We start from the raw sequence: 57,671 nt of genomic DNA, 5'->3' as shown, positions 1-57,671 counted from the left end.
GGTCGCTGAAGGTCGAGCCAAGCGATTCGGCAACGTAGTTGCCGCCACCCTGGCGGCTGATCAGCAACCCCTTGGCCACCAGCTTCTGAATGGCCTCGCGCAGTGATGGGCGGGACACGCCAAACTGTTCGGCCAGGACGCGTTCGGCCGGCAGCCGCTGCCCCGAGGTCAGCGTGCCTTCCAGAATCATTCCCTCCAGCCGATCGACAATGTCGTCGGACAGGCGCCGCTGGCGGACCTGATCAAAAACCATCACATGCTCTCCACAAATTCCTGACCGCTTGCAGGCAAGGCTCATTCTCGCCGATCTGCGCCGGGCAGACACTCATCAGGTGAGATTTTTCCAGGCTGAGCACAGCGCCATTCATCGCCACTCGACCAAAGTTCTGCTCAGGACAAATTGACACACCCACGACAGCGCTTTTAACCTAGCGACCAGCCATTGTAAATTGGTCTTACCAATTATCCAAGGGCAGTGCCTGACCAACAACAATTAGGGGCCACCCCATATGCAAACCTGGCAACAACTCTATTCCCCGCTTGGTAGCCTCGGCCTGTCCGCACTGGCGGCGGTCGTGCCCATCGTGTTCTTCTTCCTGGCCCTGGCCGTGTTCCGCCTCAAAGGGCATGTGGCGGGCAGCATCACCCTCGGCCTGTCGATCCTGGTGGCGATTTTCGCCTTCCAGATGCCTGTGGACATGGCCCTGGCCGCAGCGGGCTATGGCTTCCTTTACGGCCTGTGGCCAATCGCCTGGATCATCGTCGCCGCGGTGTTCCTGTACAAACTCACGGTCAAGAGCGGCCAATTCGAAGTGATCCGCAGCTCGGTGCTGTCGATCACCGATGACCAACGCCTGCAGGTATTGCTGATCGGCTTCTGCTTCGGCGCATTCCTCGAAGGTGCGGCCGGCTTCGGCGCGCCGGTGGCCATCACCGCTGCCTTGCTGGTGGGCCTGGGCTTCAACCCGCTGTACGCGGCCGGCCTGTGCCTGATCGCCAACACCGCACCGGTGGCCTTCGGCGCCTTGGGCATCCCGATCATCGTGGCCGGCCAGGTCACCGGCATCGACGCCTTCCACATCGGCGCCATGACCGGCCGCCAGCTGCCACTGCTGTCGCTGTTCGTGCCGTTCTGGCTGGTGTTCATGATGGACGGCATGCGCGGCGTCAAGGAAACCTGGCCCGCCGCGCTGGTCGCCGGCCTGAGCTTCGCCGTGACCCAGTACTTCACCTCGAACTTCATCGGCCCGGAACTGCCGGACATCACCTCGGCCCTGGCCAGCCTGATCTGCCTGACGCTGTTCCTGAAGGTCTGGCAGCCCAAGCGCGCCTTCGCCGAAGCCAAGGCCAGCGTCGGCGCCGCCGTGGTGCAGCCGAGCGGCAGCCAGCCAAGCCCGTACAGCTTTGGCGAAATCTTCAAAGCCTGGTCGCCGTTCCTGATCCTGACCGTGCTGGTCACCCTCTGGACCTTGAAACCGTTCAAGGCCGCCTTCGCCCCGGGCGGCGCGATGTACAACTTCGTGTTCAACTTCGCCATCCCGCACCTTGACCAGCTGGTGATCAAGACCGCGCCGATCGTCACCGCGCCCACCGCCATGCCAGCGGTGTTCAAGCTTGACCCGATCTCCGCCACCGGCACGGCGATCTTCCTCTCGGCGCTGATTTCCATGGCGGTGCTGAAGATCAACTTCAAAACTGGTCTGACCACTTTCAAGGAAACCTTCTGGGAGCTGCGCTGGCCAATCCTGTCGATCGGCATGGTGCTGGCGTTCGCCTTCGTCACCAACTACTCCGGCATGTCGTCGACCATGGCCCTGGTGCTGGCCGGCACCGGCGCGGCGTTCCCGTTCTTCTCGCCGTTCCTCGGTTGGCTGGGGGTGTTCCTGACCGGCTCGGACACCTCGTCCAATGCCCTGTTCAGCTCGCTGCAGGCGACCACCGCGCACCAGATCGGCGTCAACGACACCTTGCTGGTCGCCGCCAACACCAGCGGCGGCGTGACCGGCAAGATGATCTCGCCGCAGTCGATCGCCGTGGCCTGCGCCGCCACCGGATTGGTCGGCAAGGAGTCCGATCTGTTCCGCTTCACCGTCAAGCACAGCCTGTTCTTCGCCACCATCGTCGGCCTGATCACCTTGATCCAGGCCTATTGGCTGACCGGCATGCTGGTTCATCACTAAAGTGAAAGGGGCCGGGCGCACGACGCGCCCGGCATCTCCTTCAACCCACGCTGCGAGAATCCATGATCATTTCCGCCTCTACCGACTATCGCGCCGCGGCCCAACGCAAGCTGCCACCGTTTCTTTTCCACTACGCCGACGGCGGTGCCTACGCCGAGCACACCTTGCGCCACAACGTCTCGGACCTGGCCGGCATCGCCCTGCGCCAGCGCGTGCTGAAGAACATGTCCGAGCTGAGCCTGCAAACCCAGCTGTTCGGCGAAACCCTGAGCATGCCGGTGGCCCTGGCCCCGGTCGGCCTCACCGGCATGTACGCCCGCCGTGGTGAAGTGCAGGCGGCGCGTGCGGCGGCCGCGCATGGCATCCCATTCACCATGTCGACCGTGTCGGTCTGCCCGATCGAAGAAGTCGCCCCGGCCATCGACCGGCCGATGTGGTTTCAGCTGTATGTGCTCAAGGACCGCGGCTTCATGCGCAATGCGCTGGAGCGGGCCAAGGCAGCCGGGGTCAGGACCCTGGTGTTCACCGTCGACATGCCCACCCCCGGTGCGCGCTACCGCGACGCCCATTCCGGCATGAGCGGCAAGCACGGCCCGCTGCGCCGCATGCTGCAGGCCATGACCCACCCGCAGTGGGCCTGGGACGTTGGCGTCAATGGCCGGCCGCATGACCTGGGCAACATCTCCACCTACCGTGGCAACCCCACAGGCCTGGCCGACTACATCGGCTGGCTGGCGGCCAACTTCGACCCGTCGATTTCCTGGAAAGACCTGGAGTGGATCCGCGAATTCTGGGACGGCCCGATGATCATCAAAGGCATTCTCGATGCCGACGACGCCCGTGATGCGGTCAAGTTCGGCGCCGACGGTATCGTTGTGTCCAACCACGGTGGGCGCCAGCTCGATGGCGTGTTGTCCAGCGCCCGCGCCCTGCCGGCGATTGCCGACGCGGTCAAAGGTGACCTGAAGATTCTGGCCGACTCGGGCATCCGCAGTGGCCTGGACGTGGTGCGCATGATCGCCCTCGGCGCCGACACGGTGCTGATCGGCCGCGCCTTCCTCTGGGCCTTGGCCGTGCACGGTCAGGCCGGGGTGAAAAACCTGCTCGAGCTGTTCGAGAAGGAAATGCGCGTGGCCATGGTGCTGACCGGCGCCAAGACCATCGGCGACATCACCCGTGACTCGCTGGTCCGCGAACTGGGCGCCTGAACCCGCCCTGGAAATACCGCCTGAATGACCGGGGCACGCCGCGCGCCAGACGCCGCGGCCCCGCGAGGAGATTGCATGAGCCTGCCCGCCGCGTTCCTGCGTGATGTCGAGCGCCTGATACCCGCCGAACGCCGTTTCGACGACCCCACTTCGACCCTGGCCTTCGGTACCGACGCCAGCTTCTACCGGCTGATACCCAAGCTGGTGGTGCGGGTCGAGTCCGAGGATGAAGTGGTCGAATTGCTGCACATGGCCCAGCGCCAGCGCGTGCCGGTGACCTTCCGCGCCGCCGGCACCAGCCTGTCCGGCCAGGCCATCAGCGATTCGGTGCTGATCGTCTTGGGCGATAACTGGAACGCCCGGGAAATCCGCGGCCACGGCGCGCAGATCCGCCTGCAACCTGGGGTGATCGGCGCCCAGGCCAATGCCTGGCTGGCCCCGTTCGGGCGCAAGATCGGCCCGGACCCAGCCTCGATCAACGCCTGCAAGATCGGCGGTATCGTCGCCAACAACGCCAGCGGCATGTGCTGTGGCACCGCGCAGAACACCTACCACACCCTGGCCGGCATGCGCCTGGTGCTGGCCGACGGCACCCGGCTGGACAGTGAAGACCCGGCAAGCGTCGCCGCCTTCGAGCGCAGCCACGCAGGCCTGCTGCAAGCACTGGCCAACCTGGGCCGCGAGACCCGCGCCAACACCGCCCTGGCCGAGCGCATCCGTCACAAGTACCGGCTGAAGAACACCACCGGCCTGTCGCTCAACGCCCTGGTGGACTACGACCAGCCGCTGGATATCCTCCAGCACCTGCTGGTCGGCTCCGAAGGTACGCTCGGCTTCATCAGCGCCGTGACCTACGACACCGTGCCCGACCACCCGCACAAGGCCAGCGCGTTGCTGGTGTTCCCCAGCGTCGAAAGCTGCTGCCGCGCCGTGCCGCTGCTCAAGCGCCAGCCGGTATCGGCCGTAGAGTTGCTCGACCGCCGCAGCCTGCGCTCGGTGCAGAACATGCCCGGCATGCCGCTGTGGGTCAAAGACCTCTCGGCCAATGCCTGCGCCTTGCTGATCGAATCCCGCGCGGCCAGCCAGAGCCTGCTGCACGAGCAGTTGCAGCAGGTGATGGCGTCGATCGCTGACTTCGCGCTGGAGCAGAAAGTCGAGTTCAGCGAAGACCCGCTGATCTACAACCAGCTGTGGAAAATCCGCAAGGACACCTTCCCCGCCGTCGGCGCCGTGCGCCAGACCGGCACCACGGTGATCATCGAAGACGTCACCTTCCCCCTCGAGCAATTGGCCGAGGGCGTCAACCGACTGATCCAGCTGTTCGACAAGCACCGCTACGACGAAGCGATCATCTTCGGCCACGCCCTGGAAGGGAATCTGCACTTCGTCTTCACCCAGGGCTTCAACAGCCCGGCTGAAGTCGCCCGCTACCAGGCGTTCATGGACGACGTCGCGCAACTGGTGGCGGTCGAGTTCGGCGGCTCGCTCAAAGCCGAACACGGCACCGGCCGCAACATGGCGCCGTTCGTGGAGCTGGAGTGGGGCCACGAGGCCTACCAGCTGATGTGGACGCTCAAGCGCCTGCTCGACCCCAATGGCATCCTCAACCCCGATGTGGTGCTCAGCACAGACCCGGACATCCACCTCAAGCACCTCAAGCCGCTGCCCGCCGCCGATGAAATCGTCGACAAGTGCATCGAATGCGGCTTTTGCGAACCCGTCTGCCCGTCCAAGGGCCTGACCCTGAGCCCGCGCCAGCGCATCGTCATGTGGCGCGACATCCAGGCCAAGCAACGCGCCGGCATCGACACCCGCGAACTGATGCAGGCCTACCAGTACCAGGGCATCGACACCTGCGCCGCCACCGGCCTGTGCGCCCAGCGCTGCCCGGTGGGCATCAACACCGGCGAGCTGGTGAAGAAACTGCGCAGCCAAGCCGCCACGCACAGCGGCACCGCCAACTGGCTGGCCGATCACTTCGACACAGCCCTGAGCGGCACGCGCCTGACCCTGAGCGCCGCCAACAGCGCGCGCAAATGGCTGGGCGCGCCGCGCCTTGCGCGCCTGAGCAAAAGCCTGAGCACCGCCAGCAAAGGCCGCCTGCCGCAGTGGACCCCCGCCATGCCGCAGCCCCTGCGTACGCAAGGCTTGAGCCCAGTGAGCAATGACGCCCGCCCCCGCGTGGTGTACCTGGCCGCCTGCGTGTCCCGCGTGATGGGCCCAGCCTACGCCGACCGCGAGCAAAGCTCGCTGCTCGACAAGACCCGCGCCCTGCTGGAAAAAGCCGGTTACCAGGTGGTGTTCCCCGACAACGCCGACAGCCTGTGCTGCGGCCAGCCGTTCGCCTCCAAGGGCTACCCCGAGCAAGCCGAACACAAGCGCCAGGAGCTGATCGCCGCCCTGCTGCACGCCAGCCGCGGCGGCCTCGACCCGATCTACTGCGACACCAGCCCGTGCACCCTGCGCCTGGTCCAGGACCTCGCCGAAACCCGCCTCGACCTGTACGACCCGGTGCGCTTCATCCGCACCCACTTGCTCGGCAAACTGGAGTTCACGCCCCAGGACGAACCGGTCGCCGTGCACGTCACCTGCAGCACCCAGCACCTGGGCGAAAGCCAGGCCTTGATCGACCTGGCGCGGCGCTGCAGCAAGCAGGTGGTGATCCCCGAAGGCATCCACTGCTGCGGGTTCGCCGGCGACAAGGGTTTCACCACCCCCGAACTCAACGCCCACGCCCTGCGCAGCCTGAAGGACGCCGTGCAGCACTGCAACGAAGGCATCTCCACCAGCCGCACCTGCGAAATCGGCCTGTCGAGCCACAGCGGCATCGACTACCACGGCTTGGTCTACCTGGTGGACCGCGTCACCCGCCCACGCCGCCTTTGAGGTTCCCGCTCCGGCTTGCCCGCCAAAACGGGCAATGCCGGAGCCCGTCCTGGCAACATCCCGCCACACTCCGCCATGTCGCGAAGCCATCAGCGAAACGGAACCCTTGCCGAAGCCCGACAGTCCACCTTTACAGGCCCACCTCCCAGCGGCCATTAAAGGAGACACCCATGAAAGGTACCGCGCTTTCGGCCCTCTTCGCCGCCGCCACCCTCCTCGCCTCGCCGGTCTTCGCCGCAGACGATCTGTGCAAAATGAACATGCAGAAGATCGACGACGCCATGGCCACCGCCGGTGCGACGTCCGAGGGACTGGACAAGGCAATGAGCAAAGAAATCGACAAAGCCAAGGCCGCCCAAGCTTCGGGCGATACCAAGGAATGCATCGCGATCACCAGCAAAGTGCTGCAGCGCCTGGAAAAAACCGAGAAAGGCAGCGGTTCTGCCGGCGGTAGCGGCGCGTAAAGGCGCAGGGCGCGGGCTGGTAGAGCGGTTGTCGACGCCGCCCGCGCAATGGCGTATACTCCGTCTCACGTGCCGTAAGGTGCGTTAGCTTAGAGCTAGTGTGGGGCCGATCAGGATTCGACGCCGGTAGCGAAACTCTAGGTGCATGCCGAGTTGGTAACAGAACTCGTAAATCCACTGTTGCAACTTTCTATAGTTGCCAATGACGAAAACTACGAGGGTTACGCTCTCGCTGCGTAAGCAGCTGAGCCCGCTCTCCTGGTAGCTTCGGCTCCAGCAATCATCAGGGGATGCCTGTAAACCCGAAATGATTGTCATACAGAACAGGATCGTCGTGTAGCACGTTGGGGGCAAAGCGACTAAAACTTACCCAACTCGTCCAAAGCACCCTGCCCGTCGGGCGGCTGCGGATTAACTCAATAGACACGGCTAAGCATGTAGTACCGACAGCGGAGTACTGGCGGACGGGGGTTCAAATCCCCCCGGCTCCACCACATTTACATCTAAAGACGTCCACGGACGTCTTTTTTTGTGCCTGAAAGCCAGTGAATACGCGGCTTTTAAGGCCATCGGCGTCCACGGACATCCATGAGCAGCTACACCTTTTGGCATTCCAAATGGCATTCCAAGCCCGTAGGTGCTAATTTTTGGAATGCCAAAATCAAGTCTGGAATGCCAATGTGCGCACAAGCTACCCGCCTCTCTGAACTCAAAGTCAAATCTGCCAAGCCTGCTGAAAAGGACTATGTCCTATTTGATGGCGGCGGACTTCAAATGCGAGTGAGAAGCAATGGCTCTAAGCTATGGAACTTCAACTATCGACACCCTGTGACGAAGAAGCGGATCAACATGGGACTGGGAACCTTCCCCGAGGTCTCGTTGGCGCAAGCACGCAAGGGTTCCATTGAAGCGAGGGAAGCACTTGCCCACGGCATCGACCCTAAAGAGAAACGGGATGCTGTGCTACAAGCTAAACAAGCTGCGACTGAGCACACACTCCAGAATGTGGCGACGTCCTGGTATGAACTGAAAAAGGATGCTGTGACGCCAGCCTACGCTGAGGACATCTGGCGCTCGCTAACATTGCACATATTCCCGGACTTGGGCTCCACACCGATCTCAGCCATCAGTGCACCGCAAGTCATCAATCTGCTCCGACCACTCGAAACCAAGGGCAGCCTTGAAACCGTGAAGCGGCTGACACAGCGGCTCAACGAGATCATGACCTACGGGGTCAACTCGGGACTGATTCACGCAAACCCACTCAGCGGTATCCGCTCCGTCTTCAAGAAACCGAAAAAGAAAAACATGGCGGCTCTACCCCCCGATGAGCTGAAAGAGCTCATGGTGGCAATCGCCAATGCCAGCATAAAAAGAACAACCCGCTGCCTGATCGAGTGGCAGCTCCACACCATGACCCGGCCAGTCGAGGCAGCAACCACCCGCTGGGCAGATATCGACATCGAGAAGAAGATCTGGACGATTCCTGCAGAGCGCATGAAGAAGCGCCGCGCGCACATTGTCCCGCTCACAGAGCAGGCTCTCGCGCTTCTGGAAGCGATCAAGCCCTACAGTGGACATCGGGAATTTGTGTTCCCCGCAGACCGGAACCCCCGCACGCACTGCAACAGTCAGACCGCTAACATGGCGCTGAAACGAATGGGCTTTGAAGGCCGCCTGGTCAGCCATGGCATGCGCTCAATGGCGAGCACCATCCTCAACGAGCATGGCTGGGATCCGGAACTGATTGAGGTAGCACTGGCCCATGTCGACAAGGACGAGGTTCGCAGCGCTTACAATCGGGCGGATTATATCGACCGCAGACGCCCTATGATGGCTTGGTGGAGCGATCACATCCAGGAAGCAGCTACCGGCAACCTTTCGATGTCAGCTATTAAGGAAAATCGGGACAGAAAGGTTGTACCGATACGCTGATTATTAGTAATTGCAGTATAGGAGTCTATAAATCGAATGGGATTCAATTCATAAAGGGCCTCACTTTAAGACTGCAGACGTCTAAAAACTTGAGACGACTCACTGTGCTGCAGCAGGTTCAATCTCTGAGCTCAAAAGCGTATGTCACACTACCTCGGCCGACAATGCGTAGTTTTTTCCTGCCGCGACTTGAGAACGGGTTGTCGATCAACAGAGGTTGTACCCGGTTTGGATCGGTCGCGTTGGAGATATAGAGAACTCTGTATTTATTTTTGGTATCAGCACTGTATCGCTGCGCGGCTACTAGCTCAGTTGGGCCAAGCTCAAAACGACAGGGGTTACCAGAGCTAGCCTTAACCTCGTAGTAATAGGTAGCCTGCCTGTCTCTCACCACGAAGTCGTAGCCTAGACTGTCGTCTCCGCTGTTGGTAGCAAGAATAATGTCGCGGTATCCCGACACCCAACAGCTTTCATCCAGCTCCATACCATGCTTTTGTAGATGATGCCGCTTGATCCACTCAAACGCCCATAGCTCGCCAATTAAACCAATAGCCTTGCGCTGTTCATCCGACATTTGCGTATCAGGTGGTGGTCGATTCCCTCCTCCACCTCCAGCGCCTGAAATAGTTCTAGCAGGGTGCTGTGAAAAATCGGCAAGCAAACAAGACTCCGTCGAGTCGCTAGACAAATTGGTTGCCTCACTCAATCTGGCACGAAGTGCGTTAGCTAATTCAACATAATTTTCCGTAAGCGCTGAAAAAGACTCACCGGCGAAGGCGATCTGGACTCTCAGTCGGCGCTGTTGCTCTCTCGCTTGCTTTGCCGTCTCTTGTGCGTCATGCATTGCAGCTAGTGATACCCCCCAGTCTTCAGGCCTTTGACTAGCCAACTTCCCACTCGGCCAATCACCGTCTATGGTAAGCCATTGGACAATAAGATCATCATTGAGCAAGCGGAAGTCATTCCAGCCGCGCTGCTGGGCCAGCACTGGCAAACTCATTTTGGCCGCACTTAGATCCTGCCAAAGCGATTGACAGGACTGCGCAATCTGTTCGTGGGTTGAGCTCAGCCAAGTCGATACTAGCTTGCCATAGCGCAGCACAAAATTTTGCAAAAAATTGATATTCTGTTCGCGGCACTTTCTTAATGCTGGTATCTGAGACGGTAAATTCGTAGCTAAATGTTGTTCATGCAGCCAACCAAATACATACTCCTCAATCACCAAGTCTGGCAGGTCATCGTACGATTCAAACCAATCAGAATCGGGGGGCAGAGCCGCCAGCTCAGCGCGAAGCTGCAGATAACGCGCCAGTGAGTTCTGGTTATCGAAATCCCCAATAAAGTTAGACCGTAAATGCTCCATATATTGAAGCTCACGATGCTTGAGGTGTGCTTGAAACTGCCGCGTATGCAGTTCTTTGTTGTTGATCGGGGAGTAGTATTTCCCTAGTCTGCGCAGAGCTCCATTGAGCATAGTGAAATCCAAATTGAATGCACTCTGGAGCCCGCGAAAATCAGCTACCTGGCTCAAACGAGTCAACAGCTCACGTGGAGCGACACCGAAGATGACTGCTAGGTCGTTGCAGCACTCCAACAGCACCTCCTCTCCTACATCATCGCGCTCTAGTAGCTCCACCAGTTGTTGCGATACTTCATCCTGGCTGTGTAAGACCGCCAGAACATGGGCAAAACGGATCTGTGCAGACAGGTCCGCTTGGGACATACGCCGAACGACATGGACCGAAGACACCTCCATTCCCAGGATATCTGCGATTTCTTCGTTGCTCGGCACCACTTCCCCATCAGGGAGACGCATCATCAGGCGAAGAAAAGCCGCTTCCAGTCCAGCGGCAAGGCCGGGCTGATTTAGCGCCACAGCCAACTGTTCATGGATCTCTGCGAGCAAACTGAAATCGGGGGACCGAACACTCTGCGCAACTAGAATGACTTGGTTACCTATTCGCATAGTCAATGCGCCCCGCAGTCCAACAGGTAGCGCGCGGGGCTGCCCCCCCATGGAAACGGAAATGCGTTGCCCGACAAGGAAGCACAAAGAACTGGTGTTTTGTCGCAGCCGGGCAAAGTTTTGCGGTGTACGCCGGAAGAGCCAGCCGCCCTTGGACTCGGCGGCGCAAAGAATGAATTCAACCAGCCAGGCGCCATACAAGTCCGGCAGCAAGGGTAATGACTGGACTTCGTCAATTGGAATGCCATCAATGTGCACTTCGAGCGCTTGCTCACTGAGCCGTATGAAGCGCCCAGGTGCCCGAGTCTGGAGATGCGTCCAAGCGCCTTGGCGGTCCTTGATATCGAACTCGAAGAGTGGATGTCCGAGTTCTTCCAAGAGCCGGGTCTTTGCCGAGTCTTCTTCATCGATGAAATAGACGGGCTGGGCTGAAGCCTCCAGCGTCAATGGAACAGTAGAAATCTGGCCCCCAGAGGATACCGGAATCACTTTAATTTCGGGGTAGCGCCCTCTTCGTGCGACCTCATTCCACGCCTCGCTGAACAGTTCTTTAAAGCGGCGCACGTCCCGCGACTCAGTAATGTCCTGCTCTGCAGCCGCTACATAGACCTTGAGCGCACGTTCAGCGTCATCAGGATCATTCAAAATACCCAAGCCGGCGGCGCGCATCCGCCGGGTATAGCCCTCATTCAGCAGCCTTGCTATTGGGCGCGCAACGAGCGGCATGAATCGGGGTTTCTGATGATCATCGTCGCTGGAAAAATGCCATGCATCCTTCGGAGTTACGAATACCATCTGGTTGGCATTATCCACCACCGGCACCCAAGGCACCTCCGTCAAAAATGCCTGGAGTGGGGTTGGCCACTCTACGTGGCCCCATGATGCGCCCCGGGCCGACATGATGAAGCCAAAATACTCCTTCGAAAGGTTCTGAACTGCACGCAACACCTGTACAGCAAAGTCGCGACGCAAATCTTGCGGAAACTGAAGCGAGTCGGTCTGGCCTGGTAAACGCCAAGCTCGTAGTTCGCAGTGATAATTCGTGTTGGGATGGGGTATTTTTTCAGCGAATTGACCGAGCACATTTCGCCACACTCGACTGCTCTCATCATCCAGATCAGTTACTGCCGAAGTGATCAACCGCACCATCTGCCATGCTCTCAACTCCTGTTGTACCCGCCTCGATGAACCTGTCGGCTGCAAGCAATCGCGGACACCTAAAGCTCCAAGAAAGTGATGCCACTGCACCACGTCTCCGCCACCTTTCCACTCCTTAAAATCCGGTAACAGCCGGCCTGATGCCGCTGCCAGTTCAGCAGATAGCGTACTGCAACGCTGCAACAATGTTTCCAGCGCTTTACCGTTCGAGGAAGACCAACCATTCCCAAACATTGCCTCGGAAGCAGGTACCCATCCTTGCCTGGCGGGAAGGAAAAACTTGAGTTCACAAATCTCAGGAGTCGAGATCAACCAGAAGCGCAATGCCGCTTCGAGTGCCGCCATTTTCGTGCTGTGCGCCGCCTGACTGGAGGTAATGCCTGCCAACGTTCTCATCACACCACGGGTGTCGTACTCACGAACCAGTTTTCCGTTGACCAAAAAGGTATGAGCTGGTCGGTACCCGTCCTTGGTCAACCAAGGGATCTGCGGGCTGACGAAGGCAAACCACTCATGCAGCTTCTTTGGTAGTCTCGTTAAAGGTGCGCGCTCGCCATCGTTCTCATCCTCGGCCCCCACCCGGGCAGCAGGTGGGAAGTAGATGTCGGTCGTTCTGGTTTTCCTCTTCGATTTAATCTGGGAGCTTGCAATTAGCTCGCCGTCCTGACCCAACAGGAAGCGCTTGTCGAACAAAGCTGACGGGCTGTCCTTCAGACTAATCGCAACTTCGTCGTAGAAAAGTGCCCACGTTTCTATCGATGCGTTTTTTTCGTGAAGACGTAGAGCAACTGCCTCAACCCATTGCGCCATAGTTTCGGGCGTAGGATTGAAGCCCTTGTCAATCTGGTCGAAAAACGCGACAAATGCATCGCGCTGAAGAGTTGTCACGCTGGAGGTAAAGATGTCCGTCAATGTGGCTGAGACAATCGCTTCGCTGGAGAACATGGCTTCAGGGGCGGTGTCCCATATATGAGTACTGACAGCAGGTGCCCAACGAAAACCACCCGCAGCTGACACTGGAAGGATGGGTTGTTCCAGGAACGATGAATCACTTTCGCTGAAAGCTCGCCTGATAATTTCGGCATACGGTTTACGCCAACACATCAAATCGATCACTGCACCAGGTGACGTGGGCCAGTCCTGCTCAATGAGGAACTCAATCCCCGGACGCACAAGTTTTGCTGCTGACTGAATGAAATATTGGTTCAGACCAATGCTTCCATTGATTGAGCGACGATCCATTTTCGTATAGAAATTGGCATTGATGTAACCAGCGAACGGAGCCACGGCCTCTGCGCCAAGCGGGAGAAAACAGTACAGCAAACCTTGTTCGACGGAGGCATCCAGGCGCACCACAACTGTAATACGTGCCGCCCCCTGCCAGTCCTGCCATTTAGCAGGTAGCTCTCCCTTGCCGACGCTGTCGTCGAGTTGCTGGCGAAACTCCACGGCGTCAAGATCTGCACCCAGGAAGAGAAACTCCTGCTTGTCACCGACCGCAACACGCTGGATGTCCACCTGGTCTCGTTTCCAGGACTGCCGCACCGTGCGACTGAGCGTATGCACCTGCCCAGGCGCACGCTCAATGGTGATGCGCGCCAGGCGTTCGAGAAAGAGATGAAGCGGTGTCTGCAACGCGCACAACCATTCAACCTGATCAAGGACGGATGCTCTTGCTTGCGCAGAGTCCAGCGGCATACGAACAACCGATGCGAATCCTTCGGACGCGAACCTCGGGATCAACCCCGGACGATCCTCTGCAACAACGGGCAGGAACCAGCACGGCATGTTCCGCAGGATTTCACCCGCAAGCACAGGATCCTCGCCTGTCTCCGTCAGGATGGTCTCGATATCGCTTTGCTCAGCGAAGCGAAAGCAGTAACCGTCAAAATTGTAGCCGCCCGCACTATCACTGACGGAATAAACCTGCGGCCAGTGGCAAATTTGAAGCACACTGCGAAAACCGAGCCCTTTGTTACCGATGCTTTCGTTTACAGATTTACTGCTCAGCGCGATTTGCGTAATAGACTCAAAGTTTCCCGCGCGAAAACCGTTCCCCCGGTTGGCAACGTAGAGACAGCCATAAGGCAGTTCGCCTGGGGAGAAGACAACTGCGACCTCACCATCATTGCAATCAGTTGGGTGAGCATCATGAGCATTCTGGATTAGTTCGACGAGAAACCGATTTCCGTAGTCGTCAGAGACGTTCAACGAAAGATTACGAGCGCTCTCATGAACTCGGCTCTTGCCACGAGTAGCAAGGTAAGCCTCGATTTCCGCACGAGTCTTAGATTCGATTTCCCGCCGGATTTCCACAGGTCTGGAAGGCGCTTCGTATTTGCTCATGATGGTCTCCGACCGTTATCCAGCTAAAGGCTGCACTGCCCCCCAGCTGGACAGGCAGCGTTATGCCCTGACAGATCTATGCATGCAGGATACGAAATAAATACTCGACGATTTTACCGGCCGAGGCATTCGAGTCGGTATTCAGATCGTGTGCAGCGTGCGGACTATATCCGCGGTAAAAGGTGTCTTGTAGTCGAGGTAATTCCTGCCGCTGTGATCGGACGGGCATGCATGGCGCTGTACACGACAGCAACAGACAGAGGATTACCTTTTCACGCAAGGTTCCTCTAGGTCGATGATCGCCGGATCTGACCATCGCCTCGAACAATTTATGCACAAAGCACGAGAGATGGAACATCTCGTCCTCACCCATGACAAGCCGTTGGTTGAGCGTGACGCTAACATGGCAATCGAAGCGTATTTGATTGTTGATCGATGGCAATGTACGTCCAGGCCAGAGGAATTCACTGGCGGCCTCCAGCACATCCGGCTGCACGCCATCGATAGCAAACACAAATCCTTCGCGCTCGCACTCTTCGCCCTCAAGTCGTTGACTACGATGCAGCACGACTGACGGCACTAATGGCTCTCGAGACGAAGCATCTCGTAATTCCACGTCGATGAGAAAACCGATATGCTCCAGATCAGCTAGTGCGTTCAGGATGATTTCGACCAGTTGCTTACGGTAATCCCTGTTTAGCTGTCCCTGGTGTTCAAAAATAGCCCCTTCGATCTCCTTGATTTCCCAAAGGATGCGATGCAGGGGAGGTGTTGTACGGTTGTACCAATCCCGCAGTTGCTGCACGATCTCGGATTCCGGCTCAACAAAAGCGGCATGAGCCCTAGTTTGCCGACGCACTTGCAACTCACTCTGCAGCCTCACGATTTCTGACTGGGCAGCCCTAAGTGAGGTTTGAAGCTGCTTGTCACGTGCTTTGAGGCTTTTGACTAGTTCATGACCAGCAGCAAGATTACTAAGCCTGGTTTGTCCTGCAATTGGCCCATCGAAACGGGCCACTGGCACGCGCTTACCCTGCCCGAGCAGTTGATCACACCAGGTGGCAAAGGTCATATTTTGCGCAGCTGCTAGTGTTATGCCGCCCTTGAGCGCGCGATCAAGTTCCGTGTCGTCCAGTGCGGAAAAATCTGCCAGGACACCATACTTACTCAGCACGCTTAGTTGTGCTGCTTTAGCTTTCCTCTCCAAACCCACGCTTTGCGCTCCTTGACACGGCGATTCTGCTGACGCTTAGCCGGGAGAATGCCAGCCGGCAGGGCAAACTGCCAGTAGTCGAATCCCCCAAACTAAGTCCTTTGGAAGCGTTCGCTCAAGCAGAGTCAGCTCACCACCGAATGCGCATTGATTTGGCCGCCGCGCAATGGCACGGCAATGCGCACTCAATTTCCAAACGTGGAATTTCTCAAATCGCCACGTGACCTCAGCTAATTGCCGCCTGCAATTCCAATCAAAAAAATCTCAAACCTATATCACCTCTGTGAACGCCCCACAGTATCGAATGCCGTCGGGGATTCGGCGTGCCGTTTCTGCATCGGCACGCTCATCACTTGAGAGGATCTGCGTATGTATACCCCTTGCCCAAGCTGCAACTCGGGACGCGTCATCACGAAAAATCTCGGTAAACAAACGGGTGGATTAATTGGCGCTGCAGGCGGTGCCGCCAGTGGCGCCGCTGGCGCTCTGTCAGGCGCGGAAACCGGCGCGGTACTAGGGGTAGTCGGCGGGCCGGTTGGAATCGCCATTGGCAGTATTGCTGGGGCTCTTCTCGGTGGCCTGTTTGGCGGGGTCGCGGGGGGCATTGCCGGGGCCACGCTGGGTGAGCAAATCGATGACAAAGTGCTGGCTAATTACCAATGCCTGGAGTGTGGCTACAACTTCAGCGTCAACCGTTAAGCCGTTGTGAACTGGCGTCGTTTGCTGAAACGTTTGCTGAAACGACGCCCTTCCCCATTCATTCGCAAGGAATCACTCCAATGGCACATCTCATCGAAACCATGGCCTACGCTGGCGCTACCCCGTGGCATGGCCTGGGCAATCAACTCCCCCAGAAGCAGCCCATCGAGGTCTGGCAACGTGAAGCCGGCATGGACTGGCAGATCCAGGAAAGCCCAGTGCACTTCAAGTCGGATACTGTCGGTCACCTTGGCACTATCCACTCCTTCCCCGAACAGAAAGTGCTCTACCGTTCCGACACCAAAGCTCCGCTGTCGGTGGTCTCCCAGCGCTATCACACCGTACAGCCGCGTGAAGTGTTGGAGTTTTATCGCGACCTGACCGAGGCCTCCGGCTACGAGTTGGAAACTGCCGGCGTACTCAAGGGTGGGCGCAAGTTCTGGGCGCTGGCACGTACCGGGCAAGGCACAGAACTCAGGGGTAACGACCAGGTGAATGGCTATCTGCTGTTGGCGACCTCCTGCGATGGCACCCTGGCCACCACGGCAACACCAACCACCGTGCGGGTAGTCTGCAATAACACCCTGACCATCGCCCTCGATGGCAGCAGCCGGGCGATCAAGGTGCCACACAACACCCGCTTCGATCCGAAGATAGTGAAGAAGCAACTCGGTATCGCCGTTTCGCAATGGGACGACTTCATGTACCGCATGCGAGCACTGGCCGAACGCAAAGTGCAATGGCATGAGGCATTGGGTTTCTTCATGAACGTGATGTGCGAAACAACACCGACTGGCGCTCTGCCGGAGGTGCTGCCCAATGAGCGAGCCCTGCGTAAGGTGCAGGAGTTGTACGAAGGGCGTGGCCGGGGCAGTCAGCTAGAGTCGGCACGCGGCACCGCTTGGGGCCTCCTCAATGCCGTGACCGAGTACGTCGACCACGAGCGCCGTGCCCGCAGTAACGAGTACCGCCTGGACTCGGCCTGGTTCGGTCAGGGAGCACAGATCAAACAACGCGCCCTGGATGCCGCTCTACAACTCGCCGCCTAACCCTCACTTACCTCACCCCTCGCGCCCGGTCAGCCTTGTGCTGCTCGGGCGTTTTTATGCCAGCAGGTGAAGACGATGAAAGCAACGCCACTGAATAGCAGCACCCGAAAGAAACGCCCTGCCCTGCGCCTGGTCAGCACCAAGGAGCTGCCCCGCGAGGACTGGTTGCAGATCCGCAAGCAAGGCATCGGCAGTTCAGATGCCGCCGCTGCGGTGGGGCTTAATCCCTACAAATCGCAACTGGAGTTGTGGCTAGAGAAGACCGGCCGCGATGCTGGGCTACCGAAGCTTGATCCCCACGATGAGGAAAGCCCACTGTACTGGGGCAATGTGCTGGAACCTATCGTGGCTTGGCATTACAGCAAGCGCAGCCAGCATAAGGTTCGACGGATCAACGCGGTGCTACAGCATCCCGATCCCACGCTGCCCTGGATGCTCGCCAATATCGACCGCGAGGTGATCGGTGCCGACGATGTGCAGATCCTTGAATGCAAGACTGCCGGCATAAACGGGGCACGCCTCTGGAAAGAGGGCGTGCCCGAGTATGTGCAATTGCAAGTCATGCACCAGCTCGCGGTCACTGGCAAGCAGGCCGCTGATGTGGCGGTGCTGCTCGGTGGTCAGACTCTGGAAATCCATCGCATCACACGCGACGAGGCGCTGATTGCTCGGCTGATTGATTTGGAACGGCTGTTCTGGGATTACGTCGTCAGTGACACCCCGCCACCGGCCGATGGCACAGCGTCTGCGGAAGCGGGATTACGCTGCCTCTACCCCGAGGATAACGGACAGACCCTGGACTTCAGCCAGCACACAGAGTTGGCCAGCACCTTTCTGGAACTCAAGTCTGTTCGCCAAACCATTGCCCAGCAGGAGACACGTGAAGCGCAGCTCAAGCAGGTTCTGCAGCAGGCCATGGGGGAAGCCACCCGTGCCGAGTTTGCCGAGGGCTATATCAGCTGGAAGAAGTCCAAGGACAGCATGGGCCTGGATGTCGAACAGATGCTCAAAGACAAGCCCTACCTGCAGGCTCGCTACCCCAAGACCAAAATAGGCACCCGTCGCTTCCTGATCGCCTGAAACAACCTGCACACCCTAGCCACCCGGACCGTTCACGTCCCGGTGGCTTTTTTATTTTCAGATCAAGGATAACCGCCATGCTCAAAGGTTTAGCCATCACCCCGCCGGTACTCGGGCGCATTTCCATCGGCAAGGTCGTCGAGAAAAACGGCAAGCGCCTGCCAGAGAAAGACGATCAGTTCACCATCACCTCGCAAGTCCAGAGCCGTGAGGGCTGGTTGCTGCATCCACTCAATGAAGAACTGCGCAATGGCCAGGATGGCAAGCTGCGCAACATTCCGATCCGCTTGTTGTTCAACGAACCAGATCTCAACTTTCGCGCGGACTACAGCCTGTTCGACCGTACTACCGGCAGGCCGTTGTGCGTCGGCAACGGTGAAACATGCAAGCGTTTGACCAAGGATGGCATCCAATCGCTGCCATGCCCTTCACCCGATGGCTGCCCACTGGCCCAAGGCAATGCCTGCAAGCCTTACGGTCGGCTGAACGTGGTGATTAGTGATGACGACCCACTGGGCAGTTTTGTCTTCCGCACCACTGGATTCAATAGCATCCGCACCCTGGCAGCGCGCCTGCATTACCTGCAAGCCATCTCTGGCAATCGCCTGGCCTGCCTGCCATTGGAGCTGCGTCTGCGTGGCAAATCCACCCGTCAGAGCCACGGCACGCCAATCTTCTACGTCGATATCACGGTACGCAGTGGACTGAGTTTAGAAGATGCCCTATTGGCCGCCAAGCAACTGGAAGAAACCCGACAAGCCTCGAGCTTTGACCAGAGCGCCTTGGATCACGCAGCCCGGCAAGGTTTTAACAATGGCGCTTTTGAAGACAACGAGGAGGACAGTGGCGCCATTGTCGAGGAGTTTTTTCCCGCTGCTGAAACCCCACCCAGCAACGCAGAGGCCAAACCGACAGCACCGTCAAAGCCCTCACTGGCTCAGAAGCTGGAGGCTCAGGCTATCGAGCACAGCACTAGGCCTTCCGTTCAGTAAAGCTCTGCTCAACCTCCCCAGCTTTCCCCATTCTTACAGGAATACCGTCATGAAATATCACAAGCTCAAAGCCGATGAAGCGAGTGGCACCTACGTCATGGAGTCCCCCGTCACCGAAACCGACATCCTGCAGATGGCGCAACAACTGGCAATGAGTCGTCTGTCTAAAGGCCGGGCACTGACTGATCCGAAGCAGGTGTTCAGTCACCTGCAAACACTGCTGCAGTACCACGAATATGAAGTCTTTGCCCTTCTGCTGCTCGACTCCAAACATCGGGTCATAGGCTTTAGAGAACTGTTCAGAGGAACTCTGGATGGCGCGAGCGTGTACCCGAGAGAGGTGGTCAAGATCGCCTTGGAGCACAATGCTGCGGCCGTCATTATGGTTCACAATCATCCCTCCGGTGACCCAGAACCCAGTCAAGCTGATCGTACCTTGACCACCACCCTCAAGAACGCTTTGAACATGGTCGGCACCCGCATCTTAGATCATGTGGTGGTTGGCCATGAAGGTTGCGTCTCGTTGGCTGAACGAGGTCTTTTGTAAAACGACATCATAATGCCTCCATGGTGATCTTTGGGCTCAGCCCTAAAGATCACCATGGAGGCAGCTGATTCGAGGTCTTATTTTTTTGCGTCGGTGCCCCAGCTGGAGCTACTCATTTGGGCCTAGAGCCCGCGTCCGTCATTTTGTCATCGAACTTTTTAAGCCCAACCAGCAGTGTACGGCCGATATAGCGGCTAGGGGCGGAAGCGAGCACCTTGTAACCCAGCTCTGCAGTACCCACCAGCGCCCGTGCGGTGCCTTCAATGGCCACGCCTGCTCCTGCAAACAGGGCCTCTACGCCATCGCCGCCGTTTTCGTAGTACTCTGCGGCATGGTTGATGCCCTGAATGGTGGCAAACAACCCGAGCCCGCCAACCCCGGAGAGCAATGCATCGAGGACAGTGTCCTCGGAGTCGACCACCGAGCCGCCAAGTGCAAGGTCTACCGAACGCTCCAACTCGATATTGCTGAAGCCTGAGTCGATGGCGCGAGTCCGCTCGGCCACTTCCGAGGTGGCAATAACCGGGATGTCAGCATCTACGCTGTTGATGTAGGTGGTACTGGAAGTGGCCTTGATCTGGTAGGCCACACCGTCGATGACGATATCGGTGCCGGGGTTGTTGAAGTATTCGAAAAGGCCCCCCCCGGTATCGCTCGCCACCAGTTTCTCAAAATAGGCGCCCTTGGCCAGGGAGGTCAGCCCAACCAGGCTATCTGAGGACATGAACAGGGTTTCCAGCCAGATTTCACCATCACTCATACCAGCATAGTTGCCGTTGACGCTCCGCAGGGCGTCGTAAATGTTGCCTGCCGTGGTGAAGTCATCCCACAGGGAAAGTGGCACCGACAGGGCTGACAGCATGAACCCGGCCCTGAGCGGCAACTCATTTTCCTGCCCACGAGTCACTTCATCGGCTATGAACTGCTCAATCTGCTGTTGGCTGGTGGTGATACGTGCTTCAGCACGATATTTGAGTTCGGAAAAGTGCTTATCGAGGCGGGTGAAGTCTTCAGCGTGCTGAGCCAGCAACCTGTCATGCATCTTCTTGAGTTGCCTGATGGCCTGATCTATTTTTCTGAAATCTGGGCCGTCGGAGTACTTTATCTTGTTCCACCAGGAGAACTTCTCGTAGGTCTCATCCCACTGGTCGCTAAGCTGATCGCGCCGCTGCTGCAGGCGCTGCAGTGTTTCGCGCACAACGGTTTCCGCCTGGATCAGAGGTGTCCGGCTACGGATAGCCTGCAGGCGCTGCCAGCAATGGTTGCGAGCGGTTGTCACATCGGCCGCCAGACGCTGCTGCAGGTACTGCCGGGTGAGCCCGTCCAGGTGCTGTTCCAACTGTGGTTGAAGTGCATGCAGCGCGCTTGTGTTCAGGGGGCTCTGCCCGGCCTGCTCCCGGGCGACGGCCAGTGCCTGGCGAGCCGCCAACAACTCACGAATGGCGAGGACTCTCTGGAGTGAATCGACCACCTTGGCATAACGCTGCAGATGCATCCAATGGAATAAGCAGACGCCCCATGCGAGTAGCCCGAGCAGCAGCGACAAAGCCGGTAGCGACGCAAGCAGCCAGCGCGGCTCAATCTGCTGGCCAACTGACAGGAGGGGTTGCGCAAGCAGCCCCTGCATGGCGACGCACATCAGCAGTCCCAACGCAGTCAGCCCCAGCGCTTGCCTCAGACGCTGCTGGCAGGTTTGCCGACATTGCAGTAATTCGGTGGTGGTGACTGTCATTGGAAGGCTCTCTGTAGTGGCGCCCGGCAGGAGGCGGCTGGCGAACGCGGCCCGGCAGGTTCTGAAATACGTCAGAGTGGGGATAGGATGTACAACTTCACTCACCTTCCCCCTCCCTTAAACAGATCCTTGAATGCTCTTTTTTCCCCACTCAGGCAGAATCCACTGCCCAATTGAACTACAGCCAAACACTGATGAAACTGCTCAACACCTATGACGACCGGGACGAAGCCGAAGCCGCTGCCGAAAAGCTCAGCGGGAACAAGCGCCTGGCCAGCGAACGCGACGCCACCGTGGTCATCTACAACTTGTTCGGCATCCCCAGCTGGGGCAATTTCCATCGCCTGCGCATGTACAACCTGGGCGAACTCAAAGGTCTTCTGGAGCGCAGATCTACTTGGCAAGCGACTGACCAGGCACGCCATGCCGAGATTCTCGCCACTCTCAAGACCGTGGCGAAGAACTACGAGATCGAAGTACCGGAGCATTGGTTGTAATCCGACATAACAGGGACGCTCCAACGAGCGCCCCCCACTTCGCGAGCTAACCCTGTAGCTTCTCCAAACTCAGCTGATCGATCTCTGCTCCGAGCTTCGTAGGATCCTGCACAACCAAGTAGTGCCAAAGCCCGAACTCGCCCCCGCGGTTCACTGCGTCCACCCAACGCTGGGCAGCCTTGGCTTTAAGATCCGCATCGTCGTTGTACTGCCCCTTCACCTCGATGATCAGCTTCATGCCGATGTCCAACTCGGCGATGAAGTCAGGGATGTAGCTGTGCTTGATGTTTTGCTTGCGATAGCCGACGGTAAAGCCCAGTCGATCGTTCTTGACCCACTTGGTTACGCCGGGATGGATATCCAGCAAGAACCCTACGCTTTGCTCCCATTTTGCCGTATCGGCAACCATCAAGTTCAGATGGCACTTGGTCACAGCACGCACGGGCTTGGTGGTATGGAAGTCCACGTACAACGTGCTCCCGGTACCCGCCACCCCCTGGGGGATCAACGGCAGGAAACCGTACCGCTCTTCAGTGCCACTCTGCAGCGCGTTGTAAAGGCTACCTATGGCTGCTTGGTTATAGCTACCAAGCAGCACATCACACGACAGGGAGTCCCCCTTGCGCACCAACTTCTCGCGCAGGAAGCGCAGGCATGCCGCAACGACCTTGGGAAATAGCTGTGCCATCAGCACGCTATCGCCGCGTTCGCTGCGCCACTGCCTGCAAATATCCTTGGCCAGCACGAATGCCACTTGCTGATTGCGAAACAGCTTGCGCCATTCAACCAAGGAAACCTCGCTCTTCTTGCCTACACCAAAAGCTGTCAACGAACCATCGGGCGCGGTCATCTGCCCTACCTGTACAGTCGTCGGTAGCGTCATCGGATCGATGGTAACTTGTGCCACTTGCGACCAGTCGATCACCACATCGAGCTGGCTGACCTCCTGGTAGCCCGTCACGATGGGGAAGTCGATGCGGTACTGCTCACGCTCAGGCATGGAGAAGATGTGGTGCTGCTCGCGCTTCTCCTTAGGCGGGCCTACCTCGCGAGTCTTGAAAGGCACCAGCTCGAAAGGCACACCGAAAACCTTGGCGGTTTCTTCGGTAAACAGGCCAGTATCTTCATCCACTACATAGCTGGCACGGCGCAGTGCCCGGCCGACTACCTGTTCGCACAGCAGCTGCGAACCGAAGGGGCGTAGACCGACGATGTGGGTCACGGTGTTGGCATCCCAGCCTTCAGCTAGCATCGCTACCGACACGATGCAGCGGATATCCCGGCCTGGCGGAATGCGCTCATCGATCCACTGCAGCCCGCTCTTATCCTCACTCTCGTCCTCATCGTCGTCGCTGTTAAGCTTATCGTTGTGCTTGCGCACCAGTTCCGACCACTCATCAGGCACCTTGTCGCCAGGCCATTTACCTTTGCCGATGGTGTCGAGGATAAATCGCATACGCCGCACTTCGTCGTTACCACTGCCGGACTCGATTTCCTCGGCAATCTTCGAGTCCACCCGCACCGTCACCTCTCGGCCGGGGGCATTGCGGAACCACTCGGGCGCCTCACCATACCCACCCTCGTTGCCGGCCAGCCAGCTATGTACTTCCTTGGCCACCTTAGTATCGCGGCACACCACGATAAACACCGGGGGAATCGGATAACGCTGATTGTCCTTATGGTCTTTCTCCCACTCCTGGAACTTCTTGTACCAGTCTGCAGCCAGCAAGGTGATTGGCGTGCTGGCGTAGTTCATGACCAGCTGGGGAGTGAGCTTGCTGCCATGGCCGTCTTCCTCGGCCTTAGCCTCCACCCAGCGCCAGACATTGAAGTAGGCGGCTTCCTCAGTGCCGCCGACATCCGCGGTGGGCAGTTCGGGGATTTTCACCAGTCCGGATTCGATGGCATCCAACAGGCCGAAGTCAGAAACGACCCACGGGAAGGGCTTGCCCACCTCGTTGCCCGAGCCCTGGATATAAAACGGTGTGGCGGACAGGTCGACGCACAGGTTGATACCGTTCTTGCGGCCGTTGGCCAGCTTGTTGATCCGGTCCAGCCCCTCGATCCAGATGGTCGCTTCCTTGGCGTTCTTCTTCGCGGTGTCCTTGTCGTCTTCCAGAGTGGTTTCTTCATCATCGCTGTTGCTGTCGCCACGACGATAGGCATGGTGCGCTTCGTCGTTGAACACTAGCCAGTGCGGACTACGGCCACGGCCAGTGCCCAGTTCCTGGCGAATGCGCTTGAACCAGGCGGCATCAGACTCGAAGTATTTGACCTCGACTTTGCCCTTGTCTTTACCGGATTGCTTGACGACTTCCACCGCCTCGCCAGTCTTCACCACCTTGGCCGAATCGCCGTTGACGGTATTGCTCTCCAGCTTGGCCAGCTTGTGCCAGTTGGCGATCATCACCTCGCCACGCCGCAACTCCTCCATACGCTGCACCGGCACCAGTTGGCGGGTGCGGTACAGCGACAGATCACCGAGCAGCGGGTCCAGCTCTTTCAGGCGTTCACGAATGGTCACGTTTGGGCAGACGATCAATACCGTATCGGAGAAGCGATCATCCGTCGGTGCCGCCACCCGGTTGAGGATCGACCAGGCCGCCAGCATGCCCATGACGGTAGTCTTGCCCGAGCCCGTCGCCATCTTGCAGGCATGCCGAGTGAAGGCGCGCAGGCCCTTGGCCTTGCCTTCAGGCCCCGGCTCATCCTTAACAATAGGCAGCAGGCCCTTCTTGTAAACCTCGGCCGCCTCGGCAAGGAAAATCACCGTTTCCGCCGCCTCAATCTGAGCGAAGAACAGCCGCTGGCCACGATCTTCGGAGCGCCACAGCTCGATCAGCTCTTTGGTGACCCGCGAAGCACCGTCATACGGCGTACCGGTCAGCTTACCTTCACGCCAGTCGCGCAGCTTCTGACGGATCAGATTGACCTGCCCCAGCTCCTCCTGTTCACCGATATCCGTGGTACCCAGCAGCTCGCCCTGCTTCTTGCTCTTGCGACCAGTGCCAGCACCTTCCGGTACACGGTAGAAGTAGTAAGCCGGGCGACGCTCTGCCGCCTTCATCGGGCTTTTGCCGACCTCGACTTGCCAGTGGTGAGCCGGCTCGGCATAGGGCGAGTTGATGATGGGTTCCGGGACTTCGCTGACCGGAACGGCAGTGCGCTCGCTCATTGCTCGGCCTCCGCTACGCTGAACACGCGCATAAGCTCATTGCCACGCTCGTCGATCACCTTGATGGCGACCTGCCCCTCAGCAACGGCGACAAAGGGCTCGCTGGTGGTACCGGCCAGATGCTCCCAGACGCTCTTGTTGAACTGCCCCTTGAGCGACTTCTGCAGGTTGTCCCAGGCGCTGGTGCGCGGGAAGAACACCTGATCGGCGCAGAAGGCCATGCCGTTGTAGCTGGTGTCCAGCATCCAGCACGGCAGGTTCTCCGGCTCGACCGACTCAGTTTCCAGGGTATCCGGGCGGAAGGTGTCCAGCCCCAGCAGCTCGACCTGATACAGCAGCTTGCCATCGTCACGCAGCCCGGCTGAGAGGATGCGGGCATCCGGTAGGCCTGTGATGGAGAACAGCTGGTCGGTGTGGCTGGTCTTGAGCAGGTCATCCATGGCCACATCCGGCGTCACGCTGATATAGGTACAGGGCAGGCGCAGGCGCTTGCGGTCGTCCACCAGCTCGCGGGCCTTGGCCTGGATGGCGAAACCGAACAGATAGAGCTGGCTGTACTTGAGGAAGTAGGCCTCGCTGGCTGCCTCGAACACCTGGTCGGAGCTGATCGCCCCATCTTCCGGGCCAAACACAATAGCGATGCGCTGCTCCTGCTCGTCCACCGCTTCGGCATGCAGGTAGTCATTGTCCAGCACACGCACCTGGTCCAGTTTCAGGCTGCGGTTGCCCGGCAGGCGCAGATTGCGGCTGCGCCGCAGGATATCGATCATTCGGTCCAGATAGCTGCGCGCGTTGTAGCCGGCCTCCTGCTCAGCCTGCTGGGTTTCGCCCTGGATCTCCAGCGAATGGGCAGCTTGAATGGTGGCCTCGACAGTGAAGGGACCACAAACGCGGGTAACATCTTTATTTTCTTCCGGACGGTCGACCAGAGTAATAGTTTCCGGCTCTTCGTTGTTGGCAATGGACTTCAGAGTGATACGCGGCACCAGGCCACCCACTTCCTCGCCCTTGCGGTTCTGCTTGCGTTTGTAGACTAAGCCCCCAGCTGGGCCACGGCTAGGTTCCTTCAGCTCGTACCAAGGGAATGTAGCTGTAAGCAGGCGCTGACGAGCCAGGGCTAGGGGCACGCGAGAAGTATCGCAAGTGATCCAGCGGCGACCTAGCTTTTCCGAGCAAAACGCGGAGGTTCCTGAACCACATGTTGGGTCTAGAACTAAATCCCCAGGCTCTGTTGTCATTTGTATACACCGTTCAATCACTTTGGTTGCCGTTTGAACTGCGTATATTTTAGGGTCACCAAAACCACTTCGACGCGTATCATCCCAAATGTTGCTGTGCGACTGATAAGGGAAGTCATCCAGATACCTAACAAATGAAAGCGTATTGCCCACAGCAATTAACCTGCTTGCGCTTTTTAAGCTATCCATTCCTGCTTTATTAGTTTTCCAACCACCTTTCCCCGGCTTAAATTTTCTCCCCTCAAATTCATACTCAAAGGTTGTGCTTTCACTTGGAGTCTGCGAGGTCAATGGATTAGGCCGGTACAGCCTATATCCCGAAGGAAGATTGTCAATTTTCTCAAGCTCTTCAGGCTTTATCTTTCGGCGAACACCTTCAACTTCAACGAATCTTAGGTTTGAGTCCTCAGATGCTATTCGGGCCTTGTAGGCACGATTAAATTTCATCACTTGAGAGTTTTTTGCATACCACAATATGATGTCATATGTGGAGTCTAACCCAGAGCTGCCTTTTCCCGTGGTGGTTCTAAAAATAATTTCTGAAATAAAATTATTCTCGCCAAAAACCTCATCAAGAATAGATCGTAAGCGATGCACGTTTTGTGACGATATTTGAACAAATATACTTCCTGAGTCTTTCAGCAGCTCACGAGCAAGAAATATTCTGTCTCTGAAGTATGAAAGGTAGGAGTGTATTCCGAGCTCCCAAGTGTCTCGATAAGCTTTAACCATCTCAGGCTCACGAATCATGTCATCATCTTTGCCATGAGAAACACGGTTGCTTTTAACGAATGGCTGAAAATTTGAGCCAAACTTAATCCCATACGGTGGGTCGAAGTACACCATCTGCACCTGCCCGCCCATGCCCTCGTATTCGAGCAGGGAGTTCATCACTTGCAGGGAGTCCCCCAGGATCAGGCGGTTAGCCCATTGCTCCTTGTGGGTATAGGCATCCAGCTGGTCGGCGATGTCCTTGTCGGCGCTATCACCGAACAGATCCAGCATGGTACCGACCGCGCGGTGGGACTCCAGGGTTTTCAGGATGTTCTGCGTCGAGTGCCGCTCATGCACGAACAGCGGCACGGTCGGCACGCTGATCTGCTGACGCTCCGCTTTGCCGGCCCAGGTGAGGAAGGGCTGTGTCAGACTTTTCAGTCGCGCCACGCACTGGCTGAGGCTGGTGAAACGCTCGCCGTTGCCTTTCCAGACCTGTTCCTGGGCAAATACCACGGCCTCGCCCTGAGTCGCCGCTTCGGCCACCAGATTGAGCAGCCACTCGGCAAAATCACGCTCGGCGTTCTCATCCCAGCACAGCTCGGGTGCCAGGCTGGAGTCGTAGCGGTACTGCTTGGGCGGCTTGCGGCCGTTGAACTGCTCTTGCACCCCCACATCGGGACGGCTGGTGGCCTTGGTGTCGTACTGATAGGTGCCGTAGGGCTCGGCACCGACACTGCCGTCGAGGGTGTCGTCACCTTCGGGCTCATCAGTTGACTGTTCCGGCTCACTCCCAGCCTTTTGCTGAGCCAAGCCACTGGTAGCCAAGGACAAGTGCGGCACTGCTATCGCGGTGCGATACACGGCACCCCCCTTCCCCTGCCCCTTTCCCAGCAGCCCCTCAGCGACCAGGGCATCGCGCACACGCTTGTAGTCCAGTTCGTCAAAATCGAAATCGGCCACGTTGGTCAGATCTTTCTGAAGCTTGATATTGCCGATTCTTTCGCCATCCGCAGGCACATGAGCCAGGATCAAGTCGCGCAGTTGAGAGTCGTACTGAGTCATTGAGCTTTCCGTGTTTTTCAATCGTTGTTCAGGGTTTCGTGGGCGAAGATGGCCGTCGGAGTATTCTGCTGAGCAGAGATCACCGGCCAATAGAAGGGTGCGCCCGTCCAACCCTTTTCCTCCCTGCCGTTCTGCCGAATAAGAATCAGCATGGGATTGTCGATGGCGTACTTCTTGCGAATCTGGCCCTCAATCTTGGTGCTGTCCGGTGCGTCGGCATAGAGGGCATGCGAGCCCGCGCTAACGGTACGCTGGATTTCCCGATCGGTACGCACCAGGCACCATACTTTGTTTTGCTCGCTGGCATCATTCGGTAGGCTGGCCAGGTACTGGAGCGCAGAGCGTGCCGCCTCCCAGTCGAAGGTATAGCCCTCGCCCTCCTCCATTTTGAAGGTGGGCTCCAGGGTAATCAGTAGCTCAATCGCCACCGCTACAGGTATCAGGAACGGCTCATCAAAGCTGCCGTTACCGGCGAGCTGGTCGAGCTGCTGGTCGAGCTTCTCAGTGACCGGTCGCAGGTAGGTCTTGGGCAACACCTGGAAGCCGACGGGGAGGATTCGCTTGAATGGCTTGAGTGTGGTGGTTTGCGACAAGGCGATCTTGTTTGGACTACAGGGCTGCACAGCATTCCCGGGGGCTTTCTGGATGAAAACCACTGGCTGCTCGGGGTTTTTGGCCAGAGACTCGCGCAGGGCCACATCGCTCTCATGCATACGCTGCATGGCGGCGTAGATGGTCGGCTCGGTGTAGAAACGAGTCACAGCCAGATCCTGACGTGGACGGAAGCCGAACATGCGCGAGTGCTGCAGCACGGTATCCTGCTGGAACACGTTGGGCTGGCGACCGTAGTAGAAGCCGATCAGGTTGGCGATGGTGACCCCACGGTCAAGAATCTGGCCGCCGATGAAGATGTTCAACGGTGTGCGCAGTTTCAGTTGACCCTCATCATCTAGTAGCTCCTCAACCTGCTTCTCAGAGTTGACCTTGGTGCTCATCAGCCAGTCTTGCTTGAGCGCTGTCTGCACCTCCTGAGCGACCTCATCTAGCAGAGGGAGATAGTCCCCCTGTAGCTCGACCGAGGGCTGTAGCTCCTGGTAGGCGCGCTGAATGAGGCTACTCAACAGCTGTGGCTCCTGGATTACTGCTGCGCTGAGCTTTTCCTTGATCTTCTCGACCAACTCCTCCTGCCAAGCATGCGCGGTGGTATTGGCCTCTGTATGCACCAGGAAGCTGAACTTCTTCGCGGCCTTCCCAGCCTTCTTGTCCTGCAAGCGCCGGATACAGCCGCCGACGATGAAGTTGCAGATGGCATCGCGCAGGGTCGGGATCGCCTTACTAGTCAGAACCTCCTCCAACTTCAGGCGGCGACCGTCCTTCTTGCGCAGGATCTGCAATTCGTCCTGATGCACTGGCTGATAGAGGAACCTGGCCAGGTGACCGTCTTCCTGGCTGTCTTCAAAGTAGTAGTCGCTACCCACATAGGCGGCATTGACGGGGACCAATTCGGTGAAGGCCGGGCGAATCGGCTTAAAACTGTTGCCCTTGATCTGCACATCGGCAGGCTGCAGGTATAGCGAGTACGGGGTAGCTGTGACCTGCAGGAAGGCGGCACGCTCGACGATGAAGCGCAAGTGCTCGAGCTGGCGGGCGGTAACGTTGATGTCTAGTTCACCCCTGTCGCGCTTGAAGCCGACACTGGCGTAATCTGCCTCGTCGTCGATGATCAGCACGCGCTTGCCTTTGAGCTGCGGATATTTGCTTTTGAATAGATCGATGAGGCGATTGAGGTTGTCGGTCTGCTTCTTCACCACAAGCACCAGCTTCTGGTTCAGCTCGAAACCAGTCAGATGGCCAGGCATGGTCATGATGTCGAAGACCTTGAGCAGGTCGTTTTCGTCATGTGCACGGAACTCGCTCTTGATGCGCTCGTAAGTCTGCTTGGCCAGAGCCTTGGTACCCTTGGTCAACACCACCGCCACATCGAATTCATTATCGAAGGCCAGCGCCATGACCGCCAGGAAGGTTTTCGTCTTACCCGACTGGATCTTGCCCAGCAGCATGCCAGGGTGGTCTTCACTGGTCTTGCTTTTCATCAAGCGCTCGACGACTGACTCGATGCATTTACAATCTTCGCTGGAGTAACGTGCATCGTCTTTGACAAAAGACGGGTAGAAATCACCCTGCTTGTTCATAGTTCTTCCTTAAATCATCCAGCCCGCGCTGGCCCACTGCAGATTTTCTGGGTTCAAGTAGCGGTTGCTGACGCTGGCGAGCCGGTGATTGACGACGCTCTCCGCACATGCAAACAGCGCCTTGCACTGCTCAGGTGTTGGTTTCAAGTCGGCAGATTGTGCCGGTTGTAGCAGCCACTGGCCAGTAGCTGGGATATTCAGTTGAGCCCGCTGCTCGCTGATCTGAATAATCACGAACTCCTGACGCATACGCTTGCCCTGCAATCCCTGCCAGCGCAGCATGGCTCCGACCAGCGCTCCTTCGCCTAGCTCATTCCCCTGCACCACCGCGGCCAGGCCACCAAAGTCGTAATCACGAGCCTTGCTGAGCAGGTACTGCATGAACTGCGAATTGAGATCAAGCATATGGGTATCCGACCGATAGGCCGCCACCTCGCGATCCAAGGTGCAATCCATACGCGGCGATGCCTTGGGCGACATACCTAGCTCGCGCATCACTACCTCCGGCAAGCGGATACGCAACAGTTTGCTCCTGTGGGTGCGCTCGGCCACTTCGATACCTAGCTGATCGCACATTCCCAGCACGAAGCTGAGCAGGTGCTCTTGGGTAATTTCCAGCTCATCACGCAGCTCATTTGCATCTCCGCTGGCCGCGTACTCGAACAGCTCACGCTGCTTGGCGGTTGCCGTTTGCGCTTGACGCAGGGCTTCGTCGATCCGTTCGCGGGTACGCTCGATGCCCTGTAGGGTGGCAGCTTGCAGAATGTCCTCGACATCGATGAGCTCGGCCAGTTCACCGAGGATCTCGTCTTTCAGTCCGTCGTTGAATTCATCTTTCTGTACCGCCGCCATATCGTGAACCACGGAGTCGATGCGGTCGTACAGCAGGTCGATAATTTGCTGATCCATGGTGTCGGGCTGGTGGATGTTAAACACCACGACCTTTTTCTTCTGGCCGTATCGATAGAGGCGCCCAATCCGCTGTACTAGGCGCATGGGGTTCCAGGGCAGATCGTAGTTGACCATGATGTGGCACTGGCGCTGCAGGTTGATACCTTCGCCACCGGCCTCGGTAGAGATCAGGAACTGACCTTGATCCTCGAAGCGGGCAATGGCATCGCGGCGCTCGGCATGCCCCATCGAACCATTGATCAGTTCGACTTTGTTTGCACCGAAATGACACCGCAAGGTCTCGCAAAGGTAGTTTTGCGTCGTGCGGTACTCGGTGAAGATCAACACTTTCTCTCCAGAATTGGCCGCAAGAATCTTACGGATGACCTCATCGATGAAGAGCTGAAGTTTGCGATCGTTTCGCTTGAGCTGCTCAGCCTCCTCGATCAGCTCGCTCAGCAGCACGATTTCCCCGGCGAAAAACTCCTTGGCATCTGTCGCAAGCTGCTCTTCCCATTCGCCGAAGTAACGCTCATCGACAGGCTCATCCGCTCCCTGCTCGCCGTTGAGCTTCTTTTCCAGACGCATTAGGCGGTTGCGCAGCGCGTTGAGGATCGCCGCAGAGCTGGATGCAGCCAGCTTGCGATAGACCGTCATCACGAAGCCGATGGCATTACCCGTGCGGCCCATCTCCACACCAGCCGCGTACCCCTGGCGCAGGTAGGCCTGCAGGGTCTTGTCAAAGGCCTTCGACTCCTCGCTGGCAAGCACTTTCATGGCGCGCGTGAGCTTACCCTGGAAGATGAAGTTGCCATTAGCATCGGTCACATCCGCCTTGTGGTTGCGGTAGACCATGTCATGAAGGATTTCCGGCTTCAGATTGAGTAGCATCAGCTCTCGGCGACGCTCTGGACGCAAAAGCTCGAGCAAGGCGATGAACTTGTCCTGCATGCCTTGGTGAGGCGTAGCACTAAGCAGCAGCATGTGCTTGGCCTTACTACGCAGGTTGGCCGCCAACGTGTAGCGCTCTGAGCTATCCAGCTTCTGCCCGTACTGGCGGCGACTGAGACGATGCCCCTCATCAAAGATGACCAGATCCCAGGGTTCAGCTTGCAGCAGGCTGGCCAAGTGCCCCTCCTGTTTCAAGCGGTCCATGGAGCCGATTACTCGGTCATGCATCTTCCAGTGGCGAGGCTCATTGATGAAGAAATCCTCTCCATAGATCTCAAAGTCATCCAGCTTGAATTTGTAATGGAGCTCTTCCTGCCACTGCTTGGTCAGCCCGGCCGGGGTTATCAGCAAAACTCGCTGAATCAGCCCGCGTTGAGTCAAGGCGTGCAGCAACATGCCGGTTTCGATGGTTTTACCGAGTCCCACATCATCGGCAATCAGCCAGTTGAAGTTGCCCGAAGCCAGGATGTGGTGAACCAGGTGGATTTGGTGTGGGAGCGGGTCTATATCCAGGTGCGAAAGCGCTCCAGTGTTCTCGTTCCAGGTCTCGATGGCATGTGCAAGCATTCGTAAACGCATGCGCTCGGCATCTCGCTCCTTGCCCGTATCTGCCGTAACAAAGCGATGCTTGGGACCCTTGACCTGGCGCAGATGCTGGTAGGGCAACCAGTGTCGCTCGCCACTTTCCGGAAAGTCGACCAGTACTTGCTGGAAGCCCGCCAGGGTGCGTTGCTGCATTATGCTGCCAATGCCCAACGAGCGCATACCTGTGCCAGGTGTCGCATCCTGTACATCCATACCGTTCTGGAAGCCAGAGCTAACCAGACTGGCGTCAACCATGCCTTGGGACCGCTCTGGCATGAACCAGTTCACCTGTAACTGGGTGCCGCTATCTCCGTGGATAGCCATCTTTACCATGCCGCGACGGTGCTTTTCGCCGCTGGGCAGGGGTTGGCTAACCCAGCACCCAGCAACGTGAGTTAGGCTTTGATCAGGCATCGTTCAAGATTTCCTTGTTCGTTTGCGAGGCCATTGAATACGCCTCTACAGGCAGGGGTTTGTCACTCAAATAGCTGCCTGGCTCCTGAGGGTGTTTGGTTTGAAACACACCAAAAGCACGTAGTTTGGCTGTACGCTCAATACCCAATGGATCTCCCATGCCAAGGTCGCTGTACTCCTCGACAGGTAGCTCATGAGGGCTGCAGAAATTAAACGGCTGATTGGCGGGTAAACAGCCCTGTAGGTTGGAAACCCGAAACCAGAGAAAACGGTTGAACGAACGAAATGCTCGGCGAAGGCTAGGCCTGCCGTACCAATCCTCGAACAACGATTCGATGAACTGCTCGAGCTCTTCTATTTGCGGCAACGATTCAAAGGACCTAACCAGCAGCAAGGCTGTCGGCCATGACATCACATACTGCGACAGGTTGCTTGAGCCGCTCCTGTCATATGCAATCCAATAGTAGTCGTTCTCAGTCCAGAGCACTTTCACATGAGCAGCCAAGATCAGCTCCTCAGGGGTCATCCCTTTGTCAATTTCGCGCTCCAGCGCCAGCCGCGTGGCACCCCAGCCGCTCATCACAAAAATCTGCTGAACCAAAGGCAGCATCGCCAATGACCAGCCTGCTCTGCTGATCAGCTCTATGGCTTTCTGCAGAGCTCGATCTTCACGGCTAACCCTCCCATCAGCCAACTCTGCATCAGAACATGAGCTTTCTAAGCTGTCATAAATGTCATCCGGGTCGAAGGCATATGCAGCATATTCGTCATCGATATCTCGATCATCAATGACAAACTCATCAATCACATCAAAATTGAGCTCATCCTGCTCGACCAGGATCTCATCATTATCGAAGAAGTCACTCTCAGGCTCATAGCTATCCTGCTGATCAACTTGAGCCCCCCCGAAGAGGGGCTCGGATTCATTTCGAGCGCCCAGTTCTATGCCACCAACCAACTCTTGAATATCGCTGTCGCTGTAGTAACTCTCTGAACCAGCAGGTCTCGGCTTATCAAGCGGTGCTTTCTCAGGTGTCAGAGGCTGTCCAAAAGCTGCATCGCAGAGGTCGTCGACCGCCGTTACGGGTACCCGTGTTGAGTGTGAGTGCTCTACTTTCGAGTGAGATGCATGGCGCACCAAGATCTTGGTCCCCTGCGGCGTTGACGCCACGTCAACCGACTTGCGTGCCCGAGACAATGACAGGGTTTTACACTGCTCGGTAGAAGTGGCACACGTATCCTCAGCCGCTACAGGCACAAAAACTGGCGAAATGACCGTTTCGTTGCCGTCGCTCGCCTCCAGACCATGAGCGAGGCCTGCCAAATAAGACTCTTCGGGCTGCGACTTGACCGGTTCAGCCACTTCATCCTGCCAGATTGAGGAGGCGTCTAGTCCGGAAAAAACGCTGGCATCAGAGGTAATGTATTCCAGATCTGCCGCTGTAACTGCCTCGTCATCCATCTCGAAGGCGTGAACAACTGCTTGGGGCTGCTCAATGAAAGCGATCTTCTGCCTTCTCGCCAGCAAAGCACGCTGCATCACAGCCGCCGCCTGCTGCGGACGACGCTGCAACATGTAGACTCGCCCTAAGAGATCTAGAAGCTCGGGATCTTCGTCCTCCGCAAGTGCCTCCTCCAGCAGCTCCTCTACAGCAACCAGTTTTCCCGAGCTCACCAGGACGTTGACTGATTGCAGCAGTGGTTCACGGTTGCGGACTTTGCGAGTAGGCGAACGAGCAGCCTTATGACGCTCTAACAGGAGAATCAGCTCAAGCTTCTTCATGATGCCTGGCAGATCCGGATGATCCCGCAGGAAGTCGCTGACCACACTCTTGGCCTGGTCTAGTTGCCCATCACGTAGGATCTGGCCACACGAGCGCAACCAGTCGTCGGTTGCTCGCTCCGTCAAAAGATCCCGAACTCGCTTTTCCAACTCTGTGCTGCCGCGTTCCGCCAGCAAATCCCACAGGCTGTGCAACAGGTCTTCCCAATCCATTCTTGCCTCCAAACGTCCCTCAACTCATGGCCAAGACATGGGCACACCGTACCTGATTGGTCAGGTGTTGCACTCTGTTTTTGTCGCCGCCGGGTTACCTCTACCCTCGGTTGCATCCGAAGCCATGAGCGCCCTCTCGATAACGCTTAGTAGTATCAACCGACCACAACTGCGCGACTGTGGAAAGTTACTCGGCAAGTTGGCGCCATTGATCATACACTTGATACTGGAGAGGCCTGACACGCTCTGGGATGATGCCTGCTATCCGGTTGTGCAGCCCTGAGTCGCCAAAGCATTAACGCTCGTCAGCATTTGCCTTGCGCCACGCTTCGTACTCTCGCTCCATTTCCTTGTAATGCTGGTACAGCTCAAAACCCTTTTTGGCTATCACCACCAAGCCAACCGTCGCCAACAGGTTCTTCAGCATTGTTCATTCCTCTTCGATCAATGTTGTAGATGCCACACTAAGCGTCAGGCACGACAGCTTGTGTCGCGCCTGGCCAAGCACCGACACGACACATTTTGACCACCTACCCCCCCATCCTGGCACCTCCGAAGCATCAGGACGTCCACCATGGGTACTCGATTCCCCCCCTTTGTCTTCGACGGCCGTCGCACTGTCGACACTTGCGCACTCTCTCTGAAATGGAGTTTCCAGCTGCTGCTGGATCTGGGGGGGCATCGCACCTTCATTGGCCGACACGGGTTCAATGATGATGACCTGGCCTATGAGCTGGCCCTGGAGAAATGGTTGGACGATGACCAATACAAACCCGCCCCTGCCTTGGCAGCTCTACGCAAGAGCGCTCGTACCTTCCAGGCCACTCATCCGCAGGTAGACTACCCAGACAACCTGGCGGCCAATCTTGAGGCGCTGAGGGTGCTGTTGGGCCTGTCCGAAGCGGAGCTTCAAGTGCTCGGCTTCTGCGTACTGATGCACTGCGACCCGACCCTCAGCGATGCCACGGACCAGTTGGGGATGCTGGGGTTCAAACGTGCAATGAAAGTGCTGTCCGTACTGCTCGGGCTGCCACTGCCGACTGTGGAAACCTGCCTAGCCCACAACAGCCCACTGATGCGCACCGGCCTGCTGGAAATCAGCACCAGCCACCGTGCGGCAATGGCGCTGAGCTCGATGTTGTCGGTGAGCAACCAAGACCTGCCTGGCCTCCTGCGCTTCAGCAGAGGTACACCGCTGGAGCTGTTTGCCTACGCATTCCGTCTGAGTCAGCCTGGCACCTTGAACGCAGAGCACTACAGCCATGTCAGGCAGCCGTTGACCATCGCCGAACGCTACCTGAGCAAGGTCCTCGCCCAGCCGCGCCCAGGTGTGAACATTCTGCTTTACGGCCCACCCGGTACGGGCAAGACGCAACTAAGCCGGCTGCTTGCAAAAACCCTGGGCTGCGCGCTGTATGAGGTGGCCTGCACCGATAGCCTCGGCGACCCGGTATCGGCAAAGCAACGCCTGTGTTCCTTGCGCGCGGCCAATAGCGTGTTGCATGCGCAACGCGCCTTGCTGGTACTGGATGAAATCGAAGATATATTCCAGGCCGCCAGCGCCGAAACCGGCAAGCGCTCGCAGAAGGGCTGGATCAACCGCATGCTGGAAGAAAACACCCTGCCGTGCTTCTGGCTCAGCAACAGCATTGAAGCCATCGACGCTGCCCATATACGCCGCTTCGACCTGGTCATTGAAATCCCGAATCCGCCCCTGGCACAGCGTCAGCAAATGCTGCGTGAATGTGGCGCAGGCAAGTTGGGCAATGCATTGGTGGAACACCTCAGCGCGCATGACCAGGTGACACCGGCCGTACTGGAGCGTGCGGTGCGCGTGGGGCGCAGCGTAGCGCCGCGCGCCAGCAAGGTGCTGGACAACACCATCCGCTGCATCGTCGACGGCACCTTGAAAGCACAAGGCTTCGAGAAGCTGCAGTGCAATGAGCGTTTGCTGCCAGCATTCTATTCGCCCGCCTGGATAAACGCAGACCAGCCCCTCGACGGGCTGGTCGACGGCTTGCGCTCCCACGCCCAGGCACGCCTGTGCTTCTACGGGCCGCCGGGCACTGGCAAAACGGCGTTTGGCCACTGGCTGGCGCAAGAGCTGGGCAAAACCTTGATGGTTAAGCGCGTCTCCGACCTGGTATCGCCCTACGTGGGTACGACCGAGCAGAATTTGGCGCAGGCATTCGATCGTGCCCAGCAAGAAGACGCGGTTCTTCTACTGGATGAGGTCGACAGCTTTCTGCAGGACCGGCGCAAGGCGCGGCAAAGCTGGGAGGTCACAGCGGTCAATGAAATGCTCACGCAAATGGAAAGCTATCGAGGACTGTTCATTGCCTCGACCAACCTGATGAGCGACCTGGATGAAGCCTCTTTGCGCCGCTTCGACCTCAAGGTGCATTTCGGCTACCTGAAAGCCGCCCAGGTGCAGGCACTGTTTTGCGCCCACCTCAAGGCACTGGCGCTCAAGGACCCGCAAAACGCTGCTGCAGCGCGCTTGGGTGGGGAAACCTGCCTGACTCCCGGCGACTTCGCCGCCGCCGCGAGACGCGGGCGGTTCAAACCCTTCGCCAACGCCAACGAGCTGGCCACCGCGTTGATTGCCGAATGCCGCTTGAAGCCCACGGGGCAACAGCGCCCCATCGGTTTCGGGCAGTGGACAAACTAAAGCTTGCAGGTTTTTCGCCGTTAGGCAGACTAAGCGCTCTTGCTAGCCAAAGGCCAGCTTCGAAACTACAAGGATGATTCTCTTGCCTTCAGCTAAGACCCACAGCGCGTTGAATCGGCAATGGGAGCTGCTGCGGCAGCTGCCGAAACGCGCTCCCGGCATCACAGTGAGTGAGCTGCTGGCCCGACTTACGACCGCAGGCTACTCTATCAGCCGCCGCAGCATCGAGCGCGACCTGCGTGACCTGTCGCTGGTATTTCCGTTGCAGTGCAACGACGGTGGAACGCCCTTCGGTTGGTATTGGAAGCCGGGCGTGAGCGTCGAGTTGCAGGGCATCACCCTGACTGAAGCCGTCAGTCTGGCGCTGGTCGAAGATGCCGTGCGCCCGCTCCTTCCAGGCAGCATGTTGAGCGCGCTGGAACCACGCTTCGAGCATGCCCGGCAAAAGCTCAAAGGCCTCGAAGACGGCAACCCAGCCGCCCGCTGGCCCAACAAAGTGGCGAGCGTTCGACCAGACTTCAATCTTCGAGCACCGGAAATTCAGGCAGAAATGTTGGAGGCACTGCAACACGCCCTGATCAGCGAGCAGCAAGTCCATTGTCAGTACTATTCGGCACACACCGACAAACTCAGTGAACTGACTCTCAACCCCCTGGCCATTGTCCAGCGTGGGTTGATCACATATCTCATCGCCACCGCCGTACCCTATACAGATGTCCGTCAGTTCGCGGTGCATCGCTTTCGCGCGGTAACGGTACTCGAAACTCCGTGCCAAGGGCTGGAGACGTTCGAACTGCAAACCTACCTGGCCACTGACGCCTTGCAGTTTGGAAAACCGGAGAAGATCCAACTCAAGGCCTGGGTGAGCGAACACCAGGCAAGGTTGATTCGAGAGACGCCGTTGAGCACGGACATGGTGCTAAATGAACTGTCTAATGGTTTTCAGGTACAGGCGACCGTCAACAATACCTGGCAACTACACTGGTGGATTTTGTCTTTGGGTGATTCGTTGGTAGTCCAGGAACCGCCGGAGTTACGCCAGCAGATGGGAGACACATTCCGGCGGGCGGCTGCAGCCTATGCGAAATAGGAAGGGCAGGCGAGCTTGGTGTAAGCCACCCGGAGGGAATCCAGCCTGGCGGATCAATGCTCATTGCCTATTGCGAAACGGTCGTTCCGACCTGGCCTTGAAGATTTCTAGCCGGGTAGGTGGTGGCGGTACTTGGCATCTTTCCCATTGCAATCATCCAGCCCTTGAATTTCTTGCTTTCCGAATCGCTTACAAAATCGCTCACAGAGTGTTCTCCAGATTCGACTCCGCCTCCAGTAAACGCAGCTGGTCGGAGATCAGGCGAGACAGCAAAGTGCCGCGGAGTTGGGTGAGGGCCTTGGGAGCCCTACGCTTCGCATACATCCGCACGAAGACGGGAGTCGCCTGCAAAGGCCGCAATCAATGCTTTAACTGCGTCTGGATTTTATTCCCGCCATTACTCGGTGTCCGCCAAATTTCGCGTTAAGGAGCATATCGCCCTGGCCTCAAACTCCTTAAGCTTTAATTACATTTCGCCGCCAAAAAAATGAAGCCTTCGCCAAATGCTTTTTGGCGAGAAAGTAGCTTGGCCGGCTTTCGTTTTATCCCTACCGCTTGCAGTCACACGTGCAGCGCCTGAATGCTGGTTAAGCATACAGGTAAATATTTCAATCATGCACCTCCGCGCAAGGCCTTGAAAATGAGCGCTGCATCTGAAGAAAACCCCGGGATATGGGCGTTTTGTTGACAGTTTACCATACCGAATCAAAGTGCCATCATACAGACAGAACAGATAGCGCCGATCTATTGGTCACCCAACGCAATCTCATCCGGGAAGCGATATGCCATCAGTTATTGGGCATGCGCGATCAACACCCTACAGACAAGGACGTGTGCATGCCTTTGCCCTCCCCTTCCATTGCACTCAATGCTTCTGTAACAAGACCACGAGCCAAGCAGTGACGCACTGACCTCGTGAACGGCCCTGAACGCGACCCGAATGCGGCAACTGCGGTTGTAACCTTCTCGGGCCGGCCCCCTTCTCGCACGACGAGAAAAGACCAGCGATTACTTGAATATCCCAACGCATAAGCCTCTGTGCACCCTATGCCATGCCTTCGCGCAGACCATCAACACTTAAAGGAATATCACCATGCTCGAAAGCCAGAAAGAGTTCGCCACTTACTTGAAGAAAATGCAGGTGCTGCTCAATGACCAAGCGTTTTCATTCGATCAGTCATTGCTACCAAAAGTGATGGAGACCGAGCTTGTGGTGCCCGTAATCGGGGCCTTCAGCGCCGGTAAAAGCTCGCTGTTGAACGCGCTGATGGGCCAGGACATTTTGCCAGTTGGAATCGCGCCGGAAACTGAACTGGCGACCGAACTGCGTTATTCATCTGAGCCCTATCTGCTGGCAATCAAACCCGACGGTGTGCAGGAACGTTTGCCTGTTGAAGCGCTGAGTACCATCAATCGTCGTTCCAGCGAGTTTTCACACTTGCGCCTGTACCTCGACAGCGAGGCGTTGAAAGCCATTGCGCCCTTGGTGCTGGTCGACATGCCGGGCTTCGGCTCATCGCTGGAAAACCACAATAAGGCCATTGCTTACTACCTGCCGCGCGGTGTGCACTTCGTGGTGCTGACCAGCATCGAGGACGGCAACATTACGCAGTCGATGCTGCGCAAACTCGACGAGCTAAAAACCTACAACACCGATTTCACCTTCCTGCTGAGCAAATGCAACCTGCGCGCCGCCGACCAGGTTGAAGACGTGCAGGCCTACATTGACGACCAGCTCGGGGTGTATTTCGGCGAGCACTACCGCAGCATCACTATCGGCAACCGTGGTGGTGAAGAACTGACAAATGCACTGACCGCATTGCAGCCTGACGTGCTGTTCTCGCGCCTGTTCATCGACATCCTCAAGGACCAGAACTTCGAAGTACTGGCGCAGATTAACCTGGCGCTGAGCATGCTGAAAAAGGACAAGGCCGAGAGCGAGCAAACCGCACGCGCACTCGAGCAGGCCTTGGCCAAGCTGCTGGAGCAACGCAAAGACGTCGAGTCAGACCTGAAAGATCGCTACTCGGGAAAAATGCTCGACCGTAGCCTGCGCGGCCTGGACAACGCGCTTAATGACTCCCTCGACGAGCTGGTCACCTTGGGCAGCAGCAAGAACCCGAGTGCCCTGTCGAATGCACTCTCCGACATCATCCGCAGCAGCCTGTCCAGCACGATCAAATCTGAAGTGCAGGACATCTCCACCAACATGGTCGACCGGATTGCCAGCAACCTCAGTGCCACCAGCAGCCAGATGTCCGTACTGGACATCAGCGGCAACTGGAGCGAGGAACTTTCCAACAAAGTCAAGTTCTCGCTGGAGCGCACCACAGAAATGCTCAGCGACTGGTCGACACGCCTGAGCAATCGTGCCGAGGAAGACAAGAACAGCGGCGTCATGCTCTACCGCAGCCTCTCTACCGTGCTCGCTGTCACCACCACCGTGGTCAATCCGCTGGTAGAGCTGGTGATCATCTTCTTGCCCGAAATTCTCAAGATGTTTAACGGTGGCGGTAACGAGCGCGAGAAGTTTCGCCAGAAACTGACCGGCGAAGTGTTCCCCAACATCAAGGCGGAACTGCGCGGAAAAATTCCTGCAATCATCGACGAGCAGCTCAACGCCATGCTGAAGAAGATCAGCGACGGTTTCGAAGAGCAGATCACCAAGCAAAAGCATGTGATCGACTCAATTGCACAGGAAAGCCTGCAGCTTGAAGCGCAGATCAGCGAGAAGACTGCTGTGCTGGAAAACCTTGCCACCGCAGTAAAAGCCGCTGCAAACGAACACCTCTACAAGTAAGGCGAACGACATAATGGCTTACCAATCACTCGTCGCTTTTAGCGAAAGCCTGCACACGCTGGCAGCAAGCAACCAGGACCTGTTTGAGCGCGAAATCGAGCAGTTCAAGCGGCTGAACGGCATCGACCAACCGCAACAGCTCGCGCAAGCGTGCCAGACGTTGCAGGACCAGAACCGGCTGATGAACATCGGTATTGTTGGTCGTGTGAAAGCCGGAAAGTCATCGCTGCTCAATGCGCTGATTTTTAATGGCGAACCGATCCTGCCGAAGGCCGCAACACCCATGACCGCTGCACTGACCACCATTACCTGGGGCGAAGTGTTCCAGGCCAAGGTTGAGTTCTACAGCGAAACGGACATCGCCGCGATCCGCTTCAAATCGGACCAGTTCGAGCAACGCCTTGCCACGCGCAAGCGCGAATGCTTGGAAGAGCTGGTGAGGCGTCGTAACGCCCAAGCCAATAGCGCGCCCCTCGATATGGCGCAACTGACGATCATGGCCGATAAAAAAGCCTTGAGCGAACTGCAACGCGAAGAAGGCTTGTTCGCGGCATACGACCAGTTCCAGCGCATGAAGAGGTCAGGGCTCGATGCGGCCACCCTGCACTTGCACAGCGAGATTCAGGCAGGTAACCCGAAAGAGCTGGCGGCTCGTCTGCACAACTATGTCGGTGCCGACGGCACGTACATGCCGTTCACCAAGACGGTTCATGTCGCCATGCCGCTGGAGGCACTACGCGATATCTGCATCATCGATACCCCCGGCATGAACGATCCGGTCCAGTCGCGCGAAGAGCGCACGGTCGAATTGCTGAAAACCTGCGACGTGGTGTTCATCGTCAGCCCGGCCGGCCAGTTCCTCAATGAGCAAGACCTTGAGGTGATGGGGCGTATTACCCAGAAGGAAGGCATTCAGGAACTGGTACTGGTGGCCAGCCAGATCGACACACAACTGTACGGCAGCGAAAAACGCGCGCGCTTGAGCGATGCCGTGGAAGCCATCCGTGCCCAGCTGTCGGCACGGGCACAGAGCACCCTTGCAGACCTCAAGATGAGCAGCCCGGAAGTGGGCTCGGTGTTCGACAACCTGATCGGATCGGTACACCGTAACCTGCTGCATAGCTCCGGCTTGTGCCACAGCCTCAACCGCCGCTTCGAAACGCCCGAAACCTGGGACTCGAACGAGCAGGTGACCTGGGACAACCTGTCCACCGATTACCCGGATTACTTCACTCGTGACAACCAAGCACTGTCGTTGAGCAGCCTGGACAGCTTGGCAAACATTGACGCGATCAACGCCATGCTTGCCCAGGTCCGCGAGAAGAAAACGGAGATCACGCGGGAAAAAATCGCCAACCTGATGGTTCGCAAACAAAAGAACCTTGAGGCATTCAAGGCGCTGATCATCACCCTGGCACGCAACCAGGTCATCCAGATAAAGAACGCCAACGTCGATCAGCTGGACGAACAACTGGCTTCGCTGGAATCGAAGCGACTGGATCTCTCGCTGGAACTGGATGTCAGCTTCAAATACACCATGGCCGACTACCGCCAGAAGTTGCGTGACGACATGCGCAAGACAGCTGCGCAATTGCTTCGCGAGACGCAGTCCACTGTCAAAGACGCGGAAGGCTCTTTCAGTGAAACCATTGTCGTCGACAACCCTGGGGTTGGCAGCTGGTTTGCCCGCAAGCTTTGGGGCGGCGGCACTACCGAGAAAACGGTCGTCCGCGCCAAGATCATCAGTAGCCAGGTCATCTCCACCATCAACGAGTTCATGAACGACATCCAGGATGAGCTGGGCGCCAAGGTGGAGAGCTCTCATCGCGGGTTGAACGAAGAACTGGCCCGGACCCTCACGCCCAAGATCCGTGAGGTGCTTGAACAGGATGCCAATGCGCAAATGATCAAGCTCGCGATTCTTTCGATCATTCAATCGATTCCTGACGATGACTTTGACTTGGGCATTTCGTTGCCTGACTCCCTGAAAAGCAACGGCACGCTCAAGGGCTACGAGGCCGAACGTTTCAAGGATGCCGCCGATGACTTCATCGGCTCGTTGGGTAGCAAGGTCAAAAGCAAGATCAGTTCGTTCATCAACGATGTTGAACGCAACGCACCTTCCACCATCTCCAACTCCTTCGTCGATGAGATTCAACGCCGGATCAATGTGCTCAAGGATCAGGTCGACAACGCGGCTCAAACCATTGACCGGCTTGAACGTCTGGCACGCAAGGCCGAAGAGGTCACCCTGTGAGCAACCCGCCAGCCATTCATGAACAGGCACGCTCGACGCTGGAGTCGCTGTCCCGCTTCTGGCAGTTCAAACGCAAGAAGCTGGCAGCTGAACTTCAGGGCCACCTGGATGATGCCCAGTGCCAGCTCGACACGTTTTTCAGCACCAATCAGCAATTGTCCGCGCTGTGCGCGGGCCAGAACGACGAAATCGGCGAGCTAAAATCGCGCAACGGCTCGCTAGTCGATGCGTTGCAGCTTGAAACAACCAATTTGGCCTCGACCTCCGAAGCGTTAGCGCAGGAGAAGGGCAAGCTCCAGAAGGCTATGCTCGCACTGGCCCAGGCCAAGGTGTACGCCAAGGATCTGGAAGAGCGGCAGGCTCAGGCCATGGCCCAGATCGCAGAGCTCGAAGAGCACCTTGCCGATCACAAGCAGGAGCTTGTCGACAAAGAGCGGTGCATTCAGGAACTCCAGCACACCCTGGCCGATACTCGACAGCAGATCGAAGCGCTGAACAACGTCAAACAGCGGTTGACCGAGCAGTGCGCCGAGCAGACTGAGCAGATCCGCACGCTGGAGTCGCGCAATGAGACGCTCAGCGACCAGTTGCAGGCAGAACAGGCCAATACGGCAGAGCTGGAAGCACGCAAGGACCAGGCGCTTGCCGAGATCGCCACCCTTCAACAGCAGCTAGCAGATCGCAAGCAGGCGCTGGTGGAAAAAGAACAGCGTATCGCTGAACTTGGGCACACCCTCTCGGACGCGCAACAGCAGATCGAAGCACTGACCGACGCCAAACAGCAGTTGGCCGAACAGTGCACCGGGCAGGCTGTACAGATCGACTCGCTGGAGTCGGACAATGAAGCGCTAACAACCCAGTTGCAGGCAGAACGAGCCAATGCGGCCGAGCTGGAGGAACGCAAGGCACAGGCGCTGGCACAAATTGCCGAGCTGGAGACGTACCTGGAGGAACATAAGAACCAGTTGATTTCCACGGAGCAGAACGTCGACCTACTGGAAAGCCTGACCGAACAACTGAAGGCCTCCCAGCAGCACCTGGAAGACAACTACGCCGACATCAACAAGCAGCACCTGTCGCTAACCGAGAAATTTTCCCTGGTGAGCAAAGTCCTGGCCCAGCAACCGCCCGGTAATGAAGAGCTGGCCAAATTCGCCGACCTGATCAACCACGACTACATGGAGTTCGCCAGCCGAGAATCGTCGTTGGCCGGTGAAGCCCAAGCAGTGCTCGACATGCAGGCGATCCTCGCCGAGATGCAGATGCTGAACAACTTCCCGAGCATTGCCGGCAAAACCATCCTGAGCATTGCGGGTGGTTTCAGCAGCGGAAAGTCGGCGTTCGTCAACAGCTTCATCCGTAACCCGAGCGTGAAGTTGGCGACCGGCATCAACCCGGTGACCGTGGTCCCCAGCTACGTGGTGTGCTCCGAAGAAACCCGGATCAAGGGTTATTCGTATAACGGTGGGGCCATCGACCTGGAGCCCAGCCTGTACGCGTCGATGTGCCACGAATATGTTCAGGCCTTCGGCTTCGACCTGCGGCGCATCCTGCCCTTCATCAGCGTCAAGGTTCCCATGGACCCGGAGCTGTTCGGCAACCTGTGCATCATCGATACGCCCGGCTACAACCCGGGTACCACGGGTGGGGCCGCGGCCTCCGACCGTAGCACTGCAGCCTCCCTGGTCAATCAGGCATCGGCGCTGGTCTGGGTCATCGGCCTTGACCCGGCCGGGACCATCGACCAGTCCGACATCGAGTTCATCGAGTCCACGCCGTTCCGCGCAGAGTCGCTGTATATCGTGTTGAACAAGGCGGATGTGAAGTCTCAGGACGATATTCTCGAGATCATGGAGCAAGTAGCCGACGACCTGAGTTTCGCGGGTATCGAGTACGCCGGCATGTGCGCCTATTCGTCCACGCGCAAGAAAGACTACCCCTCCAGCGGCCTGACGTTCGAGCAGTTCCTGCGCTCGATCAACCGTAAAGTGGATGTAGTCGGCAAGGTTAACAGCAAGCTCGATACCGTATTCGATGCCTACAAGCAGGCCATCCAGGCCGATATTGCGCAACTGGAAGGCCGCAAGGGCGAGTTCAATGCGTTCAAGCTCGATGCGCTGGAAATAGGCGGAACGGCGCTGTTTGACAGAATTGATCGAGCATTCCCCATCTCTGAGCAAATGTTCGATTCTTCCGGGCTGGAAAAACTCGTTGATGAATGCGAAGGCCTTCGTCGAACGCTCAAGCTGGCCGCTCGAAAAGCCCTGGAGGTTTGCGAACTCGTTCGCACCAGAACCTCTGTCGAGCCTGATGACTTCCTTCGCACTCGAATACGCCGCTAAACGCCGGCACACAGCGTGTTACTAACCCAGGCCTGCCTGCTGGCAGGCCGTTGCTGGCCAGGGCGCTGAACCCTGGCCTGTGCGCTCAAAATCGCCGCCGCGCCAGCAACTCCGCCAACGCCCCTTCAAGCCACCCTGCGGTGCGCATCTTCAGTGCCTTGCTCCCGCACCTCGGGCACTGGTCAAACCACTCGCCGGGCATCAGCACATCACTTTGCGGTGCCACTGTCTTTGTCCAACCGCATCCTTCACATTCAAAGGTGAAGGGCCTGGGTTTGATGGGCATTCTAAAGCTCCTTGGTCTCTTCGCTGATGTATTGCCATCGGTGCATTCAACTGCCCGGATAAGCCAATTCGATCTGCTCGTCGAACGCGCCACCAACCCCGCAGTAATCACGTGGAACACGCTCAAGCTCCTCGGCTACCTGCACGATCACCTGGCGCAGTTCCAGGCGTTCGAACCAGCGGGCAGGAATGGCAGCAGCACCATACTGGGCACCCAACAAGTGCCCGGCGACAAGCCCTGTGCTGTTGCTATCGCCACTGTGATTCACCGCCGTGATCACCCCTTCTTCGAGTGATCGTGCTGTCAGCGCACACCACAGTCCAATCGCCAGCGCCTGCTCGGCAACCCACCCACCGCCAAGGTCGCCAATGCGTTGCGGGGTGGGTGTATAGCCCTCGTAGTAGAAAAACAGCACGCGCTCGATGAGGCTGCGCGTTTCTTCCATACCAGGTACTTGCCCATATTTGGCCAAGCTTTGAGTTACCGCGTGTTCCAGGCTGTCTTGTCTTTCGACAACACGCTGAAGAATGTCGGCGAATAGCCCTGCCGCCAGGTAGCCCGTCGGATGCCCGTGCGTCAGGCGTCCAGACTGCGCCGCGTAGTCAAATGCATTGGCAAAGAATGCACAGGGTGCAACACGTACCAAGGCGCCGCAGCCCTTGCTGTTGTTCTCGGCAACCGCTCCCAACCGCGCGCTGGCCTTTAGTGCATTCAGGCAAGTTGTGCCTGGGGAGCGACGAGACCAGAGTTCGACTTGCTTGATCAGCCAGCCATCTGTGACGATCGGTATCGCAGAGGGGTAATCCTGGGTCATCAGCCAGCGCAGCAACGCTTGGTGAACAATGCTCGGGACATGGCACGCCTGCCGTAAACTGCCAAGCACAAAAGCGCGCAGCAAACCTTCTGCGGTGAACAGCATCATCTGCGTTTCGTCGCTGATGGCGCCGGTGTTGCCGTAAGCCGGGGCAAAATCAATGATGCCCTGCGGACCGAACTTGGCTTCGATGGCAGGCCACTCAAGAAACTCCACGGGGGCGCCAAGCGCGTCTCCGACAGCACCACCCAGCAGGCAGCCTTTGATCCGTTCAAGTCTGTTCATGCACTTCCCTTATCGCTCTGCAGAGATCAAGTTCTGCAAAATCACCAGCTTGCTTTGCAACTGCTCGATGTGCGCTTTCTCAGCACGCAGTGCCGAACGTAGCTCCCGGTTTTCCATCTCCCAGATCCGCGCCCAACGTGCGTCCTGGCGGCAGGCAAGCGCCACGTGCCAGATTTCTCGCAACCTCAGGTACTGCATCAGGAGCACCGTCAGGATCACCCCGATCAACACCAAAGCCCCTGTCGAAACCGCTTCAGACATAGTCATGTCCACATCCTTTCGTGACTTCAATTTATTTCGAAGACAGACACACGATATGTAGCTATAAACGACAGGTCTAGAATGTAGACTTATACAGGTAAAGTATTCGCGCACATGGAGAGGGTATGAAACGCAAGCAATCCGTTGAACAGGTACGCTGGGACCTGGCACTTCGCTATCGTTTGATCGAGACCGTTGCCTGGTGGGAAGGCAGGCTGACCACGGGGCACTTGATGCAGAGCTTTGGCATCAGCCGCCAGCAGGCATCCAAGGACATCAATACCTACATCACCGAGCATGCGCCCAAAAACTTGACATATGACAAGCAGCTCAAGGGGTATGTGCCGAGCAAGCAGTTCAAACCCCTGTTCATCGACGACAGTGCCAGCGCCTATTTGCACCTGCTCTATCAGAACAATGAGCGTGCCCCGCACATTGATGGACTGGCACTGGCCTATGCGCACACCAAGGTATTGGAAGTGCCGGATCGCCCCATTCGACCGGAGATTCTGCGCCCCTTGCTCAAGGCCTGCCGCGAAGGCCTGCGCCTGGAAACCGAGTACGTGTCGTTCAATACCCCGAACGTAGAGGTTCGCCTCATCGCCCCTCACACGCTGGTGTACACCGGCATGCGCTGGCATGTGCGGGCCTACTGCGAAAAGAATGGCCAGTACCGCGACTTCGTGCTCAGCCGCCTGCGCGGGCAGCCGGACCTGCTCGACGAATCGCCGAACACACGGGAGCTGGATGAAGACTGGAATGTCGAGATTCCGGTTATCTTCGAGCCCGATGGGCGATTGAACGAGGCGCAGAAGGCAATCATCGAAACCGACTTCGGGATGACGCAAGGACAATTAGTGGTGCCCAGCCGCAGGGCCTTGGTGAAGTATGTGTTGCAGCGTTATCAGATCGACCCGCGCAACCTGGCGACGAGCCCTGAGGCCCAGCAAGTTGTAGTGAGCAACCTCAAGGAATTGAGGCCGTGGCTGATGAATGACTGACGCTCAAATCTCTGATACGAGGGGCATGACGCCCCTCGTCGATGGCCGGCTCATGCTCGTTCAGCCGCGGGTGTATCTGCTCAACCCGATTCGGAGGACGACTCACCCGCGGCCAGCCAAGAAGAGATCCAGCCGTCGAGGATTTCAGCCAAACCGGCTGACGACATCTGTATCAACAGTCAGGTTTGTCCCCAGTCACTGTAGTTTCCGCCCCACGCCTTGGGCCTCGATGATCATGCGGTCGAGCAGAGCGAGCATGTCATCGACATCAATTTCCTGAAAGCAGCCCTTCGCCTCCTGCTCCAGAATCATGGCGGCGAATTCCTCGCTGTATTCGACCTCATCCTCGGTTCTAACTTGCGCGGGACCTGGGTCATCCGAGCGACCATCCTCTTGGTCGTTACACATCACGAACCTCGCATTGAAATGGGACCTTAGCTGAACGGTCGCGCCAACTTGGCCGAAGCAGACACCCGTTGGAAGCAGAAAAAGACGGAGTTGTCGACGTTATCGGCGTTTGTCAGGCCGAATCAGAAGCACGTCGGTCCAGCTCCTGTTTCATCTCCATGTATTCACGGACAAACTGGTAGCCCTTCTCGGCAACGACGATGACACCGATAATTGCGAACAGATTTTTCATAGCAAAACCTCTTGGGATTGACGGGTTTCGTCGACCGTTCCGTACCTGACCGCCATGCACAAGCCGTTGACCAAGTTCATGTCTTGCGGCGTCTGGCAACGAATGGCCGTCAGATCAGGACTGGCGACAATACAAGCCAGCGACTTCGCCCGGCTGACCGCTACATTCAAACGGTTTTTCGAGTACAGGAAGCCGATGTCCCTGGGCAGGTAGTCTTCATTCGACGTCGCCATCGAGACGATGACAATCTCTGCCTCTTGCCCCTGAAACTTATCCACAGTGCCGACGCGCGCACCCGCCGGCAGCACCTGCTTCAACAGCTGTACCTGCAAATTATAGGGCGCCACGACCAGGATGTTTTCGAGAGACACAGCGTGCTCCTCGCCGGTGTTATCCACATAGCGCTGCTGCAGAAAGTACGTGTACAGCGCTTTGACGTATGCGGCTTCTTCATCGGAACTCTGGCCGTTGCCGTCGTGCTCCACAGGGCAAAACATCAGTCCGCTGCCCGGTACGTCCGGGCGCTGGCCATCCAGTCGCAACACCTGCCGCTCGGCTCTTGGTGCCGACGACAGTTGACCTTCGTACACCGCATGAGAAATGAATGAGCAAACGTGCGGATGCATCCGCCAGGTTTGCGCCAGAAACACCCCACGATCAGGCGCAATGGTGGGCGTGCCATCCAGCAGATAATCGAGGATAGAGTCACCGGAACGGCCAGGGTGCACGCCTTGCACTGGTTGCGACAATTGCATCTGGTCGCCCATCAAGACGATGTTGCGTGCCGCAATGCCCATGGTAACCAGGTTCGCCACGCTCACTTGACCGGCCTCGTCGATGAAGAGGTAATCCAACGCCTCGGTGAAGGTCTCGTCGGCAAATAGCCAGGCAGTACCCGCAGTCAGGTCAATTCCCGGCCCCCAGGCATCAAGGAAATCCTTTTTGTCTTCGATGGAGCGAATGCAGCAACCAGTGAACTCAGTGCCCTCTCCCTCCGATGACTTTTTCAACCCCTTGAATGCAACGCCCTCTGCTTGTGCGCGAGACTCAACAGCAGACAACAGGTTGTTGATGGCATGGTGCGAATTGGAGGTCACACCGATGCGCTTGCCTGCTTTGAGCAGGTCAACAATGACGTGCGAGCCCGTGTAGGTCTTGCCGGCACCCGGCGGCCCTTGAATAAACAGCACGCTGTTCTCAAGATTGCGTACCACCTGCTTGATGGCATCCGTCGTCGTCAGGCGTGGATCCAGTAGTGGCGCACCCGGCTGGACGTCTTTCACCCGCGGAGCGCGTCGATGGAGAAAGTCCGACACCGCCTGGAAGCGCTGCTCACCGGCCAAGACGCTGTCGGCATAGCGAAACAGTGCCTCGCGCAGCGAAGTCGATGGAATCGGCCTGCCGGGAATCATGTCGAAATCATCCGGTGGCGCGTTGTGCGCGGTGGCTTTGAACATCGCCAGACACGCGTTACTGTCCAGGTTAACCAACTGCACATTGGACAGGGACTCTGTGATGACGCCTTGGGAACCCGTGCGCATCTTGCTTTCTTGAGGTTCGAAACTGTATTCAAACAGAAATGATTTCTTGATCGGTTCGGGCGGCGTTTTTGTACGCCGCAAACCGGCCAGGCTCTCGATATCCTCCAGCAGCTCCTCAGTGGTCATGTCCTGACGGCTGAACAACTGCCACCATATCGGCTTGTCTGCCCGACGGTGGAAGTCAAGCAGCTGGAAGGTGAGCAACCTGACTTGATCCGCTTCGCTCAGGGCACATTCGGCGGCGGGCAAGCCAGCGAGCAAACGATCGCGATAGCTTTCCAGACGAACCTCAATCTCCTTTTGTTCCGCTACAGCTTTCTCGCTTTCTGTTTCAGGCTCGGAGAGAGTGCTCGCATCCGACGGTTTAATGCTCAAAAGCCAGTTGCGCAGAAGATAGGTGGATAGCACGTCGTCTTCGTTGTACCGCTCGATCTGCTCGAGCAACGCCGACTCGCCAGTCTCTTTCCAACGCTCATAAAACACGATGCTCGCACCGGCATTGGTAACGTCGCCGTCTCGCTGCCCCATGTAAAAATGCTCGATGTTCTTGATCGAGTAGCTGGGCTCAGACACCCGGATCGCTTCGCGCACAACCTTGTAGAGGTCGATCAGCTTGCCGTTGCGCAGCAACCAGTCCACTTGTGCCTCGCGTGTACCGTGCTGGCTCATCAGGCGCTTGATGGCCGTCTCTTCATAGCTGGCATAGTGGTAGACATGTGCGCTGGGGTAACGCTTGAGGTGAGCGATGACCCAGTCGATGAACTGCTCGAACGCGATCTTTTCTGCCTCTCGGCTATGTGCCCAGAAGGGTTTGAAGGATTGTTGGCCACCTTCGTCGATATACAGACCGAAGAGATATTCCAGGCCGCCCTCCTCCAGCGGATTGCCCTCCATATCGAAGAACAGATCGCCCTCAACCGCCGTGGGCATTCGGTTAAAACCACGCCTTTTCCCCACGACCGGCAGAAACTCGAACAACGGGCCATCACTGGAGCGCCCCTGGAACTGCAAACGCGCCTGATGGCGCAACTTGCCCAGCGACTCCACTTGCAACTTGGGGATGCGCAAGTCATCGGTACTGTTCGCCAACTGCTGCAATGTGGTGACACCACCAGCCTGCAATTTCTTGATTTGCGAGCGGCTGATGCCAGCGACTGCCGAGAGGTGATCGTCTTGCAGCCGTTGTTCGTCACAGCGATCGCGCCACACACAAAACCCGCAATGCCCGCATGGCTCCGGGTACGTCACAGGTTGTCCGTCACCATTCACGAACGCCGTGAAACGCTGCAGCACTTGCTCCAGATAATCGGCGTAGTCAGCGACCCGAAACGCCTGCTCCGTACGCGCAGAATCACCCAGTACGACATACATGAACTGCGGCTGTATGCCCTGGATTGCAATCAGCATTCGCGAGTAAAGCGCAACCTGCACAAGGAACTTGGCCTTTGCAGACTTGGCCAGCTTGGTGTCGATCACCTCATAGCTATGATCGCCCAGCGTCGACGCCCGCGGCACCTTACGCAGGAAGTCGGCATGCCCAATAAAGGCACCTTCCTGGAGCGAAGCCTGGAAGATGATGTCCGCACCAGCCTTCATGGCCTCAATGGTCAGTTCCACCCGCCGCGCGAAACTCGGATTGCCCTCGGCAATGTCGACTACGTGAGCATTTTCGCGTTTGAGTCGTTCAAGAAACGTCGCTTCATGAGCGAGCCCCTTGCCCTGGATCAGGCGGTTCTGCTCGCTTGCCGGCGCTTTTTCCATAGGGGCAACAAGATGCTGAAGGTCCAGTGCCGTTAGGTGCTGGCACTCCAGAAAACCACAGATGTCTGAGGCGGAATACAACTGAACGCCGTTCCGGGTTTGCATGGTTGTATTCCACCCTGTGAAAGGCCAAGGGGCACATGGTGCTGCGCAAATGTTGCGTGTGTTGCTCAGGCGTCGAGCGAGCAGTCCTGGTAAAACTGCTCGAACAGACTCGTTGGCGAGTGCTGCGCATCAAGCAGGCCGAAGTGCTTGCCCACGTTACGCCCCAGGGCCATGAGTGTCCTTGCAGAGTTCTCGGTACCGGCATAGCCGGCACTCACGATGTAGTCGACACGATCCTTGTCGGTCGTCGCTCGCGCATACGCGTTGCCCGTGATCAACACATCCACCAAGCAGACACTGACGCGCTCATCACCGACTGTGAACGGCTCGAGGGCCTCGGTAGCCAGGGCCGCACGCAATCCGTCCTCACCACCGGCGACGATGCGCTCAAGCTGTGCAAGCGGTCGGCCGAACAAGTCGAACTCTTCAATGGAAAACGGGAAACAGTAGCCCTGTGCAGTGGTACGCGTGAGCGGCTTCTCGTCACGCGGCTGGGCCACCAACCATTCAACAAACGAGGCTTTGTTATCGAGAGCACCGCTGTAGCGGAAGGCCAGATAATCCTTGAGAACCTGGCTGAAAGGATGCCCCGTGGGCACCCAATTATTGCCTCCACGCTCGCAGTCCTGCGCCTCGACTTCTGGCTTACCCGCTATGGAATTAGACGCCAGCGCCAGACCAAAGCAGCGAAGGTCATAGCCAAGCATGAACAGGCTGGCCTCGAAGGCATGGCAACGCGCGGGGAGAGTCCCTTGCCCAGCAAACCAATTGGTACGCTCGAGCAGCGCTCGAATAATCCAGCCCAAGCGCACTTGCCAACGCGCCCACTCGGCATAGTCGATCGTCGAAAACTGCGGCGCCGCCACGCTGTTCAAGAACGCTCCCGGGTTGCGGATCTGGCTGCCTCGCGCGCCGCCGGACGGGAACATCAGCAAGGGTTTACCACGCCCCGCCCACTGCTGGCGAAACAGCGAATACAACATGGCAATCGCAGCGCCCACACGGCTGTCATAGATTGGAGAACCAGACAAATCGAGCAAGGCGTGAATCTTGGTCAGGCCAGAATCGAAACGCTCGACACTGCTAGCATCGAGGTCATCCAGGTCATTGTCACCGTCGAGCGTCATGAGTCCGGCCATCTTTTTCAGGTAGCCCGACAACTCGTCTTTGGCCTCCAACCGGTGCAAGAACGGAATGGCGCCCCGCACGCCGCCCCAACGAAGAATCTGCAAACACGCCTGAAGCGCTTGTTGCTCATCACCAGCGTTGACCGCACTCGTCAGCCACTCACGCAGTTGCCCCAAAGAGCGTTGGGTTTCAGCCCAGGTTTCAGACTCAACCACACTCTGGTTGGAGTCGTGCCAGCTTGCCTTCCAGCGATAGTGCTCAAGTACCCGCTCAATCCCCTGGACTTCAACCGTCAAACCGCCAGGTACAAACTTGCTGGACTTGAAGCGCAGCTTGAACGTGAGCGCCGGCAAGTTGGCTGCCAGCCATGCAACGAAAGATTCCACTTCGGGTTGTGCCAGGAACTGTTCACGCTTCATGCAGGCCGCCTTGCGGGCAATGTCGAATGGCCATACCCTAAGCAAAATGGCAGGCCACGTCCACGTTGTCTGTTTATACAGGTAAACAAATTGAGCAGGTTCTAATGCCCTGAATAGACGCTTTTCAACGCCAGCGGCGATTGGCCCGGCCACCTGTAAAGTTTTCAGGCACACGCTACCTCTTTACCGACCGCCCACGACTTCAAGGATCGGCACTTCATGGACCATCAAGCACTCAAAGCCCGTCACCGCCAGGAACGTGAAGGCCACCATCCCAACCTCACCTTGCGCGTTCATCGCGCATTAAGCTGGCTGAATCGCGCCGAGCAGGCGGATGATCTTGATGGGCGCTTTATCTTTCTGTGGATCGCCTTCAACTCTGCCTATGCCACGGACATTGATGAGCAGTTCCGACTTTCCGAGCAGTCCACGTTCAAGGCGTTCCTGGACAAACTCTGTGCGCTAGACACGGCCAACCTGATCGAGAACCTGGTCTGGTCCGAGTTCTCAGGCAGTATCCGCGCATTGCTGGACAACCCCTACGTATTTCAGAGTTTCTGGGACAACCAGAACGGCAAGATCAGCGAGCAACAGTGGACCGAGCGGTTTGCCAGCGGTCGACGAGCAGCGCAGCAAGCGTTAGCCAACCGCAATACCCCAGCAGTACTCGGTGTTCTGTTCAATCGAATCTATACATTGCGTAACCAGGTAATGCATGGGGGCGCAACCTGGAACAGCAGTGTGAACCGGGATCAACTGCGCGACTGCTCGAACCTCCTCGGCAAGCTGGTGCCTGTGATTATTTTGCTGATGTTGGATAACCCGGAAACGCTATGGGGTGATGCTTGTTATCCGGTTGTTGCTTAGGCAGACCACATTCCAATCCCACGATGACCGGTGACAAACCAAGTGATTCCGCTTGCTGCTTACACTGAGTGGAAGGCGTTCACACGCGTTTGAATATGCGCGAATGCTTTGCCTGTAGGAAGTCAACGCAACAAGAATTTGAATTAGGGGCTCGAATTTGTCCTCAGTGACAAAGCCCTCCAAGCCCTCAGGAAGGCAAACTGACCTGAGGGCTGGACTGGGAACAAGCTACTTACCCTCTATCCTCGGCTGAATCCGAAGCCATGAGCGCCCTCCCCATAACGCTTCGTCGCAGCTTTACAAAGGTAGCTGGCACGATGAAACAGATCAGGTAAGTAATCCACATTCCCTGGCCGGACCTCCCGGTCTACTCGGTATTCCGCATTAGACGGGATATGTACCAAGCCCCTCACTTGCTCAACCTCGCACTTCAACGCACTGGCCCAAGCCTCCTGCATGCGGCTGATCATGTTCGGCCTCTGTGGCTGCAACCGCCCGATTGTGTAGTAGGCGTCCCTGTTGAGCAGGATCAGCAGGTGGTAATGCTGTCGCCCTGCCTCGCTCCTCTCTCTCGCCCAGACGTAACGCACCCTGCAGTCATGGGCGTACTTGTTCTGCTCACGTGCTTTCTCACGATTGTGCTCAATTTTTGCTTTGAACGACTCGACGAACCTACTAATCACACGGTTTGACAACGCATCATCCGGAATACCCCCAAAACGCGGAAGACGCAGGTCCACCCTGAACGCAATCACCCTAGGATACTGATCAAGTGCAAGGTTGATGGTGCGACTCAGGGCTTCAAGGTATCCAAGTATAAAAGGGCCTTTTTCACCCATTATCGGCAGGCCCTGAAAAGTATCTGCTGAGTACAAACGAAGATTACGGTTCTCTGAAAAACGACGCATGGTTACTACCTACTCTACTGAAGTTCATATCTTCAGTCGGCTTGGTAGTTATTTACACGCTCACCGCAACCCATTGAGCTAGACCTCAACGAGCTCATCACGCAGATACCAAAGTTCAATATCGATCATCTAAACCATACTGCCAACCGCAAGGTATAAAGTAGACATTCATGATAGATACCCGTTAGAGGGACATCTATGACCTTAACCTAATGATTCAATATCAGGCCCTGCATGAGTGATAGGCAGGAGTTATTAAACAGTAGCGCTTAGAACACTAAAGCATACTACCCGCACCGAAAGCTCCAAAAGCATAAACCCTAGAGAAAGTTAAAGCATTCCTGTTCAGAGCCAGAAAAACAACGCCACCAAAAGGTCCGGCAAAAAAACATCATGTCCGGGAGTCAACCGGACATGATGTTTTCATTGAAAGAAAATAAAGCAAACAAGAAGCAGACCAGCTGCCAAGAACAAGCCCATCAAGACCTACTAATTTCGCTCAACTAGCCTAGACTGAATCCAGGAATGAACCTCTGACTCCAACCAGCCAACAGAGCGCCCGCCTAACGAAATAGGCTTCGGAAATATCCCTTCAGCAACGTACTTATACACCGTAGATCGGGCCAGACCAGTAATTTCAATAACTGTTTTCATTCGAAGTATGCGCATGACCAACTCCTCAAATCCGTACACAGGATCTAGGAGGCCGGTAAAGAGTTACTGACCATTACTGGCATACAGAGCGATTTACCCCCGATACCGATAGCGCGTGGGAGTATGAACCTGAAAAAGAAGGCCAAAACGATAACGGTCAATCTCAGGCATCTCCTCCTCACTTGAAAACCTCTCACACGTAGGCTCGCCAAGATTGCTCTCATTCATGACATAGCACTCTCCTGCTCGAAAACTATTACCAGGAACAATCAACAGAGACCGGCCAACAGCAAACCGCCCAAAGTATGTACCGGGCTCAAAACTCGGCAGGATCTGCAACCCGGCAATTTCGTACGCAAAACCCTTAGCACTTAAAACCAAACTCTGCACACGCCGAGCCATCAAAACAGCGACTACATAAACGAACTCAAAAAACAGCTCGCTTCGAAGGACATCATCCTTGAAATCTCGCCCTGTGCCCGTTCCTTTACTGAAATCTTTCTTGATTCGCAGTTGCAATTCATCATCAGAATTAAACTGACCTAGTTCCAAGGCTTTCCAATGCTTGGACAGTAGCCCTGACGCGTACTCCTCCAATCTAACCTGAAGCGCCCTCGACGAGCTTCTATCCTTGGCTAAAGAAGAAAACAACCCCGCCAGCGCATTAA

Annotated in this window: 36 protein-coding genes and 1 other RNA gene (2 of these 37 running past the window's edge); 19 read left to right on the top strand and 18 right to left on the bottom strand. The window is 57.2% G+C overall.

Annotation, left to right across the window (positions count from 1 at the left end):
• Window positions 1-253: the 5' portion of an FCD domain-containing protein gene (locus FS665_RS16845; protein ID WP_145190708.1), read on the bottom strand. It extends 515 nt beyond the left edge of the window; only the first 253 of its 768 coding nucleotides appear in the window; its start codon is at window positions 251-253; its stop codon lies off the left edge, out of view.
• 256 nt (window positions 254-509) lie between these two features.
• Here FS665_RS16845 and FS665_RS16840 point away from each other — a divergent pair, with 256 nt between their 5' ends.
• The 6 genes from FS665_RS16840 to FS665_RS16815 all read left to right on the top strand — a co-directional run bounded on the left by FS665_RS16840 (window position 510) and on the right by FS665_RS16815 (window position 8,673).
• The gene (locus FS665_RS16840) at window positions 510-2,180 is read left to right on the top strand and encodes a lactate permease LctP family transporter (RefSeq protein WP_145190705.1); all 1,671 of its coding nucleotides are present in this window, start codon (window positions 510-512) and stop codon (window positions 2,178-2,180) included.
• Between the two features lie 62 nt (window positions 2,181-2,242).
• Window positions 2,243-3,388: an FMN-dependent L-lactate dehydrogenase LldD gene (lldD, locus tag FS665_RS16835; protein ID WP_145190702.1), complete on the top strand. Its 1,146-nt coding sequence runs from the start codon at window positions 2,243-2,245 to the stop codon at window positions 3,386-3,388.
• 75 nt (window positions 3,389-3,463) lie between these two features.
• Window positions 3,464-6,274, top strand: a complete 2,811-nt coding sequence (locus FS665_RS16830; RefSeq protein ID WP_145190699.1) for an FAD-binding and (Fe-S)-binding domain-containing protein — start codon at window positions 3,464-3,466, stop codon at window positions 6,272-6,274.
• A 170-nt stretch (window positions 6,275-6,444) separates the two neighbouring features.
• A complete protein-coding gene (locus tag FS665_RS16825; protein ID WP_145190696.1) occupies window positions 6,445-6,738 on the top strand; it encodes a hypothetical protein in 294 nt (97 codons plus the stop codon).
• 102 nt (window positions 6,739-6,840) lie between these two features.
• Window positions 6,841-7,232: a transfer-messenger RNA gene (gene ssrA / locus FS665_RS16820) on the top strand.
• Window positions 7,233-7,416: 184 nt separating this feature from the next.
• Window positions 7,417-8,673 (top strand): integrase domain-containing protein, encoded by a 1,257-nt coding sequence (locus tag FS665_RS16815; protein WP_060545860.1) that lies wholly within the window; start codon window positions 7,417-7,419, stop codon window positions 8,671-8,673.
• A gap of 118 nt (window positions 8,674-8,791) precedes the next feature.
• Here FS665_RS16815 and FS665_RS16810 read toward each other — a convergent pair whose 3' ends face one another.
• Window positions 8,792-14,143, bottom strand: coding sequence for a sacsin N-terminal ATP-binding-like domain-containing protein (locus FS665_RS16810; RefSeq protein WP_145190693.1), 5,352 nt, complete (start codon window positions 14,141-14,143; stop codon window positions 8,792-8,794).
• 76 nt (window positions 14,144-14,219) lie between these two features.
• Window positions 14,220-15,356, bottom strand: coding sequence for a hypothetical protein (locus FS665_RS16805; protein ID WP_060545863.1), 1,137 nt, complete (start codon window positions 15,354-15,356; stop codon window positions 14,220-14,222).
• A 369-nt stretch (window positions 15,357-15,725) separates the two neighbouring features.
• Here FS665_RS16805 and FS665_RS16800 point away from each other — a divergent pair, with 369 nt between their 5' ends.
• The 5 genes from FS665_RS16800 (at window position 15,726) to radC (ending at window position 19,723) form a co-directional block, all read left to right on the top strand.
• Window positions 15,726-16,055, top strand: coding sequence for a hypothetical protein (locus FS665_RS16800; protein ID WP_060537812.1), 330 nt, complete (start codon window positions 15,726-15,728; stop codon window positions 16,053-16,055).
• Window positions 16,056-16,135: 80 nt separating this feature from the next.
• Window positions 16,136-17,104: a DUF932 domain-containing protein gene (locus FS665_RS16795; protein ID WP_060545865.1), complete on the top strand. Its 969-nt coding sequence runs from the start codon at window positions 16,136-16,138 to the stop codon at window positions 17,102-17,104.
• Window positions 17,105-17,179: 75 nt separating this feature from the next.
• Window positions 17,180-18,184: a YqaJ viral recombinase family protein gene (locus tag FS665_RS16790; protein WP_177336433.1), complete on the top strand. Its 1,005-nt coding sequence runs from the start codon at window positions 17,180-17,182 to the stop codon at window positions 18,182-18,184.
• Between the two features lie 77 nt (window positions 18,185-18,261).
• Complete coding sequence (locus FS665_RS16785; protein WP_060545867.1) at window positions 18,262-19,176, top strand: hypothetical protein; 915 nt, start codon at window positions 18,262-18,264, stop codon at window positions 19,174-19,176.
• Window positions 19,177-19,225: 49 nt separating this feature from the next.
• Window positions 19,226-19,723 (top strand): DNA repair protein RadC, encoded by a 498-nt coding sequence (gene radC / locus FS665_RS16780; protein WP_060545869.1) that lies wholly within the window; start codon window positions 19,226-19,228, stop codon window positions 19,721-19,723.
• Window positions 19,724-19,835: 112 nt separating this feature from the next.
• Here the strand turns inward: radC and FS665_RS16775 are convergent, their stop codons facing one another.
• Entirely contained in the window at window positions 19,836-21,455 is a 1,620-nt protein-coding gene (locus FS665_RS16775) for a hypothetical protein (RefSeq protein WP_227493181.1), read from the bottom strand.
• 194 nt (window positions 21,456-21,649) lie between these two features.
• On the opposite strand from FS665_RS16775, the gene FS665_RS16770 reads away from it, so the two are divergent.
• Window positions 21,650-21,952: a hypothetical protein gene (locus tag FS665_RS16770; RefSeq protein ID WP_060545884.1), complete on the top strand. Its 303-nt coding sequence runs from the start codon at window positions 21,650-21,652 to the stop codon at window positions 21,950-21,952.
• 46 nt (window positions 21,953-21,998) lie between these two features.
• On the opposite strand, the gene FS665_RS16765 is transcribed toward FS665_RS16770, so the two are convergent.
• The 6 genes from FS665_RS16765 to FS665_RS23735 form a co-directional block, all read right to left on the bottom strand.
• The gene (locus tag FS665_RS16765; RefSeq protein WP_060545871.1) at window positions 21,999-25,127 is read right to left on the bottom strand and encodes a BPTD_3080 family restriction endonuclease; all 3,129 of its coding nucleotides are present in this window, start codon (window positions 25,125-25,127) and stop codon (window positions 21,999-22,001) included.
• Window positions 25,124-28,144, bottom strand: coding sequence for a site-specific DNA-methyltransferase (locus FS665_RS23745; RefSeq protein WP_082431497.1), 3,021 nt, complete (start codon window positions 28,142-28,144; stop codon window positions 25,124-25,126). The genes FS665_RS16765 and FS665_RS23745 overlap by 4 nt, the downstream gene beginning before the upstream one ends.
• A 17-nt stretch (window positions 28,145-28,161) precedes the next feature.
• On the bottom strand, window positions 28,162-30,336 hold the full coding sequence (locus FS665_RS16755; protein ID WP_060545877.1) for a Z1 domain-containing protein: 2,175 nt from the start codon (window positions 30,334-30,336) through the stop codon (window positions 28,162-28,164).
• Window positions 30,337-30,345: 9 nt separating this feature from the next.
• Window positions 30,346-32,757 (bottom strand): DEAD/DEAH box helicase, encoded by a 2,412-nt coding sequence (locus FS665_RS16750; protein WP_060545879.1) that lies wholly within the window; start codon window positions 32,755-32,757, stop codon window positions 30,346-30,348.
• Between the two features lie 412 nt (window positions 32,758-33,169).
• A complete protein-coding gene (locus FS665_RS23740; protein WP_227493130.1) occupies window positions 33,170-35,173 on the bottom strand; it encodes a hypothetical protein in 2,004 nt (667 codons plus the stop codon).
• Window positions 35,174-35,468: 295 nt separating this feature from the next.
• A complete protein-coding gene (locus FS665_RS23735; protein WP_256250384.1) occupies window positions 35,469-35,600 on the bottom strand; it encodes a hypothetical protein in 132 nt (43 codons plus the stop codon).
• Window positions 35,601-35,747: 147 nt separating this feature from the next.
• On the opposite strand from FS665_RS23735, the gene FS665_RS16735 reads away from it, so the two are divergent.
• The 5 genes from FS665_RS16735 to FS665_RS16715 all read left to right on the top strand — a co-directional run bounded on the left by FS665_RS16735 (window position 35,748) and on the right by FS665_RS16715 (window position 46,333).
• Entirely contained in the window at window positions 35,748-37,844 is a 2,097-nt protein-coding gene (locus FS665_RS16735; protein WP_060546522.1) for an AAA family ATPase, read from the top strand.
• Window positions 37,845-37,926: 82 nt separating this feature from the next.
• A complete protein-coding gene (locus tag FS665_RS16730) occupies window positions 37,927-38,934 on the top strand; it encodes a YafY family protein (RefSeq protein WP_060537832.1) in 1,008 nt (335 codons plus the stop codon).
• Window positions 38,935-40,027: 1,093 nt separating this feature from the next.
• Window positions 40,028-41,734, top strand: coding sequence for a dynamin family protein (locus FS665_RS16725; protein WP_060546520.1), 1,707 nt, complete (start codon window positions 40,028-40,030; stop codon window positions 41,732-41,734).
• A gap of 13 nt (window positions 41,735-41,747) precedes the next feature.
• Window positions 41,748-43,991 carry a dynamin family protein gene (locus FS665_RS16720; protein WP_145190687.1) on the top strand — a complete coding sequence of 748 codons (2,244 nt, stop codon included), beginning with the start codon at window positions 41,748-41,750 and terminating at the stop codon, window positions 43,989-43,991.
• Entirely contained in the window at window positions 43,988-46,333 is a 2,346-nt protein-coding gene (locus FS665_RS16715) for a dynamin family protein (protein WP_145190684.1), read from the top strand. The genes FS665_RS16720 and FS665_RS16715 overlap by 4 nt, the downstream gene beginning before the upstream one ends.
• A 332-nt stretch (window positions 46,334-46,665) precedes the next feature.
• On the opposite strand, the gene FS665_RS16705 is transcribed toward FS665_RS16715, so the two are convergent.
• Together FS665_RS16705 and FS665_RS16700 are read right to left on the bottom strand one after the other, a co-directional pair.
• Window positions 46,666-47,718, bottom strand: coding sequence for an ADP-ribosylglycohydrolase family protein (locus FS665_RS16705; RefSeq protein ID WP_060546516.1), 1,053 nt, complete (start codon window positions 47,716-47,718; stop codon window positions 46,666-46,668).
• Window positions 47,719-47,727: 9 nt separating this feature from the next.
• Window positions 47,728-47,985 (bottom strand): hypothetical protein, encoded by a 258-nt coding sequence (locus FS665_RS16700; protein ID WP_024947250.1) that lies wholly within the window; start codon window positions 47,983-47,985, stop codon window positions 47,728-47,730.
• Between the two features lie 119 nt (window positions 47,986-48,104).
• Here FS665_RS16700 and FS665_RS16695 point away from each other — a divergent pair, with 119 nt between their 5' ends.
• Entirely contained in the window at window positions 48,105-48,980 is an 876-nt protein-coding gene (locus tag FS665_RS16695; protein ID WP_024947249.1) for a WYL domain-containing protein, read from the top strand.
• Window positions 48,981-49,175: 195 nt separating this feature from the next.
• On the opposite strand, the gene FS665_RS16690 is transcribed toward FS665_RS16695, so the two are convergent.
• The 3 genes from FS665_RS16690 to FS665_RS16680 form a co-directional block, all read right to left on the bottom strand.
• Entirely contained in the window at window positions 49,176-49,388 is a 213-nt protein-coding gene (locus FS665_RS16690; RefSeq protein ID WP_034100785.1) for a hypothetical protein, read from the bottom strand.
• Window positions 49,389-49,616: 228 nt separating this feature from the next.
• Window positions 49,617-53,027: a TM0106 family RecB-like putative nuclease gene (locus FS665_RS16685; protein WP_060546514.1), complete on the bottom strand. Its 3,411-nt coding sequence runs from the start codon at window positions 53,025-53,027 to the stop codon at window positions 49,617-49,619.
• A gap of 65 nt (window positions 53,028-53,092) precedes the next feature.
• The gene (locus FS665_RS16680; protein ID WP_058162729.1) at window positions 53,093-54,574 is read right to left on the bottom strand and encodes a hypothetical protein; all 1,482 of its coding nucleotides are present in this window, start codon (window positions 54,572-54,574) and stop codon (window positions 53,093-53,095) included.
• Window positions 54,575-54,793: 219 nt separating this feature from the next.
• On the opposite strand from FS665_RS16680, the gene FS665_RS16675 reads away from it, so the two are divergent.
• A complete protein-coding gene (locus FS665_RS16675) occupies window positions 54,794-55,441 on the top strand; it encodes a HEPN domain-containing protein (RefSeq protein WP_033968774.1) in 648 nt (215 codons plus the stop codon).
• 239 nt (window positions 55,442-55,680) lie between these two features.
• On the opposite strand, the gene FS665_RS16670 is transcribed toward FS665_RS16675, so the two are convergent.
• The 3 genes from FS665_RS16670 to FS665_RS16660 all read right to left on the bottom strand — a co-directional run.
• On the bottom strand, window positions 55,681-56,349 hold the full coding sequence (locus FS665_RS16670; protein ID WP_060546511.1) for an inovirus Gp2 family protein: 669 nt from the start codon (window positions 56,347-56,349) through the stop codon (window positions 55,681-55,683).
• Window positions 56,350-56,838: 489 nt separating this feature from the next.
• The gene (locus FS665_RS16665) at window positions 56,839-57,018 is read right to left on the bottom strand and encodes an AlpA family transcriptional regulator (RefSeq protein WP_023442851.1); all 180 of its coding nucleotides are present in this window, start codon (window positions 57,016-57,018) and stop codon (window positions 56,839-56,841) included.
• Window positions 57,019-57,096: 78 nt separating this feature from the next.
• Window positions 57,097-57,671 carry the 3' portion of a hypothetical protein gene (locus FS665_RS16660; RefSeq protein WP_124084220.1) on the bottom strand. It continues 286 nt past the right edge of the window, so 575 of the gene's 861 nt are visible here — the last part of the coding sequence; the start codon falls outside the window, past its right edge; it ends in the stop codon at window positions 57,097-57,099.

Origin of the sequence: Pseudomonas sp. URMO17WK12:I11, assembly GCF_007677725.1 — a bacterium.
Classification (GTDB): domain Bacteria; phylum Pseudomonadota; class Gammaproteobacteria; order Pseudomonadales; family Pseudomonadaceae; genus Aquipseudomonas.
This window is presented reverse-complemented; position numbering and strand designations above follow the sequence as displayed.

Bases quoted from the DNA above. Each gene is read 5' to 3' on its own strand.
- FS665_RS16840 (WP_145190705.1), top strand. From the start codon at position 510: ATGCAAACCTGGCAACAACTCTATTCCCCGCTTGGTAGCCTCGGCCTG.
- lldD (WP_145190702.1), top strand. From the start codon at position 2,243: ATGATCATTTCCGCCTCTACCGACTATCGCGCCGCGGCCCAACGCAAG.
- FS665_RS16830 (WP_145190699.1), top strand. From the start codon at position 3,464: ATGAGCCTGCCCGCCGCGTTCCTGCGTGATGTCGAGCGCCTGATACCC.
- FS665_RS16825 (WP_145190696.1), top strand. From the start codon at position 6,445: ATGAAAGGTACCGCGCTTTCGGCCCTCTTCGCCGCCGCCACCCTCCTC.
- FS665_RS16815 (WP_060545860.1), top strand. From the start codon at position 7,417: ATGTGCGCACAAGCTACCCGCCTCTCTGAACTCAAAGTCAAATCTGCC.
- FS665_RS16810 (WP_145190693.1), bottom strand. From the start codon at position 14,143: ATGAGCAAATACGAAGCGCCTTCCAGACCTGTGGAAATCCGGCGGGAA.
- FS665_RS16800 (WP_060537812.1), top strand. From the start codon at position 15,726: ATGTATACCCCTTGCCCAAGCTGCAACTCGGGACGCGTCATCACGAAA.
- FS665_RS16795 (WP_060545865.1), top strand. From the start codon at position 16,136: ATGGCACATCTCATCGAAACCATGGCCTACGCTGGCGCTACCCCGTGG.
- FS665_RS16790 (WP_177336433.1), top strand. From the start codon at position 17,180: ATGAAAGCAACGCCACTGAATAGCAGCACCCGAAAGAAACGCCCTGCC.
- FS665_RS16785 (WP_060545867.1), top strand. From the start codon at position 18,262: ATGCTCAAAGGTTTAGCCATCACCCCGCCGGTACTCGGGCGCATTTCC.
- radC (WP_060545869.1), top strand. From the start codon at position 19,226: ATGAAATATCACAAGCTCAAAGCCGATGAAGCGAGTGGCACCTACGTC.
- FS665_RS16775 (WP_227493181.1), bottom strand. From the start codon at position 21,455: ATGACAGTCACCACCACCGAATTACTGCAATGTCGGCAAACCTGCCAG.
- FS665_RS16770 (WP_060545884.1), top strand. From the start codon at position 21,650: ATGAAACTGCTCAACACCTATGACGACCGGGACGAAGCCGAAGCCGCT.
- FS665_RS16765 (WP_060545871.1), bottom strand. From the start codon at position 25,127: ATGAGCGAGCGCACTGCCGTTCCGGTCAGCGAAGTCCCGGAACCCATC.
- FS665_RS23745 (WP_082431497.1), bottom strand. From the start codon at position 28,144: ATGACTCAGTACGACTCTCAACTGCGCGACTTGATCCTGGCTCATGTG.
- FS665_RS16755 (WP_060545877.1), bottom strand. From the start codon at position 30,336: ATGAACAAGCAGGGTGATTTCTACCCGTCTTTTGTCAAAGACGATGCA.
- FS665_RS16750 (WP_060545879.1), bottom strand. From the start codon at position 32,757: ATGCGTTTACGAATGCTTGCACATGCCATCGAGACCTGGAACGAGAAC.
- FS665_RS23740 (WP_227493130.1), bottom strand. From the start codon at position 35,173: ATGGATTGGGAAGACCTGTTGCACAGCCTGTGGGATTTGCTGGCGGAA.
- FS665_RS23735 (WP_256250384.1), bottom strand. From the start codon at position 35,600: ATGCTGAAGAACCTGTTGGCGACGGTTGGCTTGGTGGTGATAGCCAAA.
- FS665_RS16735 (WP_060546522.1), top strand. From the start codon at position 35,748: ATGGGTACTCGATTCCCCCCCTTTGTCTTCGACGGCCGTCGCACTGTC.
- FS665_RS16725 (WP_060546520.1), top strand. From the start codon at position 40,028: ATGCTCGAAAGCCAGAAAGAGTTCGCCACTTACTTGAAGAAAATGCAG.
- FS665_RS16720 (WP_145190687.1), top strand. From the start codon at position 41,748: ATGGCTTACCAATCACTCGTCGCTTTTAGCGAAAGCCTGCACACGCTG.
- FS665_RS16705 (WP_060546516.1), bottom strand. From the start codon at position 47,718: ATGAACAGACTTGAACGGATCAAAGGCTGCCTGCTGGGTGGTGCTGTC.
- FS665_RS16700 (WP_024947250.1), bottom strand. From the start codon at position 47,985: ATGACTATGTCTGAAGCGGTTTCGACAGGGGCTTTGGTGTTGATCGGG.
- FS665_RS16695 (WP_024947249.1), top strand. From the start codon at position 48,105: ATGAAACGCAAGCAATCCGTTGAACAGGTACGCTGGGACCTGGCACTT.
- FS665_RS16690 (WP_034100785.1), bottom strand. From the start codon at position 49,388: ATGTGTAACGACCAAGAGGATGGTCGCTCGGATGACCCAGGTCCCGCG.
- FS665_RS16685 (WP_060546514.1), bottom strand. From the start codon at position 53,027: ATGCAAACCCGGAACGGCGTTCAGTTGTATTCCGCCTCAGACATCTGT.
- FS665_RS16680 (WP_058162729.1), bottom strand. From the start codon at position 54,574: ATGAAGCGTGAACAGTTCCTGGCACAACCCGAAGTGGAATCTTTCGTT.
- FS665_RS16675 (WP_033968774.1), top strand. From the start codon at position 54,794: ATGGACCATCAAGCACTCAAAGCCCGTCACCGCCAGGAACGTGAAGGC.
- FS665_RS16670 (WP_060546511.1), bottom strand. From the start codon at position 56,349: ATGCGTCGTTTTTCAGAGAACCGTAATCTTCGTTTGTACTCAGCAGAT.
- FS665_RS16665 (WP_023442851.1), bottom strand. From the start codon at position 57,018: ATGCGCATACTTCGAATGAAAACAGTTATTGAAATTACTGGTCTGGCC.